This is a genomic window from Carboxylicivirga litoralis, assembly GCF_025499605.1.
Lineage (GTDB): Bacteria > Bacteroidota > Bacteroidia > Bacteroidales > Marinilabiliaceae > Carboxylicivirga > Carboxylicivirga litoralis.
Genome location: NZ_JAFMVC010000010.1, coordinates 115,343 through 166,628, shown reverse-complemented (window position 1 = coordinate 166,628; position 51,286 = coordinate 115,343). Strand labels below are relative to the sequence as shown.

At 38.8% G+C, this 51,286-nt stretch carries 44 protein-coding genes (1 of these 44 only partly in view); 18 read left to right on the top strand and 26 right to left on the bottom strand.

The features are described 5' to 3' along the window. Window positions 1-265: 265 nt before the first annotated feature. Together J1N10_RS11405 and J1N10_RS11400 are read right to left on the bottom strand one after the other, a co-directional pair. Window positions 266-3,385, bottom strand: coding sequence for an ATP-binding cassette domain-containing protein (locus J1N10_RS11405; protein ID WP_262326833.1), 3,120 nt, complete (start codon window positions 3,383-3,385; stop codon window positions 266-268). Between the two features lie 107 nt (window positions 3,386-3,492). Beyond that, complete coding sequence (locus J1N10_RS11400) at window positions 3,493-4,305, bottom strand: hypothetical protein (RefSeq protein WP_262326832.1); 813 nt, start codon at window positions 4,303-4,305, stop codon at window positions 3,493-3,495. A 379-nt stretch (window positions 4,306-4,684) separates the two neighbouring features. On the opposite strand from J1N10_RS11400, the gene J1N10_RS11395 reads away from it, so the two are divergent. Further along, window positions 4,685-5,584, top strand: coding sequence for a DMT family transporter (locus tag J1N10_RS11395; RefSeq protein WP_262326831.1), 900 nt, complete (start codon window positions 4,685-4,687; stop codon window positions 5,582-5,584). Here the strand turns inward: J1N10_RS11395 and J1N10_RS11390 are convergent. Then, the gene (locus J1N10_RS11390; RefSeq protein ID WP_262326830.1) at window positions 5,581-5,994 is read right to left on the bottom strand and encodes a DUF6146 family protein; all 414 of its coding nucleotides are present in this window, start codon (window positions 5,992-5,994) and stop codon (window positions 5,581-5,583) included. The genes J1N10_RS11395 and J1N10_RS11390 overlap by 4 nt on opposite strands. Before the next feature lie 312 nt (window positions 5,995-6,306). Between J1N10_RS11390 and J1N10_RS11385 the strand changes: the two genes are divergently transcribed. Then, window positions 6,307-7,614, top strand: a complete 1,308-nt coding sequence (locus tag J1N10_RS11385) for an acetyl-CoA hydrolase/transferase family protein (protein WP_262326829.1) — start codon at window positions 6,307-6,309, stop codon at window positions 7,612-7,614. A 160-nt stretch (window positions 7,615-7,774) separates the two neighbouring features. Continuing rightward, window positions 7,775-11,008 carry a S41 family peptidase gene (locus J1N10_RS11380; RefSeq protein ID WP_262326828.1) on the top strand — a complete coding sequence of 1,078 codons (3,234 nt, stop codon included), beginning with the start codon at window positions 7,775-7,777 and terminating at the stop codon, window positions 11,006-11,008. Window positions 11,009-11,077: 69 nt separating this feature from the next. On the opposite strand, the gene frr is transcribed toward J1N10_RS11380, so the two are convergent. Beyond that, complete coding sequence (gene frr / locus J1N10_RS11375; RefSeq protein WP_262326827.1) at window positions 11,078-11,641, bottom strand: ribosome recycling factor; 564 nt, start codon at window positions 11,639-11,641, stop codon at window positions 11,078-11,080. Window positions 11,642-12,069: 428 nt separating this feature from the next. On the opposite strand from frr, the gene J1N10_RS11370 reads away from it, so the two are divergent. From J1N10_RS11370 to J1N10_RS11350, 5 genes are all read left to right on the top strand, one after another. Next, window positions 12,070-12,750 (top strand): succinate dehydrogenase cytochrome b subunit, encoded by a 681-nt coding sequence (locus tag J1N10_RS11370; RefSeq protein WP_262326826.1) that lies wholly within the window; start codon window positions 12,070-12,072, stop codon window positions 12,748-12,750. A gap of 22 nt (window positions 12,751-12,772) precedes the next feature. Further along, window positions 12,773-14,710, top strand: coding sequence for a fumarate reductase/succinate dehydrogenase flavoprotein subunit (locus J1N10_RS11365; RefSeq protein ID WP_262326825.1), 1,938 nt, complete (start codon window positions 12,773-12,775; stop codon window positions 14,708-14,710). Window positions 14,711-14,746: 36 nt separating this feature from the next. Continuing rightward, entirely contained in the window at window positions 14,747-15,502 is a 756-nt protein-coding gene (locus J1N10_RS11360) for a succinate dehydrogenase/fumarate reductase iron-sulfur subunit (protein ID WP_262326824.1), read from the top strand. A gap of 157 nt (window positions 15,503-15,659) precedes the next feature. Then, a complete protein-coding gene (locus J1N10_RS11355; RefSeq protein ID WP_262326823.1) occupies window positions 15,660-17,468 on the top strand; it encodes an InlB B-repeat-containing protein in 1,809 nt (602 codons plus the stop codon). Window positions 17,469-17,769: 301 nt separating this feature from the next. Next, window positions 17,770-18,471 carry a hypothetical protein gene (locus J1N10_RS11350; protein ID WP_262326822.1) on the top strand — a complete coding sequence of 234 codons (702 nt, stop codon included), beginning with the start codon at window positions 17,770-17,772 and terminating at the stop codon, window positions 18,469-18,471. 2 nt (window positions 18,472-18,473) lie between these two features. Here the strand turns inward: J1N10_RS11350 and J1N10_RS11345 are convergent, their stop codons facing one another. The 3 genes from J1N10_RS11345 to J1N10_RS11335 all read right to left on the bottom strand — a co-directional run bounded on the left by J1N10_RS11345 (window position 18,474) and on the right by J1N10_RS11335 (window position 22,069). After that, window positions 18,474-19,379 carry a CPBP family intramembrane glutamic endopeptidase gene (locus J1N10_RS11345; RefSeq protein ID WP_262326821.1) on the bottom strand — a complete coding sequence of 302 codons (906 nt, stop codon included), beginning with the start codon at window positions 19,377-19,379 and terminating at the stop codon, window positions 18,474-18,476. Window positions 19,380-19,856: 477 nt separating this feature from the next. Next, the gene (locus tag J1N10_RS11340; protein ID WP_262326820.1) at window positions 19,857-20,789 is read right to left on the bottom strand and encodes a glycosyltransferase family 8 protein; all 933 of its coding nucleotides are present in this window, start codon (window positions 20,787-20,789) and stop codon (window positions 19,857-19,859) included. A 20-nt stretch (window positions 20,790-20,809) separates the two neighbouring features. Next, entirely contained in the window at window positions 20,810-22,069 is a 1,260-nt protein-coding gene (locus tag J1N10_RS11335; protein ID WP_262326819.1) for an O-antigen translocase, read from the bottom strand. Window positions 22,070-22,185: 116 nt separating this feature from the next. Here J1N10_RS11335 and J1N10_RS11330 point away from each other — a divergent pair, with 116 nt between their 5' ends. Beyond that, window positions 22,186-23,133: a glycosyltransferase family 2 protein gene (locus tag J1N10_RS11330; protein ID WP_262326818.1), complete on the top strand. Its 948-nt coding sequence runs from the start codon at window positions 22,186-22,188 to the stop codon at window positions 23,131-23,133. On the opposite strand, the gene J1N10_RS11325 is transcribed toward J1N10_RS11330, so the two are convergent. Next, window positions 23,123-23,539: a sugar 3,4-ketoisomerase gene (locus J1N10_RS11325; RefSeq protein WP_262326817.1), complete on the bottom strand. Its 417-nt coding sequence runs from the start codon at window positions 23,537-23,539 to the stop codon at window positions 23,123-23,125. The two genes, J1N10_RS11330 and J1N10_RS11325, sit on opposite strands and share 11 nt — an antisense overlap. Window positions 23,540-23,596: 57 nt before the next feature. On the opposite strand from J1N10_RS11325, the gene J1N10_RS11320 reads away from it, so the two are divergent. Continuing rightward, window positions 23,597-24,718: a DegT/DnrJ/EryC1/StrS family aminotransferase gene (locus J1N10_RS11320; protein ID WP_262326816.1), complete on the top strand. Its 1,122-nt coding sequence runs from the start codon at window positions 23,597-23,599 to the stop codon at window positions 24,716-24,718. A gap of 48 nt (window positions 24,719-24,766) precedes the next feature. Continuing rightward, complete coding sequence (upp, locus tag J1N10_RS11315) at window positions 24,767-25,420, top strand: uracil phosphoribosyltransferase (RefSeq protein ID WP_262326815.1); 654 nt, start codon at window positions 24,767-24,769, stop codon at window positions 25,418-25,420. Here the strand turns inward: upp and folK are convergent. Continuing rightward, window positions 25,417-25,908 carry a 2-amino-4-hydroxy-6-hydroxymethyldihydropteridine diphosphokinase gene (gene folK / locus J1N10_RS11310; RefSeq protein WP_262326814.1) on the bottom strand — a complete coding sequence of 164 codons (492 nt, stop codon included), beginning with the start codon at window positions 25,906-25,908 and terminating at the stop codon, window positions 25,417-25,419. The two genes, upp and folK, sit on opposite strands and share 4 nt — an antisense overlap. A gap of 150 nt (window positions 25,909-26,058) precedes the next feature. Between folK and sppA the strand changes: the two genes are divergently transcribed. The 3 genes from sppA to J1N10_RS11295 all read left to right on the top strand — a co-directional run bounded on the left by sppA (window position 26,059) and on the right by J1N10_RS11295 (window position 29,696). Next, the gene (gene sppA / locus J1N10_RS11305; RefSeq protein ID WP_262326813.1) at window positions 26,059-27,807 is read left to right on the top strand and encodes a signal peptide peptidase SppA; all 1,749 of its coding nucleotides are present in this window, start codon (window positions 26,059-26,061) and stop codon (window positions 27,805-27,807) included. 64 nt (window positions 27,808-27,871) lie between these two features. Next, the gene (gene lpxK, locus J1N10_RS11300; RefSeq protein WP_262326812.1) at window positions 27,872-28,912 is read left to right on the top strand and encodes a tetraacyldisaccharide 4'-kinase; all 1,041 of its coding nucleotides are present in this window, start codon (window positions 27,872-27,874) and stop codon (window positions 28,910-28,912) included. Next, entirely contained in the window at window positions 28,884-29,696 is an 813-nt protein-coding gene (locus J1N10_RS11295; RefSeq protein WP_262326811.1) for a purine-nucleoside phosphorylase, read from the top strand. The genes lpxK and J1N10_RS11295 overlap by 29 nt, the downstream gene beginning before the upstream one ends. Window positions 29,697-29,750: 54 nt before the next feature. Here J1N10_RS11295 and J1N10_RS11290 read toward each other — a convergent pair whose 3' ends face one another. Both J1N10_RS11290 and J1N10_RS11285 read right to left on the bottom strand, forming a co-directional pair. Beyond that, a complete protein-coding gene (locus tag J1N10_RS11290; protein WP_262326810.1) occupies window positions 29,751-30,746 on the bottom strand; it encodes an NAD-dependent epimerase/dehydratase family protein in 996 nt (331 codons plus the stop codon). A gap of 9 nt (window positions 30,747-30,755) precedes the next feature. Next, window positions 30,756-31,160 (bottom strand): OsmC family protein, encoded by a 405-nt coding sequence (locus tag J1N10_RS11285; protein ID WP_262326809.1) that lies wholly within the window; start codon window positions 31,158-31,160, stop codon window positions 30,756-30,758. A gap of 220 nt (window positions 31,161-31,380) precedes the next feature. On the opposite strand from J1N10_RS11285, the gene J1N10_RS11280 reads away from it, so the two are divergent. Continuing rightward, window positions 31,381-31,989, top strand: coding sequence for a riboflavin synthase (locus tag J1N10_RS11280; protein ID WP_262326808.1), 609 nt, complete (start codon window positions 31,381-31,383; stop codon window positions 31,987-31,989). Between the two features lie 78 nt (window positions 31,990-32,067). Here the strand turns inward: J1N10_RS11280 and J1N10_RS11275 are convergent, their stop codons facing one another. Further along, complete coding sequence (locus J1N10_RS11275) at window positions 32,068-32,889, bottom strand: purine-nucleoside phosphorylase (RefSeq protein ID WP_262326807.1); 822 nt, start codon at window positions 32,887-32,889, stop codon at window positions 32,068-32,070. Window positions 32,890-32,931: 42 nt separating this feature from the next. Beyond that, on the bottom strand, window positions 32,932-33,621 hold the full coding sequence (locus J1N10_RS11270) for a hypothetical protein (RefSeq protein WP_262326806.1): 690 nt from the start codon (window positions 33,619-33,621) through the stop codon (window positions 32,932-32,934). Window positions 33,622-33,686: 65 nt separating this feature from the next. On the opposite strand from J1N10_RS11270, the gene J1N10_RS11265 reads away from it, so the two are divergent. Then, window positions 33,687-35,084 carry a S41 family peptidase gene (locus tag J1N10_RS11265; protein WP_262326805.1) on the top strand — a complete coding sequence of 466 codons (1,398 nt, stop codon included), beginning with the start codon at window positions 33,687-33,689 and terminating at the stop codon, window positions 35,082-35,084. A gap of 35 nt (window positions 35,085-35,119) precedes the next feature. On the opposite strand, the gene J1N10_RS11260 is transcribed toward J1N10_RS11265, so the two are convergent. Next, a complete protein-coding gene (locus tag J1N10_RS11260; RefSeq protein WP_262326804.1) occupies window positions 35,120-35,878 on the bottom strand; it encodes an ABC transporter ATP-binding protein in 759 nt (252 codons plus the stop codon). Further along, complete coding sequence (locus J1N10_RS11255) at window positions 35,875-36,615, bottom strand: MlaE family ABC transporter permease (protein ID WP_262326803.1); 741 nt, start codon at window positions 36,613-36,615, stop codon at window positions 35,875-35,877. The genes J1N10_RS11260 and J1N10_RS11255 overlap by 4 nt, the downstream gene beginning before the upstream one ends. Before the next feature lie 100 nt (window positions 36,616-36,715). Between J1N10_RS11255 and J1N10_RS11250 the strand changes: the two genes are divergently transcribed. Further along, complete coding sequence (locus J1N10_RS11250; protein WP_262326802.1) at window positions 36,716-37,798, top strand: mannose-1-phosphate guanylyltransferase; 1,083 nt, start codon at window positions 36,716-36,718, stop codon at window positions 37,796-37,798. 63 nt (window positions 37,799-37,861) lie between these two features. On the opposite strand, the gene J1N10_RS11245 is transcribed toward J1N10_RS11250, so the two are convergent. The 5 genes from J1N10_RS11245 to J1N10_RS11225 all read right to left on the bottom strand — a co-directional run bounded on the left by J1N10_RS11245 (window position 37,862) and on the right by J1N10_RS11225 (window position 43,730). After that, window positions 37,862-40,261: a penicillin-binding protein 1A gene (locus tag J1N10_RS11245; protein ID WP_262326801.1), complete on the bottom strand. Its 2,400-nt coding sequence runs from the start codon at window positions 40,259-40,261 to the stop codon at window positions 37,862-37,864. A 113-nt stretch (window positions 40,262-40,374) separates the two neighbouring features. Further along, on the bottom strand, window positions 40,375-41,022 hold the full coding sequence (locus J1N10_RS11240; RefSeq protein WP_262326800.1) for an HD domain-containing protein: 648 nt from the start codon (window positions 41,020-41,022) through the stop codon (window positions 40,375-40,377). An 86-nt stretch (window positions 41,023-41,108) separates the two neighbouring features. Further along, a complete protein-coding gene (locus tag J1N10_RS11235) occupies window positions 41,109-41,960 on the bottom strand; it encodes a DUF6599 family protein (protein WP_262326799.1) in 852 nt (283 codons plus the stop codon). 11 nt (window positions 41,961-41,971) lie between these two features. Then, complete coding sequence (locus J1N10_RS11230) at window positions 41,972-43,189, bottom strand: aldo/keto reductase (RefSeq protein ID WP_262326798.1); 1,218 nt, start codon at window positions 43,187-43,189, stop codon at window positions 41,972-41,974. A gap of 115 nt (window positions 43,190-43,304) precedes the next feature. Beyond that, complete coding sequence (locus J1N10_RS11225; RefSeq protein ID WP_262326797.1) at window positions 43,305-43,730, bottom strand: hypothetical protein; 426 nt, start codon at window positions 43,728-43,730, stop codon at window positions 43,305-43,307. 523 nt (window positions 43,731-44,253) lie between these two features. On the opposite strand from J1N10_RS11225, the gene J1N10_RS11220 reads away from it, so the two are divergent. After that, window positions 44,254-44,862 (top strand): DUF3244 domain-containing protein, encoded by a 609-nt coding sequence (locus J1N10_RS11220; RefSeq protein ID WP_262326796.1) that lies wholly within the window; start codon window positions 44,254-44,256, stop codon window positions 44,860-44,862. A 105-nt stretch (window positions 44,863-44,967) separates the two neighbouring features. On the opposite strand, the gene J1N10_RS11215 is transcribed toward J1N10_RS11220, so the two are convergent. The 6 genes from J1N10_RS11215 to J1N10_RS11190 all read right to left on the bottom strand — a co-directional run. Next, window positions 44,968-46,257: a nucleotide sugar dehydrogenase gene (locus J1N10_RS11215; protein ID WP_262326795.1), complete on the bottom strand. Its 1,290-nt coding sequence runs from the start codon at window positions 46,255-46,257 to the stop codon at window positions 44,968-44,970. A gap of 38 nt (window positions 46,258-46,295) precedes the next feature. Further along, the gene (locus J1N10_RS11210; RefSeq protein ID WP_262326794.1) at window positions 46,296-46,880 is read right to left on the bottom strand and encodes an acyltransferase; all 585 of its coding nucleotides are present in this window, start codon (window positions 46,878-46,880) and stop codon (window positions 46,296-46,298) included. Between the two features lie 5 nt (window positions 46,881-46,885). Next, window positions 46,886-48,010: a DegT/DnrJ/EryC1/StrS family aminotransferase gene (locus tag J1N10_RS11205; RefSeq protein ID WP_262326793.1), complete on the bottom strand. Its 1,125-nt coding sequence runs from the start codon at window positions 48,008-48,010 to the stop codon at window positions 46,886-46,888. Window positions 48,011-48,045: 35 nt separating this feature from the next. Beyond that, window positions 48,046-49,680, bottom strand: a complete 1,635-nt coding sequence (locus J1N10_RS11200) for a hypothetical protein (RefSeq protein WP_262326792.1) — start codon at window positions 49,678-49,680, stop codon at window positions 48,046-48,048. Window positions 49,681-49,830: 150 nt separating this feature from the next. After that, entirely contained in the window at window positions 49,831-50,232 is a 402-nt protein-coding gene (locus J1N10_RS11195; protein ID WP_262326791.1) for a TFIIB-type zinc ribbon-containing protein, read from the bottom strand. Between the two features lie 296 nt (window positions 50,233-50,528). Continuing rightward, window positions 50,529-51,286: the 3' portion of an alpha-L-fucosidase gene (locus J1N10_RS11190; RefSeq protein ID WP_262326790.1), read on the bottom strand. Its footprint extends 724 nt past the window's final position; 758 of the gene's 1,482 nt are visible here — the last part of the coding sequence; its start codon lies beyond the right edge, outside the window; the stop codon is at window positions 50,529-50,531.

Here is a 51,286-nt window from a genome sequence, read left to right as displayed (position 1 = left end):
ATCAAAAAAGGAATACGGTCACTGAGCGGAGTCGAAGTGATTATGCATTGAAAATCAACTTTATTTAAATTTCATCTCGACTCCGCTCGATGAACGGACTTTTGTTTTTGGACACCTTCATTTGGTTAATATCAGCGAAGCCCTTTAGCTTTGCAAGTTTGTTTTATAAAACGCTAGCTTATTAACTAACAAAAACAAAAAAAAAACGATGCCATCGCTAACTGTGATGGCATCGTTTTTTCTAGAAATGTTATACCTTATAATCTTATGGTCTGATCTTTTGTAGACGTCTGTTTAATCGTCGTAATTTGAAGGTTTCAAAGTAACGGATAACTTTCTTCAGGATATCGAAATAGAGGGTGATATAAAAGAAAATTACTCCTAACCACACCACTAGCATATTAAAAAGAGGTGTAGGTATTTTAACTTCAAATACACGCTTTTCGGGTGCATATAAATGTGTACGTCCCAAGTTCGAGATTGGTTTTTGGTAGATGGGGTGCTTTTTTTGGATGATTCCTTTACTGGTTAACAACATTTGTTGTAGTTCACGCTTGTTGAGCACCACTTCTTCCAGGGCTTCATTCTGGTAGGTGTCTTTAAATTTTAAGAACGCTTCTTTTGAACCATAATCATTTATTAGCTTTTCATATAAAGCATCTTTTTTCTCTTTCCCATCAGCATATAGTTGCTTTTGTTCCAGTTTTTCATGTTGAAGGAAATCATTCACGTGATTATAGGTATCATCATCATAAGCAGCTTGATCACTCACCATGAAAGTAAGCATAGGGAAATGTGTCATTTTGTGCCCTGCCAGTTCTAGTATTTCTGCTGTGAGTAATTGTGATACATCATCTAAGTCTTCAATATCATTATTATCAAGGTGATATTTACAGGTTTCATTTAAGTCTTTCAGTTTAGGAATCAGTAGGTTTTGGTTGTACGATGCCGTACTAATCTGCCTGTCAATATCGAAAAATTGTTTTTCATATTCATTGTTCATAAACTGGTTTACTGCCAGGGCCTCGTATGACCAGCGTGAGGTCATTAAATCGCCAATGCGCGGAACATATTGTTGTGATGAGATGGTGTTGTGGAGTTTGTCGAAATTAACAATAACGCCACTGAACAACAGCTGAGGAACCAGGATAAGTGGTATCAATACATATATGGCAACTACCGAATTAAGTCCGCTACTGATGTTCAATCCAATCATGTTGGCATAGCAAGCTGTGCTAAATAAGATGAGCCAGTAACTTAGATTCAAACCTTTTATTTCAAGGATATAGTTACCAATTAATACAAAACTCAAGGTTTGAATGGCTGAAATTGTAAACAACACCACAATCTTACTGTTGAGGTAACTAAAGCGGCTCAGGTTAAGAAATGATTCGCGTTGTAACAGCCGTCGGTCTTTAAATATTTCTTCGGCACTAACAATCAAGCCTAAAAACAGAGCCACTACTACACACATGAACAGATAGGCTGGTATATTCACATTTTTAGCAAACACATAAACCGATTCATCATTTCCATCACCACTTATGTATTTGGTGAAAAAACCAAGTATCAAGGCCAGAATTGGTGCTTGCAGCATGTTAATCATCAGATACTGCTTGTCTTTTAGTTTCGACAAGGTGTCGCGCATCAGGTAGATAATGAACTGCTGAACACGTCCTGGAATATTATAGAGGTTAGCCGGTAGTTTTTCTTTCTTTTCGTTGTGTCTGGCTTCTTTCCACTCAAATTTTTCTTCAAAATTTTCAACATAGTGGTTGTACCATTCTTGTGGCGATATTTTTCGTTGGCGAATAAATTTACCATAAGGATTGACCATGCGCGCCTCGATAATACGGAGCGGTTGTTCGGTTTGAACATTACCGCAGGCATAACACTCTTTTTCTTCAGGGTTAACGTATGATGCTTTTTGCTTAAAGTAAGTAATGGCATCCATGGGGTTGCCATTGTAGATGATACGTCCACCTTTATCAATAAGGAGTAGTTTGTCAATCAGCTTGTATAAGTCACTGCTTGGTTGGTGAATATTGATAAAAACAAGCTTTCCTTTCAGTGTTTGGCGTTTCAAAAGCAGCATTACCTTCTCAGAGTCCATAGAAGATAAGCCCGATGTTGGTTCATCTACAAAAAGTACTGAAGGTTCGCGTATTAACTCCAGGGCAATATTTAGTCGCTTACGCTGGCCACCACTCAGAATTTTATTTAAAGGTGAGCCTACTACCAAATCACGGGCTTCTACCAAATCAAAATCGTGCAACGCTTTTTCCACCAATTCGGTAATTTTTTCCTTATCAAAGTGGCTAAAGCATAGGCGAGCATTGAAATACAAGTTTTCAAATACGGTCAGTTCCTCTTTTAACAGGTCATCTTGTGGCACATATCCAATAACACCGTTTAGTGCTTCCGACTCTTTGTGCAAATCAAAGCCGTTAATGTGAATCCGGCCGGTGTGGTATTTTAGGTTCCCGTTTAATACATTGAGTAAAGTGGATTTTCCAGTACCGCTTCCCCCCATTACAGCCACCAACTGGCCTGAACGGCCTGAGAAACTGAATGGGTGAACGCCCATTTGGTTGTTGTTAAATTTGTAGGAAACATCCAAAGCACGGTATAGTATACGTGCGCGCCCGGGTCGCGCAATAAAGTTTTCGGCAACCCGTCCATAATATACTGGTGCTATTCGTGAAGTTTTTATAACTCCTCCCGGCCTGAAGGCAACAGCCTTATTTTGTTCGATAATATGACCATTGAGGTAGAGGTTGCGGCTTCCTGAATACCTAAAAAACAAAAGGTTAGATTCCTGAATGTGTAGTACCCAAACAAAAATTTGCTGCTTAGGGTTGTAAATATGTTTTATTATTTCATCCGGTTTTTCCTTTTGTCCACTTATCAGCAATAATCGTTCTTTATCTTCTACCTCAAGTGGGTAAGACAGAATAAAAGTCCTGAGGTTTAGATAATCGTTTTCGTCAAGTTTAAGGTACTTGGCCAAAGCATCGGTAAATACACCTTCTTCTTCAGATACATGCCCATCGCGCATAATGAAATTAAGCATGTTGGTTACAAGCATGTATTTCTCTGACTGTTCCAGTTCCTGGTTGAGCTGATCGCAAATTTTAGCCAGTCGCCCCATATTGGTGGAGGCTTGCTTGTTTCTAACCTCCTGATCGTGACTATAACTGTCTTTGTGGTATTCCGATGTGTAATGTTCGTATCGCTCCAATGCTTGCTCGGCAAACTCTTTATTTAAGTTGCGGAGTAAGAAATTCTTCACTTCAATTAAACCATCGCCCGTTTTTTGTTCCTCACGTCGGTCGGTTAAAAGAGCAAAAATCTGCATTAGGGCATCCAGAAAAAGTTCACTCATTGTCTTGTTTTTGGGTTGGTCTGAAAGATACTAATTTTTATAACCACATAACAAAAAAGGGAAACCATTGTTGGTTTCCCTTTGTATTTTGTATTAAGCTTTCTTAATTAAGAAACATATTTTTCACGAAGAACGGCCACATTTTTCTCAATCGCATCTAACTGTTCGATTGTAATACTACCGGCATCAACGCTGTTGTATATTTCATGAAGGATTTTTAAATCATCAATGGTTGATTGGATATCTTCATTTGCCGCATGTACTTCAAGCATTGTCATCAACTTATTTAGTGGCTCTTTTTGCTCCATAATGATAGCTACCATTTCTTTGTTGCTGAAAGTTTCTTCCGAAATGTGACAAGCAATATAAAGTGCCTCTACCCAGCTACCAGAGATAACTAGCAATGAAACAGAACCGCGGTCGTTTTTATTTAAATACTCATAAGTATTGTAGAAAGTGTTGGTGATAACTTTTACCAATTCATCCTTATTGTCTAAGTTATTCTCAATAGCTTCCAAAAGCTTCTTATCAAGGGCTGGAGAAATATCTAGCTTGTCGATAAGGTTTTTAGAGGCATTCATAAAATCTAATGTTTCCTGTTGCTGGTGATATGTACTCGCATAACTTAGGTCGGCACTATAAATACCAAGGTTGATAGCCTGCGCTTTTTCAGTTAAGTATTTATCAACGTTGCTTGCAGGATTTGAAAGTGAAAGAATATAAGCAGCTTCAATGCGGTTAAGCATTTCAGTTACTTCAAATGAAGTAGGAAGAGGATAAACAAATTCACGCACTTCTTTTTCTACTTTTTCCTTTTTGATTTCAGGTGCTTTGTCTTTTTTAGCTTTCTTACTGTTACAGGCAGTTAACATCATCGTAGCAGCAATGACCAAAGATGCTATTCGAATCGTGCTTTTCATATTTTTAAATTTTGGTTCGTTTATTTTCTTAATTTACAGTCCTTATCATTGCGGACTCAACATTAGTTTGATTAATTAACCGACAACAAAAAGTACACTTTGTTTCTTCATGTCTAAATTAATTGAAACAAATATAATTGATTTTGAAAATAAATGATTGTGCACTTACTATAAAGTTATTGCTTTCACCGTTTTTTCTTCGCCTGAGTACTGTGTAAACTTAAAAATCAAAAAAGAGAACTACTTTTGAACCATATTTTGAACGTTTTGTTGAGGTGAAACGTGAGGGTTGTTTTAAACAGATAGCAGCACTGCATTAGTAGCTCCAATAACAATTTTAACTGAAACATCCGGATTAATCTTTGAAACTTATCTTTCGATGAAAGGGATTTTATTAGCGGCCACAACGGCAATTTTGTGGGGCGTTTTAGCGATTGCATTAAAAGTAGCGCTCAATTATTTTGACTCATATTCTATTGTGTGGTTTCGCTTTTTTGTAGCTGCCTTGGTACTGGTTGGTTATTATGCTATTAAGAAACCAGAATTATTGAATGTGTACCGCAAGCCTCCTAAGATGATGATAGCCGCTGCTGTTTTGTTAGCCGGAAATTATATTGGTTATATGCAGGGTATTAACTACGCAGGACCGGCTGCTACGCAAATAATTATACAAACAGGTCCGGTGTTGCTGGGGGTTATTGGTTTTGTTGTTTTTAAAGAAAGTATTAACTGGATAAGAGGTCTTGGTTTTGCCATTGCTGCCGTGGGATTTTGTGTGTTTTATTTTAACCAGATAAACGAGCTGGTGGCGCAAAAGGAAGCCATTACACAGGGCTTGTTTTGGACTTTAGGAGCGGCAGCCAGTTGGGCTGGATATGCTTTATTCAATAAAAAGCTGGTTCAGAAATTCCATCCGCAGCAGGTTAACCTGATAATTTTTGGTCTTCCTGTTTTACTGTTTCTGCCAACGGTTAATTTTGAATTATTTACGCAAGCGTATGAGTGGTGGGTTTGGTTATTAATGGTGGCCTTAGGTTTAAATACAGTGGTTGCCTATGGCGCGCTTTCTGCTGCCTTCAAATATACCGAAGCCAATAAAATCAGCATTGTCATAATCATGAATCCGGTGATCACCTTTGTGGTGCTTGAGATACTGATGTTGTTAGAACTTAACTGGTTTCCAATTAATAAAGTAGCCCCATTGGCCTATGTTGGTGCTGCGTTGGTCATTGCCGGAACGATTTTGGCCATTGGCATAACACAGAAGAAAAAGGCTTAACGGCCTTTTCGGTGAATTAACACAATGCTGTATTCCTGCTCAATAAACTGAAAATACTGATAAAGTTTAAAGTTGAAGTCGATACCATAGTCTACTGATAGTTCATATGGAATCTGCGTTTCGTAAAAGTTGCCATATCGTATGGGATTGGAATGGCGAATATTCCACTCTACGCAATAACGATAGTTCCAGTTTTTGTAATATTCATCCGAATAAAACTCTTTAGGATAGGGCTGAGTGGCCAGGAATGTATCAAATCCAGGGTCAAAAACGATGAGTTCATACTCGCTTGAATCACTATTTTCAACACTTAATTCTTGAGGAGGTGCATTGACATCAGCAAGTGGTTTTTGGATATTGCAAGCTGAAATGGTCGCTAATACGAGTAGTATGAAAATTAGTGTTTTCATAAGGCTATGATTTACATGAACAGATAGATGAAGTTATGCAAAATCTGCACCAGAACCTTATTTATCGGAGACAAAAAAGAAATAGGTTAAAAATACTTAAGCCAGTGTATACCTTTTAAATAAGGACGTATGCCTTGTAAGTTTGGATAAGGCTTTTACTTTCATTTCTAATCGTTAAAAAGTGTTTTATTTCAGATTTGTTTTAAATATCATGAATCTTCTTAATAATTATTAATAAACGCTTGCATCCTTGCATATTTTTCTAAATTTGCAGGCTTTAAATAGAGAAAAATATCTATAAATAATAAAGTCATGAGTTATAAAGCGATATCGGCTGAAGAGGCAGTGAAAGTAATTAAGACGGGCGACCGCATTCACCTTAGTAGTGTGGCAGTAACGCCGCACAAATTAATTAAGGCAATGGTTGAACGTGGCCGTAACAAAGAATTTTATGATGTGAAGCTTCAGCATATCCACATTGAGGATAAGGTGGATTTTGCAGATCCTGAATTCGAAGGAGTATTTGTTTCAGAGCAATTCTTTGTTGGAGGTAACTTACGTAAGCAAACTCAAGCCGGTTATGCTGATTACATCCCAGTGTTCTTGAGTGAAACGCAAAAGTTGATGCGCGATGGCGTATTGAAAGTGAATGTGGCGATGGTTATGGTTTCACCTCCGGATAAGCATGGTTTTGTTTCATTAGGAACTTCGGTTGATGCTACTTTAGCTGCTATTGAGTGTGCCGATGTTGTTATTGCGGCTGTTAACCCTAATGTGCCGCGAGCATGGGGAGATGCTATCTTCCACATGAACGAAATTGATTATTTTGTTGATGATGATAGTCCGTTGTTCACTCACGATATGGGTGCCCTTACAGATATGGATATTGCTATCGGTAAGAATGTTGCTGAGTTAATTGAAGACGGAGCCTGTCTTCAAATGGGTATCGGTGGTATTCCAAATGCTGTGTTAGCACAGTTAGGTAACCACAAAGACTTGGGTGTTCACACGGAGATGTTTGCCGATGGTATCCTTCCTTTGGTAGAAAAAGGAGTGGTTAATGGTAAACGCAAGCAGATTGATCCAGGTAAGATGGTTGCTTCCTTCTTGATGGGATCTCAGGAACTTTATGATTTTATTGATGACAACCCAATGGTGGCTATGATGGATGTGCGTCACACCAACAGTGTAAACATCATCCGTCAGAATGATAAAGTGACTGCAATCAACTCAGCATTAGCCATTGATATTACCGGTCAGGTATGTGCCGATTCAATAGGAATTAAGCACTATTCGGGTGTTGGAGGTCAGATTGACTTTATCCGTGGAGCAGGTTACTCAAAAGGAGGTTTACCAATTATTGCGATGCCTTCGGTAACTGGCAAAGGTCTTTCTAAAATTGCACCGACCTTGCTTGAAGGTTCGGGTGTGGTAACAACACGTTCAAACATGCACTGGTTCGTAACCGAACACGGAGCTGTTAACTTATATGGAAAAACAATGCAGGAGCGAGCGAAACTAATCATTTCAGTTGCTCATCCGGATCACCAGGAAATGTTAGATAAGGCTGCATTCGACCGCTTTGGACCTCACTTCCACTATGTGAATCCAAATATTTAATTGTTAAAAGCAATCAAGCTATTTGCTTGTAAAATATACCGATAGTCCTCAGGTTTCCTGGGGACTATTTTTTTGCTGCAGCCTGATGCTTGGCAACTCTGGTCGTTGTATATCTTTGTTTCTCTGGTTATATTTAACAACTAATTTTAATACCTCTACCATGATGAAATTTTTAAAAACGGCCATAGCATTGTTGCTATTTGCTTTTGTTGTTGAAGCTTCGGCTCAACCTCTTTGGATGCGTTATCCATCCATCTCACCCGATGGGCAAAGCATTGTATTTTCTTACAAGGGTAATTTGTATAAGGTGCCAACTGCTGGTGGCGATGCATTACCATTAACTATCCATCAGGCCCATGATTACCAGCCTGTTTGGTCGCCCGATGGCAAGTTTATTGCTTTTGCTTCCAACCGGTTTGGTAACTTCGATATTTTTATAATGCCAGCTAATGGGGGTCAGGCACGTCGTTTGACTTATCATTCGGCCAATGAGGTACCTTGTTCGTTTACCCCCAATGGACAACAGGTGCTGTATTCATCACAGCAGTTAGATGATTATCAGAATAGCCAGTTTCCTTACGGTTTGTTTTCAGAGCTGTACAAAGTAGATGTGACTACATCGTCCATTGACCAGCTGCTGACCACGCCGGCCGAGCTGGCCATGATGAGCAATGATGGTTCATTTATCGTCTATCAGGATGTGAAAGGCTATGAGGATAGATGGCGCAAACATCACCAGTCATCGGTAACGCGCGATATCTGGAAAATGGAAATTTCAACAGGTAAACATACTAAGTTAAGCTCGTTTAAAGGCGAAGATCGTCAGCCTGTGTTGGCAAGCAATGAGAAAGATATCTACTTTTTAAGTGAGCAGTTTGGCTCCTTTAATGTGTGTAAAACAAGCATCAATCAACCCGCCAACGTTGAACAAATAAGCCATTTTAAAAAGCATCCCGTGCGCTTTTTGAGTGTGTCGGACAATGATGTATTATGCTATAGTTTCAATGGCGAGTTATATACTCAAAAGCCCGGTGCGATGCCCGCAAAAGTGGTTGTAAACATCAACTTTGATATCGAAGGGACAGATACGCAATTTGTGAAGATGAGCAAGGAAGCTACAGAGATGGATGTGTCGCCAAATGGTAAAGAAATAGCATTTGTGGCACGGGGGGAGGTGTTTGTTACGTCTGTGGATTATAATACCACCAAACGCGTTACCAATACGCCAGGTCAGGAGCGTTCGGTCAGTTTCAGTCCTGATGGACGTTCGTTGGTGTATGCCGCCGAGCGAAATGGTAGCTGGAATGTTTACACATCATCCATTAAAAGCGATGATGAGTTGTATTTCTCTAATGCCACCTTGATTGAAGAAAAACCGGTCATTGAAGTAGAAGCCGAAACCTTTCAGCCCCATTTTTCGCCCGATGGTAAAGAGGTGGCATTCCTGGAAAACAGAACCACACTTAAAGTAATTAACCTTGATACAAAGGCGGTGCGAACCATTCTTGAAGGCACCTATAACTATTCGTACAGCGATGGTGATCAATGGTACCAGTGGTCGCCTGACGGAAAATGGTTTATCGTTGCTTTTTGTCCCAATCACTGGGTGATTGACGAAGTTGGTTTGGTGGCTGCTAACGGCTCAGGTGAAGTGAAGAATCTGACCCAAAGTGGTTATGGCGATTCTCGTCCGCAATGGATGATGAACGGTAATGCAGTGATTTGGTTCACCGACAAACACGGCATGCGCAACCATGGTAGCTGGGGCTCGCACGACGATGTCTATGCCATGTTCTTTAACCAAAAGAGTTACGACCAGTTTAAACTAAGCAAGGAGGAGCTGGAATTAAAAGAAGAATTGGAAAAGTCAGAAAAGGAGGAGGAAGAGTCGAAAGACAAGAAGAAAAAGAAGAAATCAGCTGTAAAAGAAGAGGACAGCATCGAAATGGAGTTGGATAATCTGGAGGATAGAATGGCACGTTTAACCATTCATTCATCGAGTCTGGCCGGTGCTTTACTATCTCCCGATGCTGATAAGCTATATTATTTGTCGCGCTTTGAAAAAGGTCACGACCTGTGGATGCACGATTTTAAAAAGAATGAAACCAAGAAGATAGCAGAGTTGGATGGAAGAGGCGGTTATATGCAGGCGGATTCGGCTTTTGCCAACATCTTTGTTTTTTCTGGAGGTCAAATAACCAAGTTTGATACCAAGAGCGATAAAACAAAAGCGGTTAATTACAATGCTGAAATGTACCTGGATGCTGCAGCAGAGCGTGAAGCCATATTTGATCATGCCTGGCGTCAGGTAAAGCGTAAGTGGTATCGCCCAGATTTGCATAATGTGGATTGGGACTTTTATAAGGCCGAATACGAGCGTTTTTTACCTCATGTGAATAATAACTATGATTTTCAGGAGCTATTGAGCGAAATGTTGGGTGAGATGAATGGTTCGCATACCGGAGCCCGCTATCGTCCTAAAATTGCCGATGCCGATAAAACAGCTTCCTTAGGTTTGTTTTTCGATTATAAATACAATGGCAAAGGGCTGAAGATAACAGAGGTGATTGATAAAAGCCCCGTATTAAAAGAAGGTACGAAGATTAAAGCCGGTACTGTTGTGGAATCGGTTAATGGAGTGGGCATAACAAACTTTTCCGATTTATATCAGCAGTTGAATCATCAGGAAGGAAAACCAACCTTGTTGGCCATGTATAATCCGGCTTCAGGTAAGCGCTGGCAGGAAACAGTGAAACCCATCAGCCTGTCGAAGCGCAACCAGTTATTATATGAGCGTTGGATTAAGCAGCGTCGTGAAATGACGGAGCGTTTATCGGGCGGCCGTTTGGGCTATGTACATGTCAAAGGAATGGATTCACCGAGCTTCCGCGAGTTTTACTCCGAGGTGTTGGGGCGTAATCATGATAAAGAAGCACTAATCGTGGATACACGCTTTAATGGTGGTGGCTGGCTGCACGATGATTTGGTAACTTTCTTAAGCGGTAAAAAATATGCTGATTATTATCCGGGAGGTCGTTATTTTGGTTCAGAGCCGATTGCCAAATGGAATAAACCATCGTGTGTACTTATTAGCGAAGGTAACTACTCCGACGCGCATGCCTTTCCATTTGCCTATAACGCTTTGAAAATTGGTAAACTGATTGGTATGCCGGTTCCCGGAACCATGACGGCTGTGTGGTGGGAAACTCAGCAGGACAAAACATTGGTGTTTGGTATTCCGCAAATTGGTGTAAAAGACATGGACGGTAATTACCTTGAAAATACCCAGTTGGAGCCAGATGTGAAAGTGCAGAATAGCTTCGAATTACTAAAGGAAGGACGCGATGAGCAGTTGGAGAAAGCAATTGAAGTGATGCTGAATGATTTAAAATAAAAATGGTTTAACACATACAAGAAAGGCTGCCCATATTGGGCAGCCTTTCTACTTATTTTTTTCAGTGAATTATACAGTCAAGATGTCTTTTTCTTTAACTTCAAACATAGCATCCACTTTCTTAACGTACTCATTGGTGATGTTTTGAACTTCAGCTTCAGCATCTTTCTCTAAATCTTCAGAAAGGCCATCTTTCTTCATTCTTTTCAATTCATCATTACAATCACGACGCGTATTACGGAAGCTAACTTTAGCATCTTCACATTCAGACTTAGCCTGCTTCACCAAGTCTTTACGACGTTCCTCTGTTAATGGAGGAATGTTGATGCGAATGATATCACCATTATTATCAGGGTTGAAGCCAAGATTAGCTGCCATGATTGCTTTTTCAATCTCGCCAATCAATTGCTTTTCCCATGGCTGTATAGCTATGGTACGTGGGTCGGGAGTACTTAAATTTGCCACTTGTGAAAGGGGTGTCATACTGCCGTAGTAATCGACCAAAATACCTTCGAGCATTTTAGGATTAGCTTTACCCGCACGGATTTTACCTAGTTCGTTATCAAGGTGTTCAATCGCCTTGGCCATTCGTTCTTTGGCATCGTCTAATATTAAATCTATTTCTTCTTGCATGGTCAGAATGTATGATTGCGTTTAAACTGTTCGTTTACACAAAAATAGAAAACTTTATATGAAAATAAAACAGTGCTGAAATTCAACCAATAAGGAAGAGATTCTTTAATGTTTTTATAAAGCTTTTCCTTTGATAAAGGATTAAAATTGCTGTAAATTGCATGCTCAAAACCTGCCTCAGTGCTTTATTATTAGTCTAAGATGTGCGAGAATAAGATGAAGTAATCCGATTTATATTTTATTAATTTGTAACAATAAATGTTAAAAAAGATATAATATAAAATGTTTAAATGTGTGGTTAATTAGAATTGATATAAATATAGAATTAATTCTTTAATAATATTTGGGTAGCGGCCTTTTCACACCTACATTTGCAGCCTTATAGAACAAATTAGTTTTAACAATTAAATAAATTAAAAAGGATTCCTATGAGTACTATTTTTGGTTCCTCAATTGGAAGAAAGTTGCTGATGAGCTTGTCAGGACTTTTTTTGGTGACGTTCTTAATCGTCCACCTTTCCATTAACTTACTGTTGCTTGTTCCCGATGGTGGAGAAACATTCAACATTGCTGCCAACTTTATGGCATTACCATTGATTAAGTATGGTTTGCAGCCTGTACTTTTTGGTGGTTTTATTATCCACATCATTTATGCTTCAATTCTGACATTGCAAAACAACAAAGCCAGAGGAAATGCGAAGTATGCATCCGGTAACAATACAAAGGATGTGATGTGGGCTTCAAAAAACATGTATGTTTTAGGAATTACTGTTACTGCATTCCTTGTTGTTCACATTGTGGATTTCTTTGTGCCTTTGCAGATAACTCATGGGGCTGCGTCGGTAACTTACGATGGGGTTGAAATGCACAATACCTATGCATTGGTTAACGCTGCTTTATCCGAAGCATGGAGAGTGGCTCTTTATGTGGTTGGTTCTCTTGGTTTAACCATTCACTTAACACACGGATTCTGGTCGGCTTTCCAAACACTAGGATTTAGTAATAACATCTGGCGTAAGCGTTGGACGGTTATCGGTATTGCCTTCGCATGGATCATAGGACTTGGGTTTGCTGCAATTGCTATCCTTCAATTTGCTTTTTATCAATAGTCAAATCTAACACATAATAGATATGAATTTAGATTCTAAGATACCACAAGGGCCAATGGCTGAAAAGTGGTCTAATTATAAAGCTAACCAGAAACTGGTTAACCCTGCTAACAAGCGTAAGTTAGATATTATTGTTGTTGGAACAGGTTTAGCAGGTGCTTCGGCTGCTGCTTCATTTGGTGAAATGGGTTTCAATGTAAAGAATTTCACCATTCAGGATTCACCACGTCGTGCACACTCTATCGCTGCACAGGGTGGTATCAATGCTGCTAAAAACTATCCAAACGATGGTGACTCGGTTCACCGTTTATTCTATGATACTGTAAAAGGTGGTGACTACCGTGCGCGTGAAGCTAACGTACACCGTTTGGCTGAAGTAAGTAATGACATCATCGACCAGTGTGTGGCTCAGGGTGTTCCTTTTGCCCGCGAATACGGTGGTTTGTTAGACAACCGTTCATTTGGTGGTGCTCAGGTAAGCCGTACTTTCTACGCTAAAGGACAAACAGGTCAGCAGCTGTTAATTGGTGCTTATCAGGCTTTAATGCGCCAGGTAAACGCTGGTACTGTAGATTTATATACACGTACTGAGATTGTTGACATCGTCATGGTTGACGGTAAAGCTCGCGGAGTTATTGCTCGTGATTTGGTAACTGGTGAATTCCAGCGTCACTTTGGTCACGCAGTGGTATTGGCTACTGGTGGTTACGGAAACGCTTTCTTCTTATCGACTAACGCGATGGGATCAAACGGTTCGGCAGCTATCAAAGCTTACGAAAAAGGAGCTGCTTTTGCCAACCCATGTTTCGCTCAGATTCACCCAACTTGTATTCCTGTACACGGTGAGTTCCAGTCAAAATTAACGCTTATGTCGGAATCGTTACGTAACGATGGTCGTATCTGGGTTCCTAAAAAGAAAGAAGATGCTGAAGCGATTCGTGCCGGTAAATTAAAACCAACTCAGATTGCTGAAGAAAACCGCGATTATTACTTAGAGCGTCGTTACCCTGCATTCGGTAACTTAGTGCCTCGTGATGTTGCTTCTCGTGCTGCTAAGGAGCGTTGTGATGCCGGTTTTGGTGTAGGAACAACTGGATTAGCTGTCTATCTTGACTTTAAATCGGCTATCGAGCGTTTAGGTGAAGATGCTATCCGTGCTCGTTATGGAAACTTATTCCAGATGTACGAAAAGATTGTTGATGACAATCCATACGAAACACCGATGATGATTTATCCAGCTATTCACTACACAATGGGTGGTATTTGGGTAGATTATGAATTGCAAACAACTGTTCCTGGTTTATTTGCAGCTGGTGAGGCTAACTTCTCTGACCACGGTGCTAACCGTTTAGGTGCTTCTGCTTTGATGCAGGGATTAGCTGATGGATATTTCGTATTGCCATATACAATCCAGAACTACCTGGCTGATGATATTTCTACACCTCGTATGACTGGTGACGAAAAAGAATTTGTTGACGCTGAAAGTGAAGCGAAAGCGAAATTTGAGAAGTTATTGGCTATCAAAGGAAATCGTTCGGTTGACAGCATCCACAAAGAGCTTGGTTTAGTGATGTGGGATTTCGTTGGTATGGCTCGAAACAAAGAAGGTTTGGAGAAAGCTATCGAAAGAATTGCTGAGATTAAGAAAGAATTCTGGAGCAACGTGCGTATCCCTGGTTCAGGTGAAGGTATGAACGTTGAGTTGGAAAAAGCATCTCGTTTGGCTGACTTTATTACAACTGGTGATTTAATGGCGCGTGATGCGCTACACCGCGAAGAGTCTTGTGGTGGTCACTTCCGTGAAGAGTTCCAGACTGAAGAAGGTGAGGCAATGCGTCAGGATGACCAATTTGCTTATGCTGCTTGCTGGGAATATCAAGGTGCTGATAAAGCACCAGTAATGCATAAAGAAGATTTGACTTTTGAAGTTGTTAAAGTTGCTCAACGTAACTACAAATAATTAGGTCATTAATGTTCATAAGTTAAACAGAGAAAAATGGAAAATAATATAAGTTTGACTCTTAAGGTTTGGCGTCAGAACGGACCTAAAGACAAGGGTCGTTTCGAGACATATAAACTAGATAAAGTATCAACTGACAGTTCATTCCTTGAGATGATGGACATCCTGAATGAGCAGTTGGTGAACGAAGGTAAAGAGCCGGTTGCATTCGATCATGATTGTCGCGAAGGTATTTGCGGAATGTGTTCGTTATACATCAACGGCCGTCCTCACGGACCAGACGATGACGTAACTACTTGTCAGTTGCACATGCGTAAGTTTAAGGATGGTGAAACAATTACGATTGAACCATGGCGTTCGGCAGGTTTCCCGGTCATCAAAGATTTGATTGTTAACCGTAACGCTTTTGATACGATTATTGCTGCTGGTGGTTATACATCAGTAAGTACTGGTGGTGTACCTGATGCCAATGCAATTCCTATTCCAAAGGTTGATGCTGATGAGGCTATGGATGCTGCTTCATGTATCGGCTGTGGTGCTTGTGTGGCCACTTGTAAAAACGGTTCGGCTATGCTTTTCGTTTCAGCAAAAGTAAGCCACTTAGCTTTGTTACCACAAGGTAAAGTTGAAGCAGCGCGTCGTGCTAAAAACATGGTAGCGAAAATGGACGAACTTGGTTTTGGTAACTGTACCAACACAGGAGCTTGTGAGGTAGAATGTCCGAAAGGCGTTTCTATTTCTAACATCGCTCGTTTGAACCGCGAGTTCTTGAAAGCCAAGTTAGCAGATTAACAAGTACACTCTCTTATTGGATATTAAAGGTCGCTTTATAAAGCGACCTTTTTTTTGATTAATGAATAATGTGTAGGGATAGAAGGGGTTGATTTTGAAACGGGTATACTTTACCTTAGTTACGCTTAAGCTAAATTTTAACTTCTAATACGCTCCTATGAAAAAACTTTACTTACCTCGATTGGCATTGCTGTTGTTCTTTTTCTTGCCATTAGTATTAGCAGCACAAGATATTGAATTTGAAGATGAAAACTTTAAACAAGCTCTATTAGACATTGGAAATGTAGATACAAATGCTGATGGAGAAATTAGTATCGATGAAGCTAATAGCTATTTATTTCCAATTACTTTAAATAGTAAAAGTATATCTGACTTAACTGGTATTGAGCATTTTATTAATATTACACAACTTCAATGCTCCGATAATCAGCTTAAAAGTCTTGATTTGAGTAACAATCCCCTGCTTATATTATTGGTCTGCTCATCAAACCAACTGATAAGTCTTGATTTGAGTACTAATACAAATTTAGTTTACCTCGAATGCTCTGATAACGATCTGACTTCAATACAAATTGGTACAAATAATGAGATAAGTCCTTTGCTTTGTAATGAAAACAGGCTGGCTTTCTCTGAGATATATTATATCAAGGCTGCATATAGTTCATTTCTCTATAGCTCTAGCAAGGAGATATTTGCATCTCAGACAGAATTAGTTAATTATGTATTAGACTGGTCATCTGAAGCTGAATTTGATGGTAACGCAACTGTTTTTACCTGGTTCAATAATGAAAGTGGACTAGAAGTGACCGCAGAGCAGATTGAAGATCTTGGGAATGGGCAGTTTCGTTTTTTACAAACGGGAAGCTATTATTGTGAAATGACTAATGGTTTTTTTCCTGGAACAACACTGACAACTGCAGTACTGACAATTGAGGATGGTTTTACAGTAACGTTTGAGGATTGGGATGGAACGGTTCTTAAAACAGAACAAGTTATTGGAGGTGGAGCTGCTACTGCACCGGCAGATCCAGAGCGCACTGGTTATACCTTCACTGGCTGGGATGTGCCATTTAATAATATTACTGCTGATTTAACCGTAACAGCTCAATATTCCATTAATCAGTACACGGTGACGTTTGTAGATTGGGATGGGAGTACCGTATTAAAAACAGAATCGGTGGATTATGGAGGCGCTGCTACTGCACCAGCAGATCCAGTTCGCACTGGTTATGCTTTCACTGGCTGGGATGTTCCATTTGATAATATTACTGCTGATTTAACCGTAACAGCTCAATATTCCATTAATCAGTACGCGGTGACGTTTGTAGACTGGGATGGAAGTACTGTATTAAAAACAGAATCGGTGGATTATGGAGGCACTGCTACTGCACCTGCAGATCCAGATCGCACTGGTTATACCTTCAGCGGTTGGGATGTGCCATTCGATAATATTACTGCTGATTTAACTGTCACTGCTGAATACACGATTTTGGAATACGCTGTTACTTATAATAATATGGAAGATGCTACTAATGCAGCAGGTAATCCTGATACTTATACCATCGAAACATCTATATTAACTTTGGATGATCCAGCTAAAGCGGGGTTTGATTTTGACGGCTGGTTTGAAGATGAAGGATTAACTCAAGAAGTGGCAACAATTGCTGGCGGAGAAACTGGTGATATTGAGCTTTGGGCCAAATGGACACTAGCTACAGATATGGACAATACAGCAAAATCCAGTCTTAGCATATACCCCATACCAATGAATAATGAACTGAGTATATCTGGTTATGATGGTCAGTATACAAGTGGTGCCATTTTTAATTTGGCGGGAAAAATCGTTAAACAATTTAAACTAGATGGGTCAGTTATAACAGTTATTGTTTCCGATCTTGAAAAAGGAATCTATTTACTACAATTAACAGGAAAAGAGACTTATACAGTTAAAGTTCTTAAACGCTAAAAATCTTCAGATTTATTAGTATAATACTTAGACGTTATTATTTGAAATTAAGGAGGCATTCGTTTCACGAGGGCTTCCTTTTTATTTTTATTCAACTGATTTTAAGAAAATAGTAACCTTTATTGAAATAATTCGTTTTTATGAACGAATGTTTCTTGTTGATGAACAACGATGTTTATTGGATGAATGAAATATTGATAAAAATTAATAATAGTAAAGTGATTGATCTGTTGGTATTTGTTAATAGAAGTTATTTTTTCTACTTTTAGATGCGAACAGGTCCCTTTTAATCGAAAACAACATGCCATATCGTCGCCTTCCAAATACTGATCAAGCACGTTTGCGCGCTTTAAAAGCAGCTTTGCAGAAAGGTATACAATTGAATCCCTTTGATTTAGCGTTTAGCCAAAAGTTGTTTCTTGAGCTGCAGTCATTTTTACCACAATACGAACAGGCAATTTCACAATATAATTTTAGCAAGGAGCGACAGGCAAAATATGGCAAACTTTTAGGCGACCAATTTAAGGTATCGCGCCTATATGTCTCGCATTTTATTCAGGTATTGAATTTTTGCATTATTCGGGGTGAGATAAAACCAGAAGTGAGAAAGATATATGGTTTTGAAATTGATGAGAAATCAGTACCAGAATTGGGAACAGAGCAACAGCTTCTTCAGGTAGGGAAGCAGGTTATTGAAGGAGAAGAAAAGCGTGGTATGATGGGAGGCTCACGTATTTATAATCCTTCAATTGCTATGGTTAAAATTAAATACGAGAAGTTTGTGGAGTATTTTAATAATCATAAAAATCTGTTGGTGACAACTCAAAAGATGCATGAAAAAGTCACCGATTTAAGAAGTGTTGCCGATAGGATCGTTTTAGCCATTTGGAATGAAATAGAAGCGCATTTTGATACCTTGGGAGGCGATGAAAAACGTACAAAATGTGCCAACTACGGTATTGTATATTTATTAAGAAAGCACGAAAAAGAAACGTTAGACTAATATCATTCTACAACTACTGAATTACTCGTCTTTTTAATCGCATAAAGACAGCCTGTTATAGCCATAAAACTTAGGATAGTCATCAGCCCAAAAGGATTCTCAGTTGGAATATTAAGAGGCGAGTCGCTCCCGTTTGAAGATAGATACATATAGGCTACTATGGCCATAAAATTGTTGGTAAAATGACCAATAACCGCCAACCATAAACTTCCCGACCAGACATATAGATAGCCGAGCATTATTCCAAGTAAGAAACGCGGGAGAAATGTTAGAAACTGCATGTGAACTGCACTAAACAGAATAGCTGTCAGAATAATAGCGATATGTTTATTGTTAAACCAGGTCGATAATTCGCGCTGAAGCAAGCCTCTAAACAAAAACTCTTCACCAAGGGCAGGTAGTATGCTCATCATAAAAACAGTAATAAGAATCTGCCACCAATTATCGGAGCGTATTAATAAGGTTGTAAGCTCTGCTAATTCTTGTTCTTTTTCTGTCATCCAAACTACAAGCTCTTTTAAAGACTCGGGTAAGCGCAGCTGATGATTGAGCCACCCCGAGTAAGCAATAAAGGCTTGTGCAGCAAAAATGAGAAAAACAGTAATTATCGTTGATTGTGCTGATAATGAATTTTTACCAGAAATACTTTGTGAGAACGAATTGTAAAATAGATAAAAAGCCAATAGTGACGGAAGAACAAATAAACTGATGCTTTGCAGAATTTGATAGGCTTGCATAAACCCAATGTTACTAGTCATATCATTTAGCGAACGCATGTCAACCCCAAATACAGGTTCTGCCACTAAGCTCATAAAAAGTGCTGACAGAATTCCAAACAGCAAAACAATCGCAAAGAGGAAAATTAGTTTAATAATCGGAGGAAGATATGAGAGTTGACCTTTATGCATACAATTGTTTTATGCAAAAATAAGGATTCTGCTTAAAATTCGGTACGAATGCCTATTCAGCCACCAGATGAGCTAAATTTATTATATTTTCTTTCCAGAGGTTGATGGTGTCCTGGTTTTCTTCTTCATTATATGTGCCGAACTCGAATTTCCCAAAAATCTGAAAATGAGGGCTTGGTTTGATACACAAGCCAGCGGCTAATGTGACAAATGAGATTGTAACTTTTCCTGAAAAGGGGAAGTCTACACATTGTTTTATAATCAGGAAAAGTAGCTGGGGTTGTTTTTTTCAATATCCGTAAACTCGTTAAGTACAAGGGTAGCTGATTCCGGTTCTGTGGTAATATTAAAACTGCCTTTTTCCTGGCAAAAGGAATAAAATGTAATAAATAATTATGCAAAGGTTGAGGTTAATTTGTTCATCTTGTCGTTTGTTAGCTACAAGTATGACAAATTAAAATGGAGCGGCACGTAACCTCATTTTGTTCTAATCTTTCTGAATAAAAAATGGATATGTCTTTTAAAAGAGATGAGTCTGTTAAATCCTAGTTTGTATAATAATCTGCCAATTTTTAAATGTGTATCCAGGTTTTTAAAGGCTTTGATTTGATGCTTGAGGTAGTATTTTTTATCAAAAAACATTGAGTTTTTGTAGTAATTCCACCAGATATCACCGAATGGTCTTGGAGTATCCCACGGTTTTTCGAGTATATAATGAATTACGTCTGGTGTTGTAATATGTAGTCCGTCAAGTAATTTTGGGAATGTATAATTATAAGAATGTTCGATGTATAATATACTATTTTTGAATATGATATTTAATATATCTTGGTCTTGATATGTAAGATTTAAGGTTGCTAACTTGTGTATTTTATCATTATAAGAATCTAATTCCTTCCTGATATACTTAAGGTTGAACAGTAATATGCCGGCATTGATGTATTCAGTAGGATTAAGTTGAAGTGTTTTAATATATCGGCTTTGAGAAGTTTCGGTGGTATTAAAAAATTCTCGTGCGCCCGCCAGATGGTAGTTTTCTATGTCAGTATTAAACAGATTGCTGAGGTCTGTATTGATAATGGTATCAACATCAAGATATAAGATTTTTTCAATATCAGTAAAGACAGCCGGGATTAGTAATCGATAATAGGTTTCTATGGTCACATTTCTAATCTCAAATCCATTTTTGAAGGCATCATCAACATCAATAAATGTCAATGAGATGTTTTTATAACGTGATTCCAGTTTGCGAATCTTCTGTTGATTACTGTCACTAAGGCGTGAGCGAGAAAAGAGTATGTGAATATTATAGAAGCTGTCAGGCTTGGCGTTGACAGCTAAAGAAGTAATGCACACTCCGGCAGGAATCGTAAAGGAGTCGTTAAAACTAATAACTAAATGTATATTCATATTTGAGCTTTCTGTGAAAGTTAGTCCTTTCTCCAATAATGCTGAAAAACAATATAAAGAAGACTAAAACTAATAATATTCTCAATAAAGTAGGCCAAAGTGCTGCCTTCAATCCCAATTATGGGAACAAGAAAGTAGCATAGGGAAACGACTAGTACGCCTGAAATTGCTTCAGATACAATAAAAGCTACTGTCTTTTCTTTTGCAATAAGCAAAAAACCTAAAAGCCAGCATAACACTTTTAAGACATCCCCCATTATCTGCCATTTAATAATATAGGCTGCTTCGTGGAATTCTTTCGATAGGATGACGTTTATCACCGGAATCCTGAGGATATATAAAAGTAATCCTCCTGCTATTAAAATGGGGGTCAAGGTAAGGAGTGCTATTTTAATTTCCCGTTTGATTTCCTTATTGCTTTTTAACTTTGCAAATGTTGGTAAGAAATAATAGCCAAAAGGTAAGGTTGCAAAACTAATATAGCTGGTGCTTATTCTGTTTATCCCTTCCCAAATGCCGGCCTCATGCAGGGCCAGGTTATGGGTTAAGATAGTTCGTATGCTCATTACGACAAGGGGGGTAACTATACCGGACGTTATTGCCGTTAAGGAGAACTTTGTCAGTTTCTGCATAACAACAGTGGAAAATAACGGTTTAAACCTGTAACCGTGCTTGTACAATATATGGGCTCCTACACTTAAAGCAAGTAGGGATTGAAACAATATAGCCCAAAGCAATCCCTTTAAACCCAAGAAGTATAATGCTGAAATTGTTAGTATAAAGCTACTAATGAAGTACAGGATATTTAACGTAATAAACAGTTTTAGCTTTTGGATGCCATTGATGATAGAAATAAGTAGGTTAAAAAGAGATGTTGTAATTATGTATATGCCTGCAAACCGAACTACTAGAATGTAATCGTTGCTTTGGAATAGTACTTCGGAAATATAGCCTGAGAGTAATGCAAAGCACAAGCCTATGAATACGGATGCTATTATCACTATAAGTATGCTTGTGATAATAACTAACTGGCGTTTTGAAGGACTTTCCTGATATTCACTGAGACATTTAATTATCCCATGATTAATTCCTGTATTGGCCAGATTGGTTCCAAACTGTAAGGCATTTTGCAGTTGACTTACAATGGCAAGGCCGGTGGGGCCTGTTAATAAGGCAATTATTTTAATGTTTAGTATGCCAATTATTACCCTTACAAGTACTTGTGACGAGTTTTTTATTGAAGTAGTAAGTAACCTATTATTTGTAAAGCTTAATTTCATGCTGTTATTCAATGCTTCAATTATTTTAACGAGGGAAATAGGTAAATATTTGAAATAAATACCTACATAAACAATAATTATGGCATTTTACCGTCATCAATGAAAAGCCTTTTAGAATGTTATTGTCAGTAATCGTTATTTGTTATAATCAGAAAGACTTTATAGAGAGAACAATCAAGTCCGTTTTAAGACAAAAAACAGATTTTGATTTTGAGTTTATTATTGGAGATGATGGATCAATAGATGGTACCAGTGATATTATTGCCCAGTATGCCCAAAAATATCCTATGATTAGATATTTCCAACATGAGAAGAATAAAGGCTTAATTGGTAACTATTCCTTTTGTTATAGAGCTGCGAAAGGAAAATATATTGCAACTTTGGATGGTGATGACTACTGGATAGATGATTATAAACTGTCAAAGCAGATTCAGCTACTAGAATCTGATGATAATATGGGAATGGTTCATACTCAGTACGACACGATGTATATGTATCCTAAATTATTTGGGAAACGGTATCATAAAAACACCATTAGTCAGAAATTGGCTGAGCAGAATTGTTCATTTCAAGGCATATATTCCAATAGTGTAATTTGCTCATCAACAGTATGCTATCGAAAATCAATTATTGATGAAAGTCTGCTTATAGATCGGTTTGATGATGGATGTTTTAAGATGGAGGATGGGCCTATTTTTCTGCAATGTTCATTAAATAATTCTGTCGGTTATATCAATGATTCAACAACGGTATACAGGGTAAATGTACATTCGGTATCTCATTCAGAGGATAGCAATCGACGTTTAAGGTTTTTAGAGGAAACTCTAGAAGTAAGACAATTCTTTGCCAAATTGACAAAGATTGATTCAAAAACAGAAGAATTGTTAATGCAGAACAGGGCATTGAGTTATGCTTATCATTATTATAAAGAAAGCGATTATAAAGCTTTTTTGAAGGTCTATAAGACAATTAAATTGAAACCTTTGTTAATAAGGGGTATGAAATTTATTCTTTGCATAAAAAAATACGGACTGATTAAAGGAGACGAATTTCTTAAAGCATAGTTTGTTCTTTTAAATATTGGTTATAATCTCTAATGTAATCAGATTCATCATATTCGTGAGATGAAAGTGCTAAAAGAAGACATCCTTTACTAAAATTCTCCATTACATGCCATATGCCAGGTTTAATATGTAGTCCTATGTTTGGATTATCTACAATTATTCTACATTGTTCTCGCCCCGTGTCTAAAACAACCTCAAAACTTCCATTGATTGCAATTAAAAACTGATGCTGGTCATAATGAGAATGGTAACCACGTGTTTTATTTTCAGGGACATCATAAATGTAATATACTCGTTTAACCTCAAAAGGCACTTGCTTATTTCCTTCCATAAAAGTCAAGTTACCTCTAGAATCTGTTACTTTTGGTAAGGTAATTAGCTGATAATAACTGTTTAGATTCACCATATTTATAAATGTATCGCTTTAGGCTTATTAAACTTAAATATTAAGTTATTATTGTATATGAAAATACCATTTCTTAATCTAAAACATATTAATCAAGCTTATCAGTCGAGGATTGAAGAAGCCATTCGCCGTGTTATTAACTCAGGTTGGTACTTGCAAGGTGAAGAAAATAATCGATTTGAAAGTGTGTTGTCAGAGCAAATTGGCTGTAATTATGTTGTTGGTACAGGAAATGGATTAGATGCTTTGCGTTTAATTTTCAGAGCTTACATCGAAATGGGCTTACTTAAAGTTGGAGATGAGGTGATTGTGCCTGCTAATACTTATATAGCATCTATTTTATCAATTAGTGAGAATGGTTTGATACCAGTATTGGTTGAGCCTGACATTGATACTTATAATATTAGTCCTGAGAAGATAGGAGTTAGTATTACAAATCGGACAAAGGCAATTTTAGTCGTACATCTGTATGGCTTAGTTTGCGATATGGAGACAATCAGTCGAATAGTGAAGAGTAAGGGGCTACTTTTGATCGAAGATAATGCACAAGCTATTGGAGCAGAATTGAATGGAAGAAAAACAGGAAATCTTTCAGATGCAGCTGCCTTTAGTTTTTATCCGGGCAAAAACATTGGTGCTTTGGGCGATGCAGGAGCTGTTACAACAAATAACCCTGAATTGGCAAATCTAATAAAGGCTCTTGCTAATTATGGTTCTTCAAAGAAATACATTAATAAGTTTAAGGGGATCAATTCACGCTTAGATGAGATTCAGGCTGCGATCTTAAATCTCAAATTAGATGATTTGAACGATATCACAGAAAGAAGAAGAACAATAGCTAGGCGTTATTGTAATGAAATTAAAAATTCAAATCTTGTCTTACCACAGTGGCCTCGTGATAAAATGAAACATTCCTGGCATTTATATGTAATCCGATCGAATTATCGTGACGCCTTGATGAAATTTCTTTCTGAAAAGGGCATTGGTTCAATGATTCATTATCCAACTCCACCGCATAAACAAGAAGCATACAAAGAAATAAATAACTTGAGTTTTCCAGTGACAGAAGAAATTCATAAAACCATATTAAGTATTCCTTTACATCAATGTTTAAGTGAAAAAGAAATCGATTTTATCATAAAAGCACTCAATGAATTTAAACCGAATGATGCTGAATAACACGAATACTCTCCCTAATTTTTCCTTACTTTGCAAATAAATTTCCAAATGCAAACAACAATATTCAATCAACAGCAAAGCATTTTTAATCGCTTTATTGCAGAAATTCGTGACACTTCTATTCAGACTGATCCAATGCGCTTTCGTCGTAACATTGAGCGTATGGGCGAGATAATGGCCTATGAGATAAGCAAAGTATTGCCTCACGAAGTGAAGGATGTAACAACTCCTCTTGGTGTAGCACAGGAAAACGTTATGAATGAAGAGCCGGTGATTGCTTCCATTTTACGTGCTGGTTTGCCGATGCATCAAGGCTTGTTAAATTATTTCGACAGAGCTGAGAATGCATTTGTATCGGCTTATCGCAAGTACAATGAAAGAGGTGATTTCGACATTCACATTGAGTATATTTCATCCCCATCGTTAGATGACAAGATTGTGATATTGAGCGATCCTATGTTAGCGACCGGGACATCAATTGAGTTGGCCTACAAAGCGCTTTTAGTAAAAGGGAAGCCGAAACATGTGCACATCGCCTCATTAATTGCCAGTGAAGCAGGAGTGCAATATGTGCAAAATATGTTTAAAGACGAGCCTGTTACTTTATGGTTAGGGGCTGTTGATGCAGAATTGAATTCTAAATCATATATTATTCCAGGTATTGGTGATGCTGGCGATTTAGCATACGGAAGCAAGATTTAATCTTCTATTTTTCTCACCATTCCGGCGTCTGTACAGTTTTCAGTTAATTGAGTAATCGTTTTCTTAAAGACAGGGTGCATTAGTGTCGCCCAGTGATCAAGAAGAGGAAGAAGCGTAAAACGACGCTCATGCAATTTAGGATGAGGAATAATTAAACGAGGCAGCGTTATTTGCTCATCGTTAAAAAATAAAATATCAATATCGATAGGCCGGGATTCGTAATGGGTTCCGGTTTTTGTTTTTCTGCCCAGTTTTTTCTCAATTTTCTGTGTGAAATCCAATAATTCTATAGGGTCCAAATCGGAATTAAATTCTACCACCTGGTTGATGAAGTTTTGCTCAGCTTCAAATCCCCAGGCCTCACTTTCGTAATAATCTGATACGAGTATGGGCTCTTTAAGACGTTCTGATAGTAGAACGATACTCTTTTTTAGTGAGCTGATGACATCATCTTGATTACCACCTAACAATAAAATTTGCTTGTTCATATTAAAATTTAACGTTTTAGAAATGAAAACCGACCAAATGGTTCACTATATTTGTAATCAAATTAATAGATATAATTGTAAGTGTTTTTTTAATACTTTTGTTTGAATGATGTTGAACGAATCAACGCCACTAAACTCAATTCTATCATTATGGTGAAATTTTTTAAATACTTATTGGCAACATTTGCCGGAGCATTAACATTTGTATTGTTTTTAATATTAATGGTATTAATAATCGTTTCTTCTAGTGAGAAAGAAGTAACGATTAGCGAAAATACAATTCTTCTTTTAGATCTCAATGGTCCTATTGTTGATAGGGTTATTGAAGATGATTTATCAAGTGCGTTAAACTCTTTACAAGGAAAACCAGCAACTGAAGGTTTAAACCGCCTTCTAAAGAATATCGAAAAAGCGAAACGCGACGAAAATATTGTAGGAATCGTTATGGAATCGGGTATGCCAATGACTGGTTATGCTACTATTGAGGAGATTCGTAATGCACTGATAGACTTTAAAACATCGGGTAAATTCATTTATAGTTATGCCCCTGTTTATACGCAGAAAGCTTATTACCTGGCATCCGTAGCCGATAAGATTTACCTGACGCCATCGGGTATGTTGGAGCTAAAAGGAATGTATGCTGAGCGAACTTTCTTCAAAAAAGCATTGGAGAAAGTGGGTGTTGAGATACAGGTGTTCAAGCATGGTAAGTTTAAGTCGGCAGTTGAGCCATTTTTGTTAGAGAAGATGAGTGAGCCGGCACGTTTACAAACCGAGGTTTATCTCAACTCAATGTGGGATCATGTGAAAGCTGGTATTGCTGAGGCAAGAGGTTTAAGTTCAGAAAAAGTATCTGCCTTAGCCGATGAGATGCCAATGTTTCGCACTGACGAGTCATTGATTGAATCAGGTTTAATTGATGGTTTAAAGTATAAAGATGAGGTAATTGGCGAGCTGAAAGAGTTGATGGATGTAGATGCATCTGACGACCTGGAAGCAGTAACAAGCAGTAAATATGCTAAAGTTTATGTGTCAAACGGCAAGGGTTTTATTAAAGAGAAAATAGCTGTTATCTATGCTGAGGGAGATATTGATGGAACTTCATCTGATGGTATTAAGTCTGATAAATTGTCAAAAACCATTCGTAAAGCGCGTCGTGATAGTTCAATCAAAGCGATTGTTTTCCGAGTAAATTCACCGGGAGGTTCGGCCCTTGGTTCGGAAATTATTTGGAGAGAAGTAGAGTTAGCGCAGCAAGTTAAACCAGTCATTGTATCAATGGGTAACTATGCAGCGTCAGGAGGTTACTATATTTCGTGTGCAGCACATAAGATTGTGGCAAACCCAACAACATTGACGGGTTCTATTGGTATTTTTGGTATGATACCGAATGCTGAAGGATTGACCAGGAAGATTGGTGTGAGTTTCGATGGAGTTAAGACCAATAAGTTTGCCGACATGCCAAGTTTAACGCGTCCATTCCGCAAAGAAGAAAAAGACCTGCTGCAAGCATATATTGTTAAAGGTTACGATACGTTTATTGGCCGATGTGCCGATGGTCGTGAAACAACAAAAGAAGCCATTGATGAAATTGGCCAGGGACGTGTTTGGAGTGGTGTTAATGCTTTGGACATTGACTTGGTTGATGAAATTGGTGGTTTAAATAAGGCCATTGAGCTAGCCAAAGAAGCAGCCGAATTAGAAGAGTATCGCATTGTTGATTTGCCAAAAGCAGAAGATCCGATTGAGCAGTTTATGAAAGAGCTGACAGGTGAAGCGCGTATGTTTGTTGGTAAATCGTTAATGGGAGAGGAATATAAGTATATTGAGACGCTTGAAAGTTTGAAGAATGGTTATCAGATTCAAGCTCGTATTCCTTACAATTTAGAAATCAAATAAAGGATAAGAAAATAGAGTGGCAGCTTGCCTTGTGGCAAGCTGTTTTTTGTGTCAGAGTAAGAAAATGAAAATTCGAAAACTGTTATATCCATTTAGTCTGTTGTACGGCAGTATCACATCGATTCGAAATAAGTGTTTCGATATGGGAATACTAAAGTCAAAAAGCTATGCTTTGCCCGTTATTTCGGTGGGGAATATTACAGTTGGCGGAACCGGAAAAACGCCTCTGACAGAGTATTTGATTCGAATTTTAAAAGATGATTATAAATTAACCTTGTTAAGTCGGGGTTATAAACGGAAGACAAAAGGAGCACTTTTAGCCAACAACAGTAGTACGGCAGAATCAATTGGTGACGAACCGTTCCAGATTAAAAGCAAGTTCTCAGATGTTACTGTTGCTGTTGCTGAAAAGCGGGTAGAGGGTATGGAACTCATCCAGAAGAACACGCAGACAGATGTGGTGGTGATGGATGACGCTTATCAACACCGATATGTTAAGCCTGGGTTTTCACTATTGGTTATTGATTTTAATCGACCCTTATGGAAAGACTGTCCGTTTCCTGCGGGTGATTTGCGTGAGACAAAACATGGCCAGCAGCGCGCTGATCTTATTGTGGTTAACAAATGCCCTGAAGATTTTTCGGAGCAGGACAAAAACTTTTGGTTGAAAAAGTTGAAGGCCACCGGCCAGCAGCAAGTATTTTTCACCACTATCAGCTATGGTTTGCCAAAGGCTGTGAGTTATGGTAATCAAAAGAGTTTTTCGGGAGGAATGCCAATTGTAGCTTTGGCGGGTATAGCACGGCCAGAAAGTTTTATCAATCATCTAAAAATAAAATATAAAGTTGACCAACAGCTTATCTTTCCCGACCATCATCATTTTACTTCAAATGATATTGATGAGATAGTTGATGCTGCCGGTAGAGAAAACATCAAAGCATTGGTTACAACTGAGAAAGATGCAGTTCGCTTTGAGAAACTACCTGATTACATCAGGGAGAAAAGTTGGTTTATACCAATTGAGTTGAAGGTGCTTTTTAATGAACAAGAGAAATTTGAAAATAGAATACGCAACTATGTTAGAAACCATTCAAATTACAGCTGATTACTTGCGTAATCAGAGTAAGCTTAACCCGGTAATCGGAATTATTTTAGGAACAGGACTAGGAGGACTTGTAGAAGAAATTGAAATTGAGAAGTCAATTTCTTACGCAGACATACCCAATTTTCCGGTGTCAACAGTTGAAGGACACAGTGGCCGATTAATATTCGGAATGATTAATAATGTGCCTATTTTGGCTATGCAAGGCCGCTTTCATTATTATGAAGGTTACGATATGAAAGAAGTGACTTTCCCGGTAAGAGTGATGAAGCAATTAGGCATTGAAACCTTATTTGTATCCAATGCCAGCGGTGGTCTTAACCCAGACTATGCGGTGGGTGATATAATGGTGATTAACGACCAGATTAATATGTTTGGTGATAATCCTTTAATTGGGAAAAACGATAATAAACTTGGGCCTCGCTTCCCGGATATGAGTGAACCATACAGCAAGAAATTCATTGCAGAAGCACTTAAAATTGGTGCAGAAAATGGGATTGACTTAAAACAAGGGGTGTATGTAGGAACCACAGGTCCAACTTTTGAAACACCAGCCGAATACAAGATGTTCCGCATTTTAGGTGCTGATGCAGTAGGTATGTCAACTGTGCCTGAGGTAATTGTAGCACGGCATATGGATATGCAATGCTTCGGTATTTCAATTATTACCGATTCGGGCGTTCCTGGTCAGATAGTTGAGGTATCGCACGAAGAGGTGCAGGAAGTAGCAGCTGCTGCCGAACCAAAAATGACAAAAGTAATTAAGGAATTAGTTAGCAGGATTTAATCGAGTTAAGTTATATAGTTTAAGGGTAATTGGTGTTAGGCTGGTTGCCCTTTTTTAGTATTCCCTTCTAAATTCTGCCACATTAACTAATGCTTCTTCAATAGAATAAAAGCCATTTCCAAAGGCATCAACCAGTTTCTTACTCGAATATTTTGATTGATTTTGTGATGTGCGGGCTGTCTCTTTAGTCATCTTAGGCGCTTTGCCCCACAGCATATATTTTAAGCGTTCGAAGCGCCAGGCCAGACCGGTTAAAGCCCGATTAGCTTTTACGTTGGGCGCTTTCACCTGAAAAACATGGGCGGCCGTATTCATCAAATCCTGGTACTTCAGGTTTTCGCTATTGATCACAAAACGCTCATTAACATACTCGGAGTTGCAAATATTGATCATGGCTTTCACCACATCGCGAACATCAACAAAGCCGGTGCCTCCACCGGTGTAGAAGAGCATGTTTTTGCTTAAAGTGTTAATGAGTTGACCAGAACTTTTATCATCGGGGCAAGGACCAATTATAACGGATGGATTCACCACTACTGCATTGAGTCCTTCTTTGGTGCCTCGCCACACTTCCATCTCGGCCCTGAACTTACTTTGCGAATACACAGAATGATTATCGTCGTTTTGCCAAAATGTGGTTTCATCGATGAGTTCGCCATTTTGAGATTTACCCAATGTGGCGATAGAGCTCACATGGCAAAAGCGTTTAACGCCCAGTTCAATGGCGGCATTGACCAGGTTGGCTGTGCCTTCCACGTTGATATTAAACATCTCATCGCGGTCGCTGGGCTTAAATGATACCATGGCGGCACAATGATAGATGGTGTCAACATCTTTCATAGCATCTTTCAGCAGGAAGTAATCTGTTAAATCGGCCTGAATCCATTCAATAGAGTCCAATCCAACTGTTTGATAATGCTCAAAAATAGCTTTAACAGTGGCTTTACTCTCTTCAGAGCGATACAAGGCACGTATTGGCTCGCCTTTTTGTATTAATGCATTTAATAAGTGAGAACCAACTAATCCTGTAGCACCGGTTACTAATATCATACGGTCGATTTACCAGTTAAATTTAATGGTTTGCTTCAGGTCGGGATGCACGCTTAAAGGCACCGGACTAATGCCGGCCACACTTTCGATTAAAGCTTTCTCATCATCGCTATAGCCTTTATTGGGAAAGTGAAATTCAATTACAACCTCTGCAACCCGGCGTGGATTTTCAGCCATTATTTTGGTGATATCTAATTCAGTGCCTTCAATATCAATGTTGTTATCCATGGCTTTGATGCCCATAATTGTCATGATGCAGTTACCCAATGCGGTAGCCAGCATGTCGGTTGGCGAAAATGCTTCACCTTTACCGCGGTTATCGGTTGGGGCATCGGTAATGATTTTAGCACCCGATTGTAGATGTATGTTTTCGGTACGAAGACCTCCCAGGTATTTTGTTTTTATTGTTGTCATGGCATTATTTTTAAGACATAAGACTTAAGATACAAGACACAAGATATGGGCCAATATTTAAAGGCGGAAAAATACAAATAATATTAAGGCCTGAAAAGCTTTGGGTCTAATTGTCTTGCATCTGATGTCTTAAATCTATTATCTGATATTCAGGTCTAATTAATTTACTAATTTTGTTTTTCAGATAATCAGATTGTTTCTAACATAAAAGAGCTTTAAAATGTTTTCAGGTATTGTTGAAGAAGCCGCCGTTGTAGTTGGCTTAGAGCAAGATAAAGGAAATCTTCATTTGACATTGGAGTGCTCATTTACCGATGAGTTAAAAATAGACCAGAGTATTGCACACAATGGTGTTTGCCTGACGGTGGTTAAAAAGGAAGGCAAGACTTACACGGTAACTGCCATTAAAGAAACCCTTGAAAAGTCGAATCTGGGCTTGTTAAAAATTGGCGATAAAGTAAATCTGGAGCGCAGCATGATTATGAATGGTCGTTTGGACGGGCATATTGTGCAGGGCCATGTTGACCAGACTGCCAAGTGTATCGAGGTGAAGGAAGCTGATGGCAGTTGGTATTTCACATTCCAGTATGTGGTGGATAAAGAGAAAGCTGCCGAAGGCTATATGACCGTTGAAAAAGGTTCGGTGACCGTTAATGGTGTTAGCCTTACTGTTGTTAATAGCAAAGACGACCAATTCTCAGTGGCCATTATTCCTTATACCTACGATTTCACCAACTTCCACCAGATTGAAGTGGGCTCAACCATCAATATTGAGTTCGATATCCTGGGCAAATACATTAGCCGCATTATGGCTATTCAGAATAAGTAGGATTGACAATAATTGAAATGTATTAAGGATGTCATCTTAATGCGATTTATGCAAGTAAAGATGACATCCTTTTTTTCTTTATAGGCAAGCCACCACCTTTTTAAATAGAGTAATCAATCCTTTTTCGGCTTCTGCTGCCACATCCAATATTTCCTGCAAACTCACCGGATGCAAATTATCCGGATTGCATTCGTCGGTTAAAACAGATACGGCCGCACATGGTAAATTCATATGGTTAGCCACGATGACCTCCGGCACAGTGGACATACCCACTGCGTCGCCACCAATAAGTTTAATGTAGCGGTATTCGGCACGTGTTTCCAGGTTTGGACCAGGAACCGATGCATACACCCCTTCGTGCAGCGTCACGTTATTTTCTTTGGCAGTCTTTTTTAGCAATTGATTAATGTTCTTATCAAAGGGCTGGCTCATATCGGGGAATCGAGGCCCCAGTTCATTAATATTTTTACCTGTTAAGGGGTTTTCGGGCAGCAGGTTAATGTGATCATCCAACAGCATTAACGAGCCTTTTTTATAGTTAAGGTTAACAGCACCAGCCGCATTCGAAATTAATAGTTGCTGAACGCCCAATAGCTTCATAACACGCACGGGCAATGTGATTTGCTGCATATTGTAGCCTTCGTAGTAATGAAAGCGGCCTTGCATGGCTAATACTTTTTTTCCTTCCAGCTCGCCATAAATTAGTTTGCCTTTATGTGATTCAACGGTTGAAACCGGAAAGTTTGGAATGCTGGCATAATCAATTTCTTTGATGATTTGAATGCTACTGACCAAACCGCCTAAGCCGGTGCCCAATATGATGCCTACATGTGGTTTTGCAATGCCCTGCTGCTCTATAAAAGCCGCCGATTCTTTTATTTGTTCGTATGTTATTTTCATTATCTTTTATTTTTTTTCAAAGATATACAGACCTGACGGGTCTTAAAATAAATTATTGAAATGCTTACTCATTAAATAATCGCGTTGCTCGTTGGGCAGATTAGTTATTGTGGACAGATGCGCATGTATGGCTTTTTGCCAGGTTGAAAACGTATTTCGTTCTTCCATGAAATAATCAAAAGCCGTATAACCAAGTTCGCGCACATCATCACCAAACCAACGGTAAAGTTCGTGATAAACCTGAGGCTTAATAAGTGTAGTGCCTATCTCATCGTACCATTGATCCAGTTCGTCTGTAGTGATGAACTTAGTTTCTGTACAACTAGTTATCAAATGTTCTTTGATAGCTGTCCAGTTGGGGGTTCGATTGGCTTGGCTATTAAGATACTTATCAATGACGTTTTCGAAAGAAAGAGAAGCGTTTGATTTTAGTAATTGAATTATTAATGGCCAGGTATACACTGCATAGTCCGTCCAAACAATGCTGCCTTTGGTAGTAGTTTGCTGCCCATTTTTAAAGGGATAATCTTTCGGAAGAGTTAGCTGTTTTAAAAAACGAAACGATTTTTGAACCAAAAGACGTTTTTCAGTCCTCAATAAATGGGGGGCATATTTATTTAATGTAACAACCAAATCCTGGTTATTTCTTGACTGTCGGATGTCTGGCATGTTGCTTTGCTCTACAGGCCAAACAATGTAATGATGGGTATTTTGAAGCAGGTACTTATCCATTGATTGTGCAATAATCGTTTGATTTAGTAGTTTTAAATATCGTAATCTATTTAAAATCTACACATATGAAAGACATAAAATTTATCTACTTAAGCTTATTGTTGGGTTTCTTATCGTTCATGACAGCCTGTGACGACGATAAACCAGAGCCGATTGAACCTAATCCGGTTCCGGAAGAAGTGCAGGCCATTAATCAATTCGTTTGGGAAAATATGGATTTTGCCTATTTCTGGAACTCAGAGATGCCTGAAATTGACTATAAGCAAGAAGAGGATACATATGATTTTTTTGATAAATTATTGTACTCCGATGTTGATCATTGGTCGTTTATTACCGATGATATTGAAGCTCTCAATAATTATTTCTCTGGCATTAGTAAATCCATGGGGCATTCGTTTCGTTTGTTCAGATTGACTGGGGACTCTGAAGACATAATTGGGTTTATTGAATATGTTGAACCGGGTTCGCCTGCTGATTTAGCTGGGGGGATTTATCGGGGACGCCTATTTCATAAGATCGATGGCAAGCAACTGACAATATCGAATTATTCAGAGTTGTTGAATCAGGATGAATATACAATGACCTTTGGTGTGCTCAATCAAGATTTATCCATAACAGATGAAACACCATCTGTTAAGCTAATTGCTGTTGAATGGCAGAGTAATCCAATATTACTAAGTAAAGTAATTGAGCATGGTGGTGCGAAGGTTGGCTATCTTGTTTATAATTCATTTGTAAGCGACTACGATGATGAATTAGAAGCGGTGTTTGCCGATTTTAAGAGTCAGGGTGTGGATAACCTGGTGCTTGACTTACGCTATAATAGTGGTGGCTCGGTTAATACTGCCATTTTATTAAGTAGTTTGATTGCTCCGGCTGATAAAGCAGGTGATGTGTTATTACGAACCAGTTATAACACTAATTTGACCAATTATTTTGATACTCAGTATCCGAATGAAACAGACTTATATGTTGATCGCTTGGTTTCTAATGCCAACAACCTAGATTTAAATAAGGTGGCTGTATTAACAACATTTAAAACTGCGTCGGCCAGCGAAATGGTTATTTACGGACTCGATCCGCATATGGAAGTCTATCATATTGGTGAGCAGACACATGGTAAATACTATGGGTCAATAACAATAAGTGATCCTGATGAAAAGCATACTTGGGCCATTCAACCAATTGTTATGCGTGCCGAAAATAAAACTAATTCTATTAATTATAATGAAGGCTTAATACCCGATCAGGATAGAGTTGATTTTCTGGATGCTGCAGATTTTTACGAGCTAGGTGATGTTAAGGAAGATTTTCTTGCTGCCGCACTAACTGAGTTAACAGGTGTTGTGCCAGCCAATGCGCAGCTGAAAGGAATTAAACGGAAGGTAGGCGAGCCAGTAAATGTTGAATCAAAACTCTCTCACCCCTTGCAATATGACATGCATTACACCTTGAAGGAATAGAACAGAGATGATTAAGGCTATCTATAACGGTAGCCTTATTTATTACTTATATCCCGAACTTGTTTAAAGAGTTTAGAGGCAAAAATAAAATCTTCCAACTCTTTGTTTTGCACATGGAAGATATCGTCTTTAGTGCCTTCCCATAATTTGTTGCCTTGGTAAATAAAAATGATTTTCTCACCAATGCCCATTACCGAGTTCATATCGTGGGTATTTACAATGGTAGTCATGTCAAACTCTTGTGTAATTTCATGAATCAATTCATCAATCACAATAGATGTGCGCGGGTCAAGGCCTGAGTTGGGTTCGTCGCAAAACAGGTATTTGGGATTTAAAGATATGGCTCGTGCAATAGCCACACGCTTTTGCATTCCGCCGCTAATTTCAGATGGGAATTTATCATTGGCATTCTCCAACTTTACACGATTAATACAAAAGTTGGCGCGTTCGCGTCGTTCTTCTTCACTCCAGTCAGTAAACATGTCTAGCGGGAAACGTATATTTTCTTCAACCGTCAATGAGTCAAACAAGGCTGAGCCCTGGAATAGCATCCCAATATCCTGACGCAGGCGTTTTTTCCTTTGGCTGTCCATCTCCGCAAAGCTATTGCCGTCATATTTAATATCCCCCGAGGTAACATCGTGTAGTCCAACCAACGATTTCAGCAAAACCGTTTTCCCCGAACCACTCTGGCCAATAATCAGGTTGGTTTTACCCTTTTCAAACACCGTTGAGATACCTTTAAGGATCTCTTTATCACCAAAGGATTTGTGTACGTCAATTGCTTCAATCATGCCAATAATAGTTGTGTAAGAATAAGGTTGAATAATAAAATTTGAATGCTGCTGGAAACCACTGCTTTGGTGCTGGCTTTACCCACTTCTAATGCACCGCCTTGAACGTTGTAGCCCCAGTAGGCAGAAACAGTTGCAATAATAAATGCAAATACAACTGATTTAATCAGTGCATACACAATATAAAAGGGTTGAAAAGCATATTGGATACCGTAAACATATTCAGGGCCAGGAACAACGCCTGTTAAAGAACCAGCCAGGTAGCCTCCGCTAATACCAACTCCCATACTTATAATTACCAATGCAGGGATAATAAAAACAAAAGCAACCACCTTAGGCAGTACTAAATAGCCGGCAGGATTGATACCCATTATTTCGAGAGCATCAATTTGCTCGGTCACTCTCATGGTGCCAATTTCTGAAGCGATGTTAGACCCCACTTTACCGGCAAGTATTAGTCCTACAATAGTCGATGAGAACTCCAGTAAAATAGAGTCACGAGCCGCTAGCCCAATCGTATACTTAGGTATAATTGGCATGTCAATATTATAAGCTGTTTGAAGGGTGATAACTGCCCCCATAAACACCGAGATAATCATGACAATGCCCAGTGAATCAATGCCCAGTTTGTCAATTTCACGCACTATCTGTTTCAGGAAGATGGCATGTTTTTCGGGCTTGCCAAAAACTTTACGTAAAAAGAGTGTATAACGTCCAAGGTGGTAAAATATTCTCATTGTGGTATGAAAAATAGTCCGTAATTTAGTATGATAAAAGTAATAATATTGCAATTACTGTAGCAAGATACAACTTTAGTATTTGTAAATAAATTCATCTATGAATAACAATACATATTGTGTAATAATGGCAGGCGGCGTTGGTAGTCGTTTTTGGCCATTGAGCACAACCGAAACACCCAAACAATTTCTTGATATCACAGGCACCGGGAAATCATTGCTTCAACAAACCTTTGAACGTTTTAAACCCATTTGCCCCATTGAAAATATTCTTATTGTCACCAGTAAAGTCTATAAAGAATTGGTGCTTGAACAGCTTCCGTCTATTAGCCCCGATCAGGTTTTGGCTGAACCTCTTCGCAGAAATACTGCTCCTTGTATTGCCTTTGCCAATGCAGTTATTAAGAAGAAGAATCCCAATGCCAATATTGTTGTAACACCTTCTGATCACTTGATTATTAACGAAGAACAGTTTAGAGAGAAAATAGTCAACGGGTTGAATTTTGTTGAAAATAAGGATACTTTGCTGACTTTGGGCATAAAGCCCAGCAGACCCGAAACGGGTTACGGTTATATACAGGTTGAACAAGAGAGTGGATTGCCAGAGAGCTATAATAAAGTGAAGACTTTTACGGAGAAGCCAAACCTTGAGATGGCCAAAATACTGTTAGAGAGTGGTGAATTTTTCTGGAATTCAGGGATTTTTATCTGGTCATTATCAAGTGTTGAAAGAGCATTTCAAAAACATTTAAGAGAAATATCCAGTCTGTTCGATTCTTTTTTTCCTACTCTTGGTACCGAAGCCGAAGAAAAAGCTCTATACGATACCTATGTTGATTGCCGCAATATATCCATTGATTATGGTGTTATGGAAAAGGTCAATAATGCGTATGTGCAGATTGTTGACTTTGGCTGGTCCGATTTGGGAACCTGGACGTCGTTGCACGAAAATTCGGAACGCAACATCAATAATAATGCCGTATTGAGTGGTAAAGTATTGTTATACGATACACAAGATAGTGTTGTTCATTTGCCAAAAGGGAAAAAAGCCGTTATTCAGGGTTTGAAGGACTATATAGTAGTTCAGTCGGATAAGGCCTTGTTAATTTGCCCCAAAAGTAATGAGCAGCAAATCAGGCAGTTTACAACCGACGTAAAAACGGAGTTTGGGATGGATGATTAAAAAGTGAACTATAAGAAAGTTAATCCTTAAGTTTTCAAAAACCTTAAGGATTAGCTTTGTACTTTATTTCTTCCTAAATAAATCTTTCATGCGCTGAAGCACACTTTTGTGGTCTGTTTGCTTACGCTCTTCTTTTCTGGCTTTGCGTTCTTCTTGTCTTTTTAGCTTAAGCGAGTCAGGGCGGTCGAAACCCTCAAACAAACTATCAAAGAAATTCTTATCCGGATCGGTTTCTGAAAAATCGTCACACATCAATTGTTTCTGAATACGCGATGGCACCACGTAAAACGAACCTTTGTGATATTGATAACGACTACGGTCTTTTTCCAGACGTTGCATAAATCGGGCAAATATAGGTAGGGCCATATGCCCGCCACTTCCTAAGGCTGTAGATCGGAAGCGGATTGTAGGTTGGTCGTTGCCTACCCACGCGCCAGCTACAATGTTTGGTGTGTAGCCAATAAACCAGCCGTCAGAGTTATCTTGCGTTGTGCCTGTTTTTCCGGCTAACTCACTTTTCAGATTAAAAACGCTGCGAAGAGAACTTCCTGTCCCTCGTTCTACAACTCCTCGCATCATTTCCACTATAAAATAGGCGGTATCATCGTCGTAAACTTCATCTTTTGGCAGGTTACCCTCATTTTCGTATAGTACATTACCATCGCGATCTTCAATGCGTAAGAGCATGACTGGCGCAACGGGGCGACCATAATTGGGGAAAGTGGTATAGGCTGAAACCATATCCAGTAGTGATAATTCAGCTGTTCCAAGAGCGATGGACGGGTACTTTGGGATATCTTCTTCAATACCCATGTCTTCCGCCAGATTCACTACTTTCCGAACACCAATCTGGGTGATGAGCTTAGCACTAACGGTGTTGACCGAATTGGCCAGACCTCCTTTTACTGAGAAGTAACCATCGTGTTTTCCATTACTGTTGGCGGGATTCCAGTCGTCATAATCTTCATACACCACTTGCTCATTGGAAATAAAGTCACACGGTGATACTCCATCTTCCAAAGCAGCAGCATATACAATGGGCTTGAAGGTTGAGCCTACCGGTCGACGCGAAGTGACATGATCGTATTGATAGGTTTTATGATCGATGCCACCCACCCATGATAGCACGTGGCCATTACGTGGATTCATGGCAACAAAGCCTGTGTTAAGCAACATTAGGTAATGTTTGACCGAATCAACCGGGCTCATTTGTACTTTCTTCTCGCCCGAATGCGTGTAGATGGTCATGGGAACTTTTTTCTCCATGGCCTTAAATATGGCTTCATCCGAGTGTCCGGCCTCTTTCATCTTCTGATAACGGCGCGATTGTCGTAAAGCATTGGTATAAACCTGTGGGTGCTTAGCCCAGGCCGAGCGCCCTTTCCAGTGACGGTCAAACTCCTCTTGCAGGCGTTTCATCTGTTGGTCAACAGCTTGTTCGGCATATTCCTGTAATTGTGCATCAATGGTGGTATATATCTTTAAGCCATCAGAATAAATATCGTATTCATCTCCGTATTTATCTTCTAAAATATTCTGTGCCTGAACGCGAATCTTCTCTCTGAAATAAGGCGCAATGCCCGTGTTGTGGTCAATGCGATTATAATCCAGTTCTATCTTGCTCTGTGTCCACTTCAGGTATTCGTTTTCGGATAAGGTGCCATGTTCGCGCATGCGGCTGAGTACGATGTTTCGACGCTCAAAGCTTCGTTCTGGATTTAGTCGCGGGTTATAGGCTGTATTGGCTGCCAGCATGCCCACTAAAGTGGCGGCTTCGGCAGGATTCAACTGACTCGATTTCTTCCCAAAAAAACGTTTAGCCGCTACTTCAATGCCAAATATGTCCTCACCAAAGGGCACGGTGTTGAGATATAGCGTAAGGATATCGTCTTTTGAGTAAATGCTTTCTAAACGGGCTGCTGTGAATATTTCTTTTGTTTTTCCAACCGGTAAAGTCAGAAAGCCCAGCCGCATTCGTGGGTAAAGGTTTTTTGCCAATTGCTGACTAATGGTACTACCGCCACCTTGTGCTCTGTCGCCAAAAATAATAGTGCGCACCACAACTCGGCCTAAGCTGATAAAATCCAATCCATTATGCTCGAAAAAGCGACTATCTTCAGTGGCTATCAAGCCCTCTTTTACATAGCGCGAAATCTCATCGTTGTCAATAGTCAGACGGTGTTCGATATAATACCGCCCCATTAATTTTTCATCAATAGAATAAACCTCCGAGGCTGAATGGTTCTGTATCTTAGACAATTCTTCTTCGGATGGCAAAGCACCAAACAAACCTAAATACACAAACAAGCAAAAAACAAAGAAGGCGGCGATTCCTAATGTGGTGGCTTTTAAACCAAAAATAAACAAGCGCTTTTTGAAGCTCTTTTTAGTAGTAACAGGTTTCTTTGACTTTGCTGTTTTTTTAGCAGGCGCTTTCTTGCTTGTTGGTTTACGTGTGGCCATTAAAATCAGGTTTTAGCGAGCGTGAAAGTAATGAATAATTATTATAGTCAACGATTAAATATTAATGATAAATTATTAATTAACCATTAACCATTAACCATTAACCATTATCATTAATCTGTTTCTCCCCATTCATTAAAAAATTGTTCCAGGTATGATTCCATAAAACGATGCCGTTCATTGGCCATTTTTTTCCCGGTGTTGGTTTTCATCTTATCTTTTAAGAGTAGTAATTTCTCATAAAAATGATTGATAGTCGGACTGTTGCTGTTTCTGTATTCACTCGCATTGGAGTATTTTTGCGGACTAATTTCGGGGTTGTAAAAATCACGTCCTTTGTGCCCACCATAACTAAAAGCGCGGGCAATGCCAATGGCACCCATTGCGTCTAACCTATCGGCATCTTGCACTATTTGTAATTCAAGTGATGAAAAAGTGCTGTCTGACCATTGTTTTGAAAACGATAGATTTTGAATAATCTTAATGACATGATCAATGGTGTTTTGCTCAATAGCTTTTTCATTTAGTTTTTGTTCGATGAGCATCAGTGCTTCCACTTCGTCAAAAAATTTAGTGTCGGCAATGTCGTGCAGAATAACGGCTAATAGGATAGCATTCCAATCGCCACCTTCTTTTTTATGTATAAGTTTAGCATTGTTGCGTACACGAATGATATGCCACCAGTCGTGACCAGCTTCGCATTCACTCAATTTTTGTTGTGCCCACTCTTCAATTTCCAGTAGTGTTTGGTCTTTAAGCATTGTTTCTTGTATGATGAAAGTCTAAAATAGCAAAAAAAGAGGAGCCTGAAAGCTCCTCTACCTAAAAACCCACGTTTACAACTTTGTTAAAGTTGCTTTAGTTGTTTTGCTATATGCTCTAATTGTTGTTGACTTATTTCTTTCGAAATGGTTCCTCGTGAGCAGATTAAGTATTGACCAGCCTTTATAATGCCAATGTTTCCGGTATATCTATCGGCCAGTACATAGTATGTATTGTCTTTAATTGGAGCTTCAGAATTTGTTTCAGTCATATATTCGCTGAGCATATTTTTTGCATCTGTGTCATTATCTCCTTTTAAAACAAACAAGGTGTATTCACTATCTGCATTTGAATATTTTACTTCGTAAGAATGTTTCAGGAACTCATAACCCAAAATGCTTTCTTTTATGTATTTATCACTAAATGGGACCCGGTAAGATTCTGGAAAACTGTTAAATTCGCAAGGGTAGACAGTGTTGTTATTTAATTGTTCACTTAACTTTTGGGCAATTGATTTCATCGCTTTCTTACTCTCATTGCTTACTTTTAAAGCTCTTACCTTAATATAATATTGTCCAGCCAAGAAGTAGATATAGTCATCTTCTCCAAATCCCTGAACACCGATATTAAAATATTTATCATCCTGTGGGCGCTCCATGCTGTAAATGCCAAAAGCATCGATGGGCGAGGCGTGTTTGTATAGCTCTACTGTTATGTAATTGCTATTATGCTGATAATCGACGGTTGTCATGCCTTTGAAATTGAATTTCAGGTATAGCTCTGAACCGCCATTGATAGCATTGTATAAGGTGTTTGGTGTGTAATGATCAATCTCACCCAGTTGCCAGTGTTCAATTTCAGGAAATTGCTTAAAAGGCTCGGAAGCTGATAAGCCGTGTAATATGGTGAAGAATAAAAGTATCATAATTGGTTTCATATTATTCAATATTAGGAGTGCTGAAAATTAAGTTCTTTTAATGCTTCGATACGTTGTGCCAGGTTTACCGAGCGCTTACATTTGGCACTGCAACTATCACAAGTAGTACAATTCATCAGTCCCAGGTTCTTAGGAATGGCTTTTTCAGTGGCCATGGCGTGTTGCATGTTGTTATATTGGTAAGCATACATATAAGTGCGCATCAGTGTAGGAATGTCGTTGTGATGTGGACATGAATCGACGCATTTCGCACATTGTACACAAAACGATTGTGCCAGCTGAACCTGAGCTCGGTTAAAAAAGCTTTTCTCCTCGTTACTGAACGCGAGATTGCCTGCTACCGAAAAGTTTTCGTCCAGTTGGTCATAAGTTGTGTAGCCAGGAATGGCAGTAGCTATGTATTTATGTTGTAACACCCATTTTAGCATAGCTTTGTGGTTAAGTTCACCAATTGATTGTCGGCTATCTTCATGTTTTTCCCACCACATATAACCGCCACCACCACATTGTGTTTTCATAGCTATGATACCATGCCCAGCTTCGGCAGCTCTTTCCATAGCAGTTTGTAAGCGTCTATCTTCGGCAAAAGCAATGTTAAACATGACCATGATAATATCGTAAAAGCCTTTTTCTCTCACATCGTCAATTAAAGCCGCATCATCACCATGCAAAGACGTAGCACTGTACTTAAACTTTCCTGCTGCCTTTAATTCTTCCATCGCTTCGAGTATGTATGGATTGTTTTGTTCCTCAACTGTACTTACCGCGTGGTGTATTAAAACATCAACATAATCGGTCTTTAAGCGACGCAGGCTTTCTTCAAATCGCTCAATAAATAATTGTTTAATTTCGGGTTGATATAGATCGCGCTCAGTCTCTTTGAGGTAAATTTTAGTCACAATCTTAACATCATCGCGTAATTGATGTTTATCTAAAGCTTCGCCCAGCATTTTTTCGTTCATGCCATTTTGATAGTACCAGGCTGTGTCAAAAAGGCGAATGCCTTTATCATAGGAGCGCACGATTAATCCTGGGATGTTGGCGTTCATTACGCCCATGCTCACAATGGGCACTTGTAATCCCGTGCGACCCAATGTTCGATAAATGACTTCTTCGGGAGCAACATCATTGTGGATTGTTTTACTGTCAGGACTTGCCTGAACCAAGCCAGTCATATTTAATAAGGCCAATGACTGACCTGTTTTGGTGATAAATTTACGTCTGTTCATTTTGTGGGTATTAGTTTATTAACCATGAACTTACCCATTAAAACGATGTCTTCTTTTCGGTATAGATAAAAGGTGTATTTAGGAAGATGAAAAACGTAAATTCAACGATAAAAGGCTAAAGTGAGTTTAAGTTGGTAATTTTAGCTTTAAGTTGATTCATTCGTTGCTGCTCAGAAAATGAGAAAGTTGCGGCTTCGGCATCGGTAAATTCACGTATGATCAATGCTTTTTCAAAGGCCTGTTTAGCATGGTCAGTATTACCTTTTTTTAGCGAAAGCTCTCCTTCAGCATAAAACAATTCGGAAAGGACTTTTAAGTGTTGGTGGGTGTAATTGTGTTGTTCCAGCAGTTGCGTGGTGAGCTCAGTAATTGGGAGTTGATGAAAAAAGGCAGCATCTTCTTTCAAAAATTCCCGATATGCATTGTTTAAACGTTTTTCAGCTTGTTTTATATCGCCTTTTTTTAGTAATCCCAGAAAAACAGCAATCATCTCTGCCATCATTTCCATCATACGTAATATATAGTCTTTGTGATATGCCATATTACTAATATAAGGTAATCGTCTATTCTAAGGAAATGGCATTCGTCTATTACATGAAAAGAATTCTAAAAAGTGAGAAAAGGAAATATATGCCAGCTATTAAAATGTAATTTATAGGTGAAAATGACTTTCAAAGTGAAATTAATAAACGCAATATTTATGTGTTTTTAACATTTTATTCATGAACAAATGGTTTTTTGACACTTTTTTTAATGCTTTTGCAAATGTGTCTAAATCATAAAAAATGACTTTGAGGTCTGAATTGTCTTCTTTTCAGTCAGTTTTGGCCTAAAAATTAAAATATTTTTCCTGACCCCCTGTATTTTGAGTTGAAATTCATCAAAATATCAATTTTTTTAGTTTGCCCCCCTAAAAATCTCCTTCAAAAATGATTATTTCGATTTTTTAACAAAATTACCCCTTAATTTTTACAATTGATTAAAAAAAACATTCTACTTTTGTATCGTACCCCATTACAAAAAGGGGGTGAAAACAAATTATTAACAATTTAAACTGTTTTACTATGAAAAAAGTAAATGTATTTAGGAGGATGTTGCCAATCGCTTTATTGGCGTTATTGCCCGCTGGAACTTTTGCAAAAGGCAAAATCTTTATCAACTCGTATTTAAAAACCGACTATGCGGTTATTACGGCTCGTTACGATGCAGCGGATAACTATCGAGTAAGAATTTTTGACAATGAGGGTTCAGAACTTTACACAAGTTCACGTATTAGCGGAGCTGCTTCGTTTCAGAAATTGTTTGACCTTACTTCATTGGAAGATGGAGAATATACTATTGAATTAACCAGCAAAAGTGAAACGTCTAGTGAGAACTTCACCATTAAAAATAACGAATTGGTTAAGATTGATAGTGCAGATGAAAAAAGTGAAATGTTGAGAGCATTTTTCAGAGTGGCAGAAGATAAACTATTTGTGAGTCACATGAACTTTGATAATGCAGCATTGAGCATTAGTATTGATGACAAGTTTGGAACGGAGATTTATAATTCAAACCTACCTACAGAGAGTACTTACTCGGGCATGTTTGATTTAACTAACCTGCCAGCAGGAGAGTATAAAGTATCATTAGTTTCAGGCGGTAAAGAGTACAACTATGAATTTGATAAGTAATGATGAATGTGACCAGGTAGACCAACAGCGGTTTACAGAACGAATAAACGGTGTATCCAATATTTCAGATACACCGTTTTTTTGTGCTTTAACATTTGTGCTTGCTTATAAACTCCAGTAGGTTAAGTCTTTTATTCTATCTCTGAAGATGCCTTTTACATCAACAAAAACACCTTCATCAACTAAAATTGATTTAAAGTATTCCTCATCGAGTTTCGCATAGTCATCGTGGTTTACAGCAACAATTACTGCATTGTATTTATCCTTGATGCTTTCAATTAAACCGTAGCCATATTCATGTAATAATTCATCGGATGAGGCGTGTGGATCGACCACGTCAACATCAATGCTAAAGGATTTAAGTTCGTTAACTACATCGGCTACTTTCGAATTACGGATGTCACTCACATTTTCTTTGAACGTTGCACCCATTATCAACACCTTAGCTCCGTTGATTTTATTACCATTCGAAATCATCTTTTTCACAACGGTTTTGGCTACATAGCCACCCATGGAATCATTAATGAAACGACCGCCCGTGATAATTTTTGAATGATAACCTAACTCGTTGGCTTTATAGGTTAGGTAATAAGGGTCAACACCTATGCAGTGACCTCCAACCAATCCTGGGAAGAATCGTAGGAAATTCCACTTGGTACCTGCTGCTTCCAACACTTCAAAAGTATTGATATCCATGCGATCGAAAATTAATGACAGCTCATTCATGAGGGCAATATTCACATCGCGCTGTGTATTTTCAATAATTTTGGCAGCCTCGGCTACTTTTATAGAACTGGCTTTATGAATACCGGCGGTGATAATACTGGCGTATACTTCTTCAATCACCCTCGCTGATTCTTCATCGCTACCCGATACAATCTTTAATATTTTTGTCAGTGTATGTTCTTTATCCCCCGGGTTAATTCGTTCAGGGCTAAAGCCAACTTTAAAATCCTCGTTTAATTTTAAGCCAGATTCCTGTTCTAAGATTGGTACGCAATCATCTTCAGTACAACCCGGATAAACGGTAGATTCAAAAACAACATAATCACCTTTCTTCAGAATTTTACCAACAGCACGTGTTGCACTAAGAAGTGGTGTTAAATCTGGTAAGTTATGGTTGTTAATTGGCGTAGGAACAGCTACCACGTGAAAGTTGGCTTCTTTTAAATCGGCTGAATTACTGGTGTATATAATATCACAGCCTTCAAATGCCTCAGCTTCCAACTCGTTGCTTGGGTCAATCCCTTGTCGCATCAATTCAACGCGCTCCTCTTTAATGTCGAAGCCAATAACTGACATTTGGCGGGCAAATTCCAAAGCAATTGGCAAGCCAACATAACCCAATCCAATTACTGATAGTTTCTTTTCTTTAGCTAATAATTCTTGTAACATAGTTGAGGTTTTATAGTCCAGACGATTTGTATTCTTGTTTAATCATTGATCTTCTTTACTGTATTGTTGTGCAATTTGTACGTAGCTTTACTTTCGGGGCAAATAGCTAGTCCTTCTTCATTAAATTCCAGGCGATGACCATACTCACTCATCCAGCCAATTTGCTTTGATGGATTGCCTACTACCAATGCATAAGCCGGAATTGTTTTGGTGACCACTGCTCCGGCACCTATAAAAGCATATTCGCCAATGTCGTGACCACAGACAATAGTGGCATTGGCACCGATGGTTGCTCCTTTTTTTACTACTGTTTTCAGGTATTGTCCACGACGATTAACAGCACTGCGGGGGTTAACCACATTGGTGAAGACCATGGATGGGCCTAGAAACACGTCATCTTCACATATAACGCCTGTATAGATGGATACGTTGTTTTGTACCTTGACATTTTTTCCAAGTTTGACGTCTGGTGACACAACGACGTTTTGTCCCAGGTTACAGTTTTCTCCAATCTCGCAGCCTGACATGATGTGGGAGAAGTGCCATATTTTCACGCCATTATGAATGGTGCAATCGTCGTCAATAACTGCTGTCTCATGAACAAAATAGTTTTGATCATCCATATTCCTTATTCAAAAAATGCCAGGATGGCGTCCGTAATATAATTTAATTGCTCATTGGTGAGCTCAGTGTGCATGGGCAAAGATAACACCTCTTTGCATAATTGCTCGGCATTAGGCAAGTTAGGTGTTTTATTCATAAAATGCTCAAAAGCTTCTTGTTGGTGCAATGCCACAGGATAATACACCATTGATGGAATTCCTTTTTCTTTCAGATAGGCCTGCAGTTCATCACGTTGGCCATTTTTTACCCTAAGTGTATATTGATGAAAGGTATGTACACATTCTTGTATTCGTGTTGGGATTTGAATGGCTTCATGCTCTTTAAAAGCGCCATCGTAAAAATCAGCTGCTTTACGGCGGCGATTATTAAAGTCGTCCAACTCTTTCAGTTTTTCATGGAGTATAGCTGCTTGTAAAGTGTCTAATCGTGAATTAACACCAATCACTTTGTGATAGTACTTTTTTTGCGAGCCATGGTTAACAATCATCCGCATTTGAGCAGCCAGCTCATCGTCGTTTGTGAAACAGGCACCCCCATCACCAAAGCAGCCCAGATTTTTTGATGGAAAGAAGGAGGTGCAACCAACGTCGCCTATCGTACCCAGCTTCTGAGTGTGATTTTTATATTGGTAATTACTGCCAATGGCCTGTGCAGTGTCTTCAATAACCTTTAGCTGGTATTTTTGAGCGATTTGCATCAAACGATTCATATTGGCTCCCTGACCAAATAAATGTACCGGAATGATGGCCTTTGTTCGTTCTGTAATAGCAGCTTCAACTTGCTCAGGAATCATCATAAAGGTGTCTAAATCGACATCAACCAGAACAGGTTTGAGCTTTAGCAGGGCAATGACTTCAACGGTGGCAATAAAAGTAAAAGTTGAGGTTATGACTTCGTCGCCTTCTTTTAGGCCAAGTGCCATTAGGGCTACCTGCAATGCATCGGTGCCGTTGGCACAGGGAATCACATGTTTTACCTTGAGGTATTTTTCCAGGTTGGACTGAAAGGTTTTAACTGCAGAGCCATTGATAAAAGCTGTTTGTTCAATAACTTCGGCCATAGCCTTGTCAATGGCAGGCTGCAGTCGCTTGTACTGAGCCTGAAGATCGACCATTTTTATTTCTTGCATAGTGTCCATTTCGAGTGGTGAAATTAGGAAAAATATCAGAACCCGAAGTTCATACCGAAGGATAAGATGTTATCACCTTCGAGGTAAAACGGATTTGTATATAGCTCCATATCCGGGCCGCCAAAGTCATTTTTAGTGGCTTCTATAAAGATAAAGCCATCATTAATAATTTGATAAGAGGCTTTAAATGTAAAACTTTGGTTGGTATAACGCTCTTCGTTGATGAATGGTAAGCCTCTGCGTTCGTGCTCAGGATTTATCTCGGGATGCAAATCGATTTCACCATCGTTTAATATTTGCATATAATCTTTTCCTTTGCGCACTTTGGTATAACTGGCTTGCAGATCTAATCCCCGAATAGGCTTAAACCGAGCCGATAAATATATTTCCTCAGCATTATCGCCCATGTAACTACCTAAAAAGAAGCTATTGCTGGTATAGGTGATGCTCGGTACAAAATTTTGGTACGTCATTGGTCTGATGCGCGTGTATTCAACGGTGATGGATGTGTTAGGAAGAATGTCGTTGGCTTTAGCTCCCAGCTTTAAAGCCACATGATTTGATTGCTGTTCGCTGTCAAACATTCTGCCCAAAGCTATTTCGTCAATAAAAACAGATGTGTATAAATGCAGATTTTTGATTTGGCGGCTGCTAATGTCGAGGTACATCTGGGCGTTTTGGCCTACCCAGTTATCCCACGAATTGTAGGTATGGTCAGACGATTTATAGAATAGAAATGGTACGGCAAAAGCAGCATTAAACTCCGTATCGGCATAAATAATTGAGTTTCCAAATGAAACATATAGCTTTTTCATTGGCTTAATGGTAAACATATTGGCCGAAATGTATTTACTGACATAGATGCGCCGGTCATCGCCATAAACCGGATAAGAGCGAACCGAGTCAACAACTTCGCTTACCAGCCAACCGTGCATGTAGTTAAACTCGAGCCATTTGGTTGGCGTCATCTTAAAAGAAATATAACCATAGGATGGTGCGCGGCCACTTAGGATACCAGCTTCGCTATAACCGCTGCCCCAGGCTACATGATCTTTGTGTAGTCCAATGCTACCCCATTTCCATGAGTAGGTAATGCCTCCTCGTGTTTCAGAATAGTCTTTAGCCAAACCGTCGCCTTTATAAATGGCTCCGGGGCGTTTAATGATATAATCGCTGCCACCCAGAAAGCGTGATTCATGATTGTCGCGTAAACTTCCATAAACTCCAACATGTTTACCTATAGTGCCATAAAACTCAGCCCCTCCCCAGCGGTGGTATTCGGTAGCGTTACCATTATTAAAAAACTGTCCGCCTATGATGGGATTAACTGTGAGTTTAAATAAAGAATCGGTATAATACCAGGCATCAAAGCGCTTGTTGAAGTCTTTTCCAGGTTGTAATTCTTTGTTGAAATCTCGGAGGTAAAACTCAACTTCTTTTTGCTGACGTTTGCTTAAAGAGGGGTGATGATTTGCTTTTTGCAGGGCATTGGCGATGGTTAATCGCGAGTAAGGTTTAATGGCCGAGTTAAGTTCGATAATGCCTTTGTTGGCCAGCTCATCGATAAAATCATAGATGGCTACATTGCTTATGTGATGAGGAACTTCCTGGGCTTGTGTTGTCAATAAGGAAACAAGCAATAAGGATAGAAACAGATAGATTCGATTCATGCTGCAAGGTTTGATATACCCGAAAGTATATAAAACCCTCTATCTAATCAAATTAAGTTGCTTAGCTTCGTCCAAGAAATCGAAGCGATTATCAGGATATAGGGTATATTTAACTGCTGCATAAAGCTGTTTGCCAAAAAGCATTGCTGATTATTTATGAGTTCTTAAACAACTTAAGAAATTAAAAATCTTTCCGATGGTAATAATGAAACTCTCTTGCTGGATAGCTTCCAGTTCGCCTTTATCGAGCCATATACCTTTGCAATAAGGGCAATAGTCAATGATGACCTTCTTATCACGCGGATGAACTGCTTTTTGTAAACGAGGCGAGTTGTTGCATTTGGGGCAATGAAGTTTTTCAAACTGTTCTTTTTTATCTGGAAGATGCCTGATTTCAATGAATGTTGGCTCAATAATGCCTTCAATTTGTGATAACTCATCTTTATCAAACCAGATTCCACCACAACAGGTACAGCGGTCAACTTCAATAGTTGTTTTACAGTCATTGATATAATCAATGCTCAACTGCTGATTACATCTTGGGCAATTCATAATGGTACGAGATTGATTTAAAATACAGACTGTAAAAATAGGAAAAAACTCATATGCACCTATTATTTCTATTAATCGGGGAATTTTTGTAAACGAGGATACATTTCTGTTTAAGTGCTATATTTCTGGGGGTTAAAAATATTCCGCCGAGTTCAGCAGCAGTATTTCCAAAAGGTCGGATGTGTTGCTTAACTCGGCAGGATTTTTTCAAACGCTTCAAAGCGTGTTCCTCCGACTCCTAAATGAGTCTTTGGGCTTGTTTATTTCTAATTGTGAAATAGGATTGGCACTATTGTCTATCGCACAATTTTATTGGCTTTAATAACCCATACGTGTTTACAAGGTGGTGCATTTCGTATGTCTTCCGGTATGGTTACAACAAAACCTTTATTGGCTTTTTTCCAACTTAATTTTTTCTTGCTGCCTAATAGCCTTAGTTTGGTTGATTTGACAAGCTCAATGGATTCAATTTTGATTTCAGCAGGCATTGCCTCACCTTCTTCGGCCATGTAATGGAAGTAAACACTTCCATCGTCCTTTTGTGTCATGCAGATGTTGTTCTCTTTGAAAGGCTCAATAGGCTTTGTGTTATAGATAGCCTCACTGTTAACCTTCATCCAATCGGCATACTCATTCAGTAAATCATAAGCACCTTGCTGCCATTTGCCATCAGGGCCGGGAGCAATGTTCAACAACAGGTTGCCACCTTTGGCTACGATATCCACCAACATGTGCACACACTCGTTGCCACTTTTATATTTGGCATTGAAGGTATATGACCAACCACCACCTGAAATAATGCATGACTCCCATGGGTATGGCAATGTTTTATTGGGTACTCTGTTTTCAGGAGTCAGGTAATTTTGGTTTTTACCATGAACAGCTCTGTCAACAACAATAAGGCCCGGTTGTTTTTCGCGAGCCTTGGCTGCAATCTCATCCATGCGAATATCCTGGTTGACGATGCGATTTTTCACAAAGCCACTTTTTGTTTGTTCCCCTTTGTGCTTATAGTATTCTTTTATTTCTTCTTCCGATGTTTTTGCTACCCAGC

Excerpts from the sequence above, each read along its gene's own strand:
- J1N10_RS11405 (WP_262326833.1), bottom strand. The coding sequence starts at position 3,385 with ATGAGTGAACTTTTTCTGGATGCCCTAATGCAGATTTTTGCTCTTTTA.
- J1N10_RS11400 (WP_262326832.1), bottom strand. The coding sequence starts at position 4,305 with ATGAAAAGCACGATTCGAATAGCATCTTTGGTCATTGCTGCTACGATG.
- J1N10_RS11395 (WP_262326831.1), top strand. The coding sequence starts at position 4,685 with ATGAAAGGGATTTTATTAGCGGCCACAACGGCAATTTTGTGGGGCGTT.
- J1N10_RS11390 (WP_262326830.1), bottom strand. The coding sequence starts at position 5,994 with ATGAAAACACTAATTTTCATACTACTCGTATTAGCGACCATTTCAGCT.
- J1N10_RS11385 (WP_262326829.1), top strand. The coding sequence starts at position 6,307 with ATGAGTTATAAAGCGATATCGGCTGAAGAGGCAGTGAAAGTAATTAAG.
- J1N10_RS11380 (WP_262326828.1), top strand. The coding sequence starts at position 7,775 with ATGATGAAATTTTTAAAAACGGCCATAGCATTGTTGCTATTTGCTTTT.
- frr (WP_262326827.1), bottom strand. The coding sequence starts at position 11,641 with ATGCAAGAAGAAATAGATTTAATATTAGACGATGCCAAAGAACGAATG.
- J1N10_RS11370 (WP_262326826.1), top strand. The coding sequence starts at position 12,070 with ATGAGTACTATTTTTGGTTCCTCAATTGGAAGAAAGTTGCTGATGAGC.
- J1N10_RS11365 (WP_262326825.1), top strand. The coding sequence starts at position 12,773 with ATGAATTTAGATTCTAAGATACCACAAGGGCCAATGGCTGAAAAGTGG.
- J1N10_RS11360 (WP_262326824.1), top strand. The coding sequence starts at position 14,747 with ATGGAAAATAATATAAGTTTGACTCTTAAGGTTTGGCGTCAGAACGGA.
- J1N10_RS11355 (WP_262326823.1), top strand. The coding sequence starts at position 15,660 with ATGAAAAAACTTTACTTACCTCGATTGGCATTGCTGTTGTTCTTTTTC.
- J1N10_RS11350 (WP_262326822.1), top strand. The coding sequence starts at position 17,770 with ATGCCATATCGTCGCCTTCCAAATACTGATCAAGCACGTTTGCGCGCT.
- J1N10_RS11345 (WP_262326821.1), bottom strand. The coding sequence starts at position 19,379 with ATGCATAAAGGTCAACTCTCATATCTTCCTCCGATTATTAAACTAATT.
- J1N10_RS11340 (WP_262326820.1), bottom strand. The coding sequence starts at position 20,789 with ATGAATATACATTTAGTTATTAGTTTTAACGACTCCTTTACGATTCCT.
- J1N10_RS11335 (WP_262326819.1), bottom strand. The coding sequence starts at position 22,069 with ATGAAATTAAGCTTTACAAATAATAGGTTACTTACTACTTCAATAAAA.
- J1N10_RS11330 (WP_262326818.1), top strand. The coding sequence starts at position 22,186 with ATGTTATTGTCAGTAATCGTTATTTGTTATAATCAGAAAGACTTTATA.
- J1N10_RS11325 (WP_262326817.1), bottom strand. The coding sequence starts at position 23,539 with ATGGTGAATCTAAACAGTTATTATCAGCTAATTACCTTACCAAAAGTA.
- J1N10_RS11320 (WP_262326816.1), top strand. The coding sequence starts at position 23,597 with ATGAAAATACCATTTCTTAATCTAAAACATATTAATCAAGCTTATCAG.
- upp (WP_262326815.1), top strand. The coding sequence starts at position 24,767 with ATGCAAACAACAATATTCAATCAACAGCAAAGCATTTTTAATCGCTTT.
- folK (WP_262326814.1), bottom strand. The coding sequence starts at position 25,908 with ATGAACAAGCAAATTTTATTGTTAGGTGGTAATCAAGATGATGTCATC.
- sppA (WP_262326813.1), top strand. The coding sequence starts at position 26,059 with ATGGTGAAATTTTTTAAATACTTATTGGCAACATTTGCCGGAGCATTA.
- lpxK (WP_262326812.1), top strand. The coding sequence starts at position 27,872 with ATGAAAATTCGAAAACTGTTATATCCATTTAGTCTGTTGTACGGCAGT.
- J1N10_RS11295 (WP_262326811.1), top strand. The coding sequence starts at position 28,884 with ATGTTAGAAACCATTCAAATTACAGCTGATTACTTGCGTAATCAGAGT.
- J1N10_RS11290 (WP_262326810.1), bottom strand. The coding sequence starts at position 30,746 with ATGATATTAGTAACCGGTGCTACAGGATTAGTTGGTTCTCACTTATTA.
- J1N10_RS11285 (WP_262326809.1), bottom strand. The coding sequence starts at position 31,160 with ATGACAACAATAAAAACAAAATACCTGGGAGGTCTTCGTACCGAAAAC.
- J1N10_RS11280 (WP_262326808.1), top strand. The coding sequence starts at position 31,381 with ATGTTTTCAGGTATTGTTGAAGAAGCCGCCGTTGTAGTTGGCTTAGAG.
- J1N10_RS11275 (WP_262326807.1), bottom strand. The coding sequence starts at position 32,889 with ATGAAAATAACATACGAACAAATAAAAGAATCGGCGGCTTTTATAGAG.
- J1N10_RS11270 (WP_262326806.1), bottom strand. The coding sequence starts at position 33,621 with ATGGATAAGTACCTGCTTCAAAATACCCATCATTACATTGTTTGGCCT.
- J1N10_RS11265 (WP_262326805.1), top strand. The coding sequence starts at position 33,687 with ATGAAAGACATAAAATTTATCTACTTAAGCTTATTGTTGGGTTTCTTA.
- J1N10_RS11260 (WP_262326804.1), bottom strand. The coding sequence starts at position 35,878 with ATGATTGAAGCAATTGACGTACACAAATCCTTTGGTGATAAAGAGATC.
- J1N10_RS11255 (WP_262326803.1), bottom strand. The coding sequence starts at position 36,615 with ATGAGAATATTTTACCACCTTGGACGTTATACACTCTTTTTACGTAAA.
- J1N10_RS11250 (WP_262326802.1), top strand. The coding sequence starts at position 36,716 with ATGAATAACAATACATATTGTGTAATAATGGCAGGCGGCGTTGGTAGT.
- J1N10_RS11245 (WP_262326801.1), bottom strand. The coding sequence starts at position 40,261 with ATGGCCACACGTAAACCAACAAGCAAGAAAGCGCCTGCTAAAAAAACA.
- J1N10_RS11240 (WP_262326800.1), bottom strand. The coding sequence starts at position 41,022 with ATGCTTAAAGACCAAACACTACTGGAAATTGAAGAGTGGGCACAACAA.
- J1N10_RS11235 (WP_262326799.1), bottom strand. The coding sequence starts at position 41,960 with ATGAAACCAATTATGATACTTTTATTCTTCACCATATTACACGGCTTA.
- J1N10_RS11230 (WP_262326798.1), bottom strand. The coding sequence starts at position 43,189 with ATGAACAGACGTAAATTTATCACCAAAACAGGTCAGTCATTGGCCTTA.
- J1N10_RS11225 (WP_262326797.1), bottom strand. The coding sequence starts at position 43,730 with ATGGCATATCACAAAGACTATATATTACGTATGATGGAAATGATGGCA.
- J1N10_RS11220 (WP_262326796.1), top strand. The coding sequence starts at position 44,254 with ATGAAAAAAGTAAATGTATTTAGGAGGATGTTGCCAATCGCTTTATTG.
- J1N10_RS11215 (WP_262326795.1), bottom strand. The coding sequence starts at position 46,257 with ATGTTACAAGAATTATTAGCTAAAGAAAAGAAACTATCAGTAATTGGA.
- J1N10_RS11210 (WP_262326794.1), bottom strand. The coding sequence starts at position 46,880 with ATGGATGATCAAAACTATTTTGTTCATGAGACAGCAGTTATTGACGAC.
- J1N10_RS11205 (WP_262326793.1), bottom strand. The coding sequence starts at position 48,010 with ATGCAAGAAATAAAAATGGTCGATCTTCAGGCTCAGTACAAGCGACTG.
- J1N10_RS11200 (WP_262326792.1), bottom strand. The coding sequence starts at position 49,680 with ATGAATCGAATCTATCTGTTTCTATCCTTATTGCTTGTTTCCTTATTG.
- J1N10_RS11195 (WP_262326791.1), bottom strand. The coding sequence starts at position 50,232 with ATGAATTGCCCAAGATGTAATCAGCAGTTGAGCATTGATTATATCAAT.